Source organism: Nitrococcus mobilis Nb-231 (assembly GCF_000153205.1).
Taxonomy (GTDB): domain Bacteria; phylum Pseudomonadota; class Gammaproteobacteria; order Nitrococcales; family Nitrococcaceae; genus Nitrococcus; species Nitrococcus mobilis.
Genome location: NZ_CH672427.1, coordinates 793394 through 851064 on the forward strand (window position 1 = coordinate 793394; position 57671 = coordinate 851064).

Annotated in this window: 53 protein-coding genes, 3 tRNA genes and 1 other RNA gene (1 of these 57 cut by a window edge); 13 read left to right on the top strand and 44 right to left on the bottom strand. The window is 58.5% G+C overall.

Features of this window, described 5'->3' with window-relative positions; all coding sequences use genetic code 11:
- Window positions 1–116: 116 nt before the first annotated feature.
- Window positions 117–821, top strand: a complete 705-nt coding sequence (locus NB231_RS16640) for a 4'-phosphopantetheinyl transferase family protein (protein WP_004999819.1) — start codon at window positions 117–119, stop codon at window positions 819–821.
- A 207-nt stretch (window positions 822–1028) separates the two neighbouring features.
- On the opposite strand, the gene NB231_RS18270 is transcribed toward NB231_RS16640, so the two are convergent.
- Complete coding sequence (locus NB231_RS18270) at window positions 1029–1202, bottom strand: hypothetical protein (protein WP_004999820.1); 174 nt, start codon at window positions 1200–1202, stop codon at window positions 1029–1031.
- A gap of 77 nt (window positions 1203–1279) precedes the next feature.
- Here NB231_RS18270 and dinB point away from each other — a divergent pair, with 77 nt between their 5' ends.
- Window positions 1280–2371, top strand: a complete 1092-nt coding sequence (dinB, locus tag NB231_RS03585; RefSeq protein ID WP_004999821.1) for a DNA polymerase IV — start codon at window positions 1280–1282, stop codon at window positions 2369–2371.
- A gap of 71 nt (window positions 2372–2442) precedes the next feature.
- Here the strand turns inward: dinB and astA are convergent, their stop codons facing one another.
- Both astA and NB231_RS03595 read right to left on the bottom strand, forming a co-directional pair.
- Window positions 2443–3468 (bottom strand): arginine N-succinyltransferase, encoded by a 1026-nt coding sequence (astA, locus tag NB231_RS03590; protein ID WP_040661721.1) that lies wholly within the window; start codon window positions 3466–3468, stop codon window positions 2443–2445.
- Window positions 3465–4709 (bottom strand): hydrolase, encoded by a 1245-nt coding sequence (locus tag NB231_RS03595; protein ID WP_040661724.1) that lies wholly within the window; start codon window positions 4707–4709, stop codon window positions 3465–3467. The genes astA and NB231_RS03595 overlap by 4 nt, the downstream gene beginning before the upstream one ends.
- A gap of 266 nt (window positions 4710–4975) precedes the next feature.
- On the opposite strand from NB231_RS03595, the gene NB231_RS03600 reads away from it, so the two are divergent.
- The 3 genes from NB231_RS03600 to NB231_RS03610 all read left to right on the top strand — a co-directional run bounded on the left by NB231_RS03600 (window position 4976) and on the right by NB231_RS03610 (window position 8643).
- Window positions 4976–6412, top strand: a complete 1437-nt coding sequence (locus NB231_RS03600) for an ATPase domain-containing protein (RefSeq protein ID WP_004999826.1) — start codon at window positions 4976–4978, stop codon at window positions 6410–6412.
- Window positions 6413–6438: 26 nt separating this feature from the next.
- Complete coding sequence (locus tag NB231_RS03605) at window positions 6439–6771, top strand: response regulator (protein ID WP_232210380.1); 333 nt, start codon at window positions 6439–6441, stop codon at window positions 6769–6771.
- 126 nt (window positions 6772–6897) lie between these two features.
- Complete coding sequence (locus NB231_RS03610) at window positions 6898–8643, top strand: putative bifunctional diguanylate cyclase/phosphodiesterase (protein ID WP_004999828.1); 1746 nt, start codon at window positions 6898–6900, stop codon at window positions 8641–8643.
- Window positions 8644–8649: 6 nt separating this feature from the next.
- Here the strand turns inward: NB231_RS03610 and NB231_RS03615 are convergent, their stop codons facing one another.
- The 34 genes from NB231_RS03615 to carA all read right to left on the bottom strand — a co-directional run bounded on the left by NB231_RS03615 (window position 8650) and on the right by carA (window position 44873).
- Window positions 8650–9183, bottom strand: coding sequence for an NUDIX domain-containing protein (locus NB231_RS03615; RefSeq protein WP_050756043.1), 534 nt, complete (start codon window positions 9181–9183; stop codon window positions 8650–8652).
- A 9-nt stretch (window positions 9184–9192) separates the two neighbouring features.
- On the bottom strand, window positions 9193–11295 hold the full coding sequence (pnp, locus tag NB231_RS03620) for a polyribonucleotide nucleotidyltransferase (protein WP_004999830.1): 2103 nt from the start codon (window positions 11293–11295) through the stop codon (window positions 9193–9195).
- A gap of 34 nt (window positions 11296–11329) precedes the next feature.
- Window positions 11330–11599, bottom strand: a complete 270-nt coding sequence (gene rpsO, locus NB231_RS03625; protein WP_004999831.1) for a 30S ribosomal protein S15 — start codon at window positions 11597–11599, stop codon at window positions 11330–11332.
- Window positions 11600–11720: 121 nt separating this feature from the next.
- Window positions 11721–12632 carry a tRNA pseudouridine(55) synthase TruB gene (truB, locus tag NB231_RS03630; RefSeq protein WP_004999832.1) on the bottom strand — a complete coding sequence of 304 codons (912 nt, stop codon included), beginning with the start codon at window positions 12630–12632 and terminating at the stop codon, window positions 11721–11723.
- Window positions 12633–12766: 134 nt separating this feature from the next.
- Window positions 12767–13153, bottom strand: coding sequence for a 30S ribosome-binding factor RbfA (rbfA, locus tag NB231_RS03635; RefSeq protein ID WP_332247688.1), 387 nt, complete (start codon window positions 13151–13153; stop codon window positions 12767–12769).
- Between the two features lie 240 nt (window positions 13154–13393).
- Entirely contained in the window at window positions 13394–15973 is a 2580-nt protein-coding gene (gene infB / locus NB231_RS03640) for a translation initiation factor IF-2 (protein ID WP_004999835.1), read from the bottom strand.
- Window positions 15974–16081: 108 nt separating this feature from the next.
- Window positions 16082–17584 (bottom strand): transcription termination factor NusA, encoded by a 1503-nt coding sequence (gene nusA / locus NB231_RS03645; RefSeq protein ID WP_004999838.1) that lies wholly within the window; start codon window positions 17582–17584, stop codon window positions 16082–16084.
- Window positions 17585–17611: 27 nt separating this feature from the next.
- Window positions 17612–18064 carry a ribosome maturation factor RimP gene (rimP, locus tag NB231_RS03650; protein ID WP_004999839.1) on the bottom strand — a complete coding sequence of 151 codons (453 nt, stop codon included), beginning with the start codon at window positions 18062–18064 and terminating at the stop codon, window positions 17612–17614.
- Window positions 18065–18172: 108 nt separating this feature from the next.
- Window positions 18173–18249 (bottom strand) — tRNA-Met (locus tag NB231_RS03655).
- A 111-nt stretch (window positions 18250–18360) separates the two neighbouring features.
- Window positions 18361–19797 (bottom strand): NADH-quinone oxidoreductase subunit NuoN, encoded by a 1437-nt coding sequence (gene nuoN, locus NB231_RS03660; protein WP_004999840.1) that lies wholly within the window; start codon window positions 19795–19797, stop codon window positions 18361–18363.
- Window positions 19798–19864: 67 nt separating this feature from the next.
- Complete coding sequence (locus NB231_RS03665) at window positions 19865–21370, bottom strand: NADH-quinone oxidoreductase subunit M (RefSeq protein WP_004999841.1); 1506 nt, start codon at window positions 21368–21370, stop codon at window positions 19865–19867.
- Between the two features lie 80 nt (window positions 21371–21450).
- Window positions 21451–23433 (bottom strand): NADH-quinone oxidoreductase subunit L, encoded by a 1983-nt coding sequence (gene nuoL / locus NB231_RS03670; RefSeq protein WP_004999842.1) that lies wholly within the window; start codon window positions 23431–23433, stop codon window positions 21451–21453.
- A gap of 3 nt (window positions 23434–23436) precedes the next feature.
- Entirely contained in the window at window positions 23437–23742 is a 306-nt protein-coding gene (gene nuoK, locus NB231_RS03675) for an NADH-quinone oxidoreductase subunit NuoK (protein WP_004999843.1), read from the bottom strand.
- 47 nt (window positions 23743–23789) lie between these two features.
- Window positions 23790–24395, bottom strand: coding sequence for an NADH-quinone oxidoreductase subunit J (locus NB231_RS03680; protein WP_040663070.1), 606 nt, complete (start codon window positions 24393–24395; stop codon window positions 23790–23792).
- A 64-nt stretch (window positions 24396–24459) separates the two neighbouring features.
- Window positions 24460–24948, bottom strand: coding sequence for an NADH-quinone oxidoreductase subunit NuoI (gene nuoI / locus NB231_RS03685; RefSeq protein WP_004999845.1), 489 nt, complete (start codon window positions 24946–24948; stop codon window positions 24460–24462).
- A 13-nt stretch (window positions 24949–24961) separates the two neighbouring features.
- A complete protein-coding gene (gene nuoH, locus NB231_RS03690) occupies window positions 24962–25981 on the bottom strand; it encodes an NADH-quinone oxidoreductase subunit NuoH (RefSeq protein WP_004999846.1) in 1020 nt (339 codons plus the stop codon).
- A gap of 36 nt (window positions 25982–26017) precedes the next feature.
- Entirely contained in the window at window positions 26018–28414 is a 2397-nt protein-coding gene (gene nuoG / locus NB231_RS03695) for an NADH-quinone oxidoreductase subunit NuoG (protein WP_004999847.1), read from the bottom strand.
- Window positions 28411–29694, bottom strand: coding sequence for an NADH-quinone oxidoreductase subunit NuoF (gene nuoF, locus NB231_RS03700; RefSeq protein ID WP_004999848.1), 1284 nt, complete (start codon window positions 29692–29694; stop codon window positions 28411–28413). The genes nuoG and nuoF overlap by 4 nt, the downstream gene beginning before the upstream one ends.
- A gap of 2 nt (window positions 29695–29696) precedes the next feature.
- A complete protein-coding gene (gene nuoE, locus NB231_RS03705; protein WP_004999849.1) occupies window positions 29697–30200 on the bottom strand; it encodes an NADH-quinone oxidoreductase subunit NuoE in 504 nt (167 codons plus the stop codon).
- Window positions 30197–31450 carry an NADH-quinone oxidoreductase subunit D gene (locus NB231_RS03710; RefSeq protein ID WP_004999850.1) on the bottom strand — a complete coding sequence of 418 codons (1254 nt, stop codon included), beginning with the start codon at window positions 31448–31450 and terminating at the stop codon, window positions 30197–30199. The genes nuoE and NB231_RS03710 overlap by 4 nt, the downstream gene beginning before the upstream one ends.
- The gene (locus NB231_RS03715) at window positions 31443–32177 is read right to left on the bottom strand and encodes an NADH-quinone oxidoreductase subunit C (protein ID WP_040661730.1); all 735 of its coding nucleotides are present in this window, start codon (window positions 32175–32177) and stop codon (window positions 31443–31445) included. The genes NB231_RS03710 and NB231_RS03715 overlap by 8 nt, the downstream gene beginning before the upstream one ends.
- A gap of 12 nt (window positions 32178–32189) precedes the next feature.
- Window positions 32190–32666, bottom strand: a complete 477-nt coding sequence (locus tag NB231_RS03720; RefSeq protein ID WP_004999852.1) for a NuoB/complex I 20 kDa subunit family protein — start codon at window positions 32664–32666, stop codon at window positions 32190–32192.
- Window positions 32657–33013 carry an NADH-quinone oxidoreductase subunit A gene (locus NB231_RS03725; protein WP_004999853.1) on the bottom strand — a complete coding sequence of 119 codons (357 nt, stop codon included), beginning with the start codon at window positions 33011–33013 and terminating at the stop codon, window positions 32657–32659. The genes NB231_RS03720 and NB231_RS03725 overlap by 10 nt, the downstream gene beginning before the upstream one ends.
- Window positions 33014–33088: 75 nt before the next feature.
- Window positions 33089–33173: transfer RNA gene (locus NB231_RS03730), tRNA-Leu, on the bottom strand.
- A 161-nt stretch (window positions 33174–33334) separates the two neighbouring features.
- Complete coding sequence (gene secG / locus NB231_RS03735) at window positions 33335–33724, bottom strand: preprotein translocase subunit SecG (RefSeq protein WP_040661733.1); 390 nt, start codon at window positions 33722–33724, stop codon at window positions 33335–33337.
- Between the two features lie 39 nt (window positions 33725–33763).
- Entirely contained in the window at window positions 33764–34519 is a 756-nt protein-coding gene (gene tpiA, locus NB231_RS03740; protein ID WP_040661736.1) for a triose-phosphate isomerase, read from the bottom strand.
- Window positions 34520–34560: 41 nt separating this feature from the next.
- A complete protein-coding gene (glmM, locus tag NB231_RS03745; RefSeq protein ID WP_004999856.1) occupies window positions 34561–35943 on the bottom strand; it encodes a phosphoglucosamine mutase in 1383 nt (460 codons plus the stop codon).
- Window positions 35944–36057: 114 nt separating this feature from the next.
- Window positions 36058–36906, bottom strand: coding sequence for a dihydropteroate synthase (folP, locus tag NB231_RS03750; RefSeq protein ID WP_040663075.1), 849 nt, complete (start codon window positions 36904–36906; stop codon window positions 36058–36060).
- 11 nt (window positions 36907–36917) lie between these two features.
- Window positions 36918–38858 (bottom strand): ATP-dependent zinc metalloprotease FtsH, encoded by a 1941-nt coding sequence (ftsH, locus tag NB231_RS03755; RefSeq protein ID WP_004999858.1) that lies wholly within the window; start codon window positions 38856–38858, stop codon window positions 36918–36920.
- A gap of 72 nt (window positions 38859–38930) precedes the next feature.
- Window positions 38931–39560, bottom strand: coding sequence for a 23S rRNA (uridine(2552)-2'-O)-methyltransferase RlmE (rlmE, locus tag NB231_RS03760; RefSeq protein ID WP_198007332.1), 630 nt, complete (start codon window positions 39558–39560; stop codon window positions 38931–38933).
- Complete coding sequence (locus NB231_RS03765) at window positions 39550–39822, bottom strand: hypothetical protein (protein WP_004999861.1); 273 nt, start codon at window positions 39820–39822, stop codon at window positions 39550–39552. Before NB231_RS03765 ends, rlmE begins: the two co-directional genes overlap by 11 nt.
- 162 nt (window positions 39823–39984) lie before the next feature.
- Entirely contained in the window at window positions 39985–40461 is a 477-nt protein-coding gene (greA, locus tag NB231_RS03770) for a transcription elongation factor GreA (RefSeq protein WP_004999862.1), read from the bottom strand.
- Window positions 40458–43679, bottom strand: a complete 3222-nt coding sequence (gene carB, locus NB231_RS03775; RefSeq protein WP_004999863.1) for a carbamoyl-phosphate synthase large subunit — start codon at window positions 43677–43679, stop codon at window positions 40458–40460. Before carB ends, greA begins: the two co-directional genes overlap by 4 nt.
- Window positions 43680–43700: 21 nt before the next feature.
- Window positions 43701–44873 (bottom strand): glutamine-hydrolyzing carbamoyl-phosphate synthase small subunit, encoded by a 1173-nt coding sequence (carA, locus tag NB231_RS03780; protein ID WP_004999864.1) that lies wholly within the window; start codon window positions 44871–44873, stop codon window positions 43701–43703.
- A gap of 298 nt (window positions 44874–45171) precedes the next feature.
- Here carA and NB231_RS03785 point away from each other — a divergent pair, with 298 nt between their 5' ends.
- The 3 genes from NB231_RS03785 to NB231_RS03795 all read left to right on the top strand — a co-directional run bounded on the left by NB231_RS03785 (window position 45172) and on the right by NB231_RS03795 (window position 48365).
- On the top strand, window positions 45172–46125 hold the full coding sequence (locus NB231_RS03785) for an ABC transporter ATP-binding protein (protein WP_004999865.1): 954 nt from the start codon (window positions 45172–45174) through the stop codon (window positions 46123–46125).
- Entirely contained in the window at window positions 46122–46919 is a 798-nt protein-coding gene (locus NB231_RS03790) for an ABC transporter permease (RefSeq protein ID WP_004999866.1), read from the top strand. The genes NB231_RS03785 and NB231_RS03790 overlap by 4 nt, the downstream gene beginning before the upstream one ends.
- A gap of 96 nt (window positions 46920–47015) precedes the next feature.
- Window positions 47016–48365, top strand: coding sequence for a nicotinate phosphoribosyltransferase (locus NB231_RS03795; RefSeq protein WP_004999867.1), 1350 nt, complete (start codon window positions 47016–47018; stop codon window positions 48363–48365).
- A 225-nt stretch (window positions 48366–48590) separates the two neighbouring features.
- Here NB231_RS03795 and NB231_RS03800 read toward each other — a convergent pair whose 3' ends face one another.
- The 7 genes from NB231_RS03800 to NB231_RS03830 all read right to left on the bottom strand — a co-directional run bounded on the left by NB231_RS03800 (window position 48591) and on the right by NB231_RS03830 (window position 53569).
- Window positions 48591–48905: an H-NS histone family protein gene (locus tag NB231_RS03800; RefSeq protein WP_004999868.1), complete on the bottom strand. Its 315-nt coding sequence runs from the start codon at window positions 48903–48905 to the stop codon at window positions 48591–48593.
- A gap of 422 nt (window positions 48906–49327) precedes the next feature.
- Window positions 49328–49930: a recombination mediator RecR gene (gene recR, locus NB231_RS03805; RefSeq protein ID WP_004999869.1), complete on the bottom strand. Its 603-nt coding sequence runs from the start codon at window positions 49928–49930 to the stop codon at window positions 49328–49330.
- 4 nt (window positions 49931–49934) lie between these two features.
- Window positions 49935–50258, bottom strand: a complete 324-nt coding sequence (locus tag NB231_RS03810; protein ID WP_040663077.1) for a YbaB/EbfC family nucleoid-associated protein — start codon at window positions 50256–50258, stop codon at window positions 49935–49937.
- A 57-nt stretch (window positions 50259–50315) separates the two neighbouring features.
- Window positions 50316–51977, bottom strand: coding sequence for a DNA polymerase III subunit gamma/tau (dnaX, locus tag NB231_RS03815; RefSeq protein WP_004999880.1), 1662 nt, complete (start codon window positions 51975–51977; stop codon window positions 50316–50318).
- A 90-nt stretch (window positions 51978–52067) separates the two neighbouring features.
- Window positions 52068–52164, bottom strand: an RNA gene (gene ffs, locus NB231_RS17395) — signal recognition particle sRNA small type.
- A 327-nt stretch (window positions 52165–52491) separates the two neighbouring features.
- Window positions 52492–52944, bottom strand: coding sequence for a hypothetical protein (locus NB231_RS03820; protein WP_004999881.1), 453 nt, complete (start codon window positions 52942–52944; stop codon window positions 52492–52494).
- A 549-nt stretch (window positions 52945–53493) separates the two neighbouring features.
- Window positions 53494–53569, bottom strand: a tRNA-Thr gene (locus NB231_RS03830).
- A gap of 203 nt (window positions 53570–53772) precedes the next feature.
- On the opposite strand from NB231_RS03830, the gene NB231_RS03835 reads away from it, so the two are divergent.
- The 5 genes from NB231_RS03835 to NB231_RS03855 form a co-directional block, all read left to right on the top strand.
- Complete coding sequence (locus tag NB231_RS03835; RefSeq protein ID WP_004999883.1) at window positions 53773–54276, top strand: GspH/FimT family pseudopilin; 504 nt, start codon at window positions 53773–53775, stop codon at window positions 54274–54276.
- A gap of 9 nt (window positions 54277–54285) precedes the next feature.
- Window positions 54286–54789, top strand: coding sequence for a type IV pilus modification protein PilV (pilV, locus tag NB231_RS03840; protein WP_004999885.1), 504 nt, complete (start codon window positions 54286–54288; stop codon window positions 54787–54789).
- A 5-nt stretch (window positions 54790–54794) separates the two neighbouring features.
- A complete protein-coding gene (locus NB231_RS03845) occupies window positions 54795–55832 on the top strand; it encodes a PilW family protein (protein ID WP_004999887.1) in 1038 nt (345 codons plus the stop codon).
- Between the two features lie 55 nt (window positions 55833–55887).
- A complete protein-coding gene (locus tag NB231_RS18925; RefSeq protein ID WP_004999888.1) occupies window positions 55888–56436 on the top strand; it encodes a pilus assembly PilX family protein in 549 nt (182 codons plus the stop codon).
- A gap of 62 nt (window positions 56437–56498) precedes the next feature.
- On the top strand, window positions 56499–57671 hold the beginning of the coding sequence (locus NB231_RS03855) for a pilus assembly protein (RefSeq protein WP_084766224.1). Its footprint extends 2400 nt past the window's final position; only the first 1173 of its 3573 coding nucleotides appear in the window; its start codon is at window positions 56499–56501; the stop codon falls past the right edge of the window.

Genomic DNA, 57671 nt, shown 5'->3' on the forward strand with positions numbered 1-57671 from the left:
CCAAACAAGATGTCTCATTGTGTGATCCGAGGGAAGACCGGTTTCGCTCACGAGCAGCAAGCGGCTCAGCGGTGGCACCCCGCCGCCCACCCATATGATGTTTCAAGGAAGCCAAAATGCAACTAGGACCTGAGGAGATCCACATCTGGCAGGTGGACGCCACCCAGGACGTCGAGGCGGTGCTGCCCCTGAGCGGGGTTGAGCTGCACAAAAGTGCGCAATTTCGCCTGCCGCATGACCGTCGACGCTACCGCACGACCCGGACCGCGCTGCGACGAATTCTGGCGCATTACCTCAAGATCCCGGCGGATCGGCTAGCGATCCGCGAAAGCAGTGCAGGGAAACCTCATCTGGCGGCGCCGGCGCCGCTGGAGTTCAATGTGTCCCACAGTGGGGGGCTGGCTCTGATCGCCATCTCCCACCAACCAGTGGGCATCGACCTCGAAGTTATGGATTCGTCCTTGGACTGGGCTTTGCTCGCCGAGACCCACTGCCACCCACGCGAGCAGGCTTATATCGTCGGTGACGCATCGGCCGGCGCCCTGGATCGCTTTTATCGGATCTGGACCCGCAAGGAAGCGTATCTTAAGGGTATCGGAACCGGTCTCACGGTACCGCCGAGATCGTTCTGCACGCTACCTGAGTGGATCGACGCCTGGCACCTATACGACTGGCCCAAACCGCCCCCGGGCTACATCGCAGCGCTGGCAACCCCACTGTCACGACCAACGTGGACGATATGCGAATTCGCCGGGTACATCGACCGTCACGAGCCAATGTCAAAACCCAACCAAAGGAGAGCGCCATGGATGACTCGTTAAACCTCGAGGCCTTCACACTCCTGGCACCGCTGCGCATCTCGACCATTTTGTTTTCGATTCTACCGTGACAACTGTCCGAGTGAGCCTCAATTCTGCAGCCCTCCGGGCCAACCGCATCGAGCCGCACTGGAGCGGATGAAAACGACTAATGGCGACCGGCTCGGCCATATAATATTGACTCTTGTTGTCCAAAGAGCATCTGGTCGGCTACGACGGCACCTCGTGGCGCTGCAGATGCTTAGGCGGATACGCGGTCTGGGCTTGATGCTCGGTATGGAAATCGTCGATTCCCAATACGAGCCTGACAGGCACGGCCAGTTCCCGATCGACCTGGCGATGGTGCAACGCATTCAGCGGCACCGCTTTACGATAACTTATCATGGGTTACATCTACCGTTTTAAAAGCCTGTTGGTGCCGAGCCAAAATCGTTCTAAAGCACATAGACCCTGTCAATTGGATGTACGGACCACCACGCAAAATTGTTCACATCGACATGGATGCATACTATGCATCCGTCGAACAACGCGATGACCCGCGGCTGAATGGGAAGCCGGTTATCGTGGCTTGGGGGGGGACACGCTCGGTTGTGTGCGCGGCAAGTTATGAGGCACGCAAGTTCGGGGTACGATCCGCGATGCCGGCCGCTCAAGCCGAGCGACTGTGCCCACAGGCCATTTTCGTCCCACCGGATTTTATTCGATACAAGGCCGTATCGAGGCAGATTCGAGCGATCTTCTCGCGCCACACCGACTTGATAGAACCCCTCTCGCTTGATGAGGCCTATCTGGACGTCACCGTTAACAAGCAGGGACTTGGAAGCGCCACGGAGGTGGCCAAGGCAATTCGAGCAAGCATCCGCAACGAGCTGTCCCTGACGGCTTCCGCTGGCGTGGCCGCCAACAAATTTTTGGCCAAAATCGCCTCGGATTGGCACAAGCCCAACGGTTTACTCGTCGTTCGGCCCCACCAGGCGGCGGCGTTCCTCACTTCCCTGCCTGTTACTCGTCTTCCCGGCGTCGGCAAAGTTACGGGCAAAAGGCTGGCGCAAATTGGGATCGCCACTGTTGGTGAGTTGCGCACAGCACCGCTACCTGTCTTGGAATGTCGTTTTGGCCAATGGGGGCGCCGCCTCCATGAGTTATCTCTGGGTATCGACGAACGCCCAGTGGTCACGCAGCGTCCGGCGCTACAAGTATCGGCTGAAGATACGTTTGAGAGCGACCTCCGCCTGGATGAGCTCGAGCCGCATATTCGCCGACTCTCCGAAAAAACATGGCGTTCCTATCGGAAACAGCCCACACGGGTCGCACGCACGATTGTGCTCAAACTCAAGACGGCGCAGTTCAAAACGCTCACTCGAAGCCTTACCCTACCCACCCCGCCCGCCACGGCTACCGATGTTGCGGATATCGCCTGCGGACTGCGAGCGCGTGTCGATCTCTCTCCAGGAACACTCTACCGCCTAGTCGGTGTCGGCTTAGCCGGGCTAATCGATGCTGGGCAATTTACCGCCCAGGCCGATCTCTTCGCAGGAAATGAGTTGCTGTAGGAGAGAAAGCCCATCCTTTGTCGCAATTGAGATGGTCTCATCGACACCGTCCCCAGCGGGAACCCGGCAGACTACTTGGGAGCCATCACTCGAACCGGCGCGCCGGAATCGATGCCAAGGGCACGGCCGGTCGCCGCATCGACCACCAACTCATTGCCGATTCGCCCGGCTGGCACCAGCACGCAGCGAAACTCGCCCCAACGCGTATTGCTGATCAGCCGGCGCGGAGCGCTCTCGACAACCGGGCCGATGCGCACATGCAAACGCTCGCTCTGCCGCACGGAACGGATCTGCTCTACCCGGGCCTCCATCGTGGGCCCGGCGTCAAAGATGTCCACATAACCCTCGTAGTGAAACCCCTCCTCCTGCAGAAAAGTCAAAGCCGCCCGTGTGTGGTCATGAACGCGGCCGATCACCGCCTGTGCTTCGGGTCTGAGCAAGGGTACGTAGATGGGATTGCGTGGCATCAGCTCGGCGATGAAGGTCTTGCCTCGCGTTCCCGTAAGATAATCAGCGCGCCGAAATTCCATGGAAAAGAAATGCTGTCCCAGAGAGTCCCAAAATGGTGAACGCCCCCGCTCATCGCTGACCCCGCGCATCTCGGCCACTACCTTGGAGGGAAAGCGCGCGGCGAACTCGGCGAGAAAGAGGAACCGACACTTGGACAACAACCGGCCATTACCGCTGTGGCGGTAGTCGGAATGTAGATACAGTGAGCCGATCTCGGCACAGCCTGTGTAATCGTTAGTTAGATAGAGCGTCGGCACTACTTTGTGGACGCCGAGCTCACGCGAGGCGTGCACGACGGTGCTGAGACGATAGCTGTAGTAAGGCTCACTCAGACCGATACCGGCCTTGATCGCGGTGGTTCCCACAATCCGAGCGGTAGTGCTGTCTTCAAGAACAAAGAAAAACAACCGCTCTGCTGCACAATCGGCGCTGGCCGATGATTGTGCGAAGCTTTGCTGCGAATGCTCGATACGTTGGGCCAGGGCAGCGCGGTCGCGCGGCAACGATGTCAGCCCGACACCGGTACTCTCGACCAACGCTTCCAACGCCTGCAGATCACCCGGCTCGATGGGTCGAATACTCATCATGGTGCTTCACCCTTGAACGCCGCCCCGTCGCACCGGCCACTGGCAAGGCCAAGCAGCAGCAGCGCGCTCAGCCGGCTGCGCTCGATTAGACTCGGAAGCTCTACATACTCATCGACGCTATGGAGGCCCCCGCCGATTACCCCCATCGTATCGATATTCGGCAGACCCGCGGCACTGAGATTATTGCCATCGCAGCAGCCTCCCGTATCGCGCCAGGTGATATTGAGGCCCAGCGTCCGCCCGCAACGGCGCACCCAATCGAAAAGCCGCCGATGCGCCGCATCGAGAACCTTCGGCTTACGGCCGAAATCGCCATGCAAGGCCAGCGTGATGCCGTCGCGGGCGTTAATCACCTGATTGATCGCCGCTAGACGCTCCAACACCCACGCCTCGTCTACCGGATCGGAGAGCCGGATATTGAATCGAACGACAGCACGGTCGGGCACCACGTTGACCGGACCACCGCCGCGGATGAAGCCTGGGTTGACCGTCACCCCAGAACGGCGAGCGTTGAGCTCATCGACGGCGATCAGGAAATCAGCGGCGGCGCGCAGCGCATTGCGCCCGAGGTGATGCTCACGCCCGGCGTGCGCAGCCCGGCCACGCACGACGGCAGTGAAATTGCCGCTGCCCTTACGGGCGGCCGCAAGGGCGCCATTCGCCATAGCCGGCTCGTAGACCAGCCCCAAGTGGTTGCGTCCCGCCGCTGCGCGCAGATGAGCCGCCGAGCCCGGTGATCCCAGCTCCTCGTCCGGATTCAACACCACTTCCCAGCCGAGACGCCCCGCCCATGGGCTGCGCTCCAAGCATTCGAGCGCCTTGAGCATTACCAGCAGCCCACCCTTGAGATCGGCAACGCCCGGACCTTTGAGTTGTGTCGGACTGACGCGCTCCACCCGCTGAAACGCATGCTCGGTACCAAAGACCGTATCCATGTGGCCAACGAGCAGCACCCGCAACGGCGCACTCGGGTGTTTGTATACATTCAGCAATGGACCGAACTCGCAAACGCGTGGCTCTCCGTCGTCACCAATCCGAACGGTGGGTTCGAGCGCAACCCTGTGCACCTGACCACCTAGGCCGCCGAACAAGTGGCTTAGCTCGGCAGCGATGCGCTCCAGACCGACGATGTTATAACTGCCCGAGTTGATGTTCGCCAAATACGCCAGATTGGCTACCATCTCATCATATTGAGCCTCGAGCCAATCGAGGTGGGATGTAAGAGTCTTGAGCTCAGCCACGATAGTCCATTCCGCACCGGCCGTTCGCTTGACTGTGGTGTTCGGCAGCCTGACCGACAGTGCTCGACTTGCCTGGACCAGGCCACCCACCGAAATCAAAAAGTGTGCACAAATTCACATTTATCTTGCCTGCTGTGTCTATCATAAGCTGCGCGCCAGTTGGCATTTTTTTGCCCTCATCCTCTTTAGGATGAAGGGAATTCTTGCTATTTCGAACAGCACCTTACGCGCACGACAGCGTCTTAGGGCTCGTCAAGGAGGCTTGGATGGAGCGTCTATCTACAGGGGTCGACGGGCTGGATGAAATTCTGCACGGAGGGCTCATCCCGCAACGCTCGTACCTGATACGGGGCGGGCCCGGCCGGGGCAAAACGACGCTCGGGTTGCACTTCCTCACCGCGGTCGATGACGGCGAATCCGCTTTGTTCATCGGTTTTCAGGAACCGGAAGCGCAACTGCACAGCAACGCGGCCTCGCTGGGAATCGACGTCTCGGCGATCAATTTCCTGAGCCTCGCTCCCGATGCGCAGTTCTTCACCGAGCAGCAAAGCTACGATGTCTTTGCCGCAGCAGATGTCGAACAACAACCGCTTGTCGAAGCGATTATACAGGCGGTAGAGCACCATCGCCCAACCCGCGTATTCGTCGATTCGCTATCCCAGCTGCGCTTTCTCGCCACGGATATTTTCCAGTATCGCAAGCAGGTGCTGTCATTTCTACGCTACCTTACCCAACAAGGCACGACCGTATTGTTCTCCTCCGAGAGCAGTCACGAATTGCCCGACGACGACTTGCAATTCATCGCCGATGGCGTGATCAACCTGGAAGCGGGCGTTGCTGGACCGGTTATTCGAATATCGAAAATGCGCGGTTCGAGTTTCCGCTTCGGAATGCATCACATGCGCGTCGCCGACGGCGGCTTGAAGGTCTTTCCGCGCATGATCCCGGCAAGCAGCCGGCAGGCCGGATTCCAGTTGCAGCGTTGGGGCACAGGGGTAAAGAAAATCGATGAACTCCTACATGGCGGACTGGTGGCGAATACGGTTTCTTTGATTACCGGGCCATCCGGTACCGGCAAATCAACCTTGGCGGCTCTGTTCGTTGCCGAGGCGGCACGCCAGGGCCATCGGGCTTCGGTATTTCTGTTCGAGGAAGAAATTGCTTTCTTCCTACGCCGGGCGAAGGATCTCCACCTGCCGCTGGAGGAGCCTTTTGCCGACGGCCGGATCTTGATCGAACAAATAGAGCCCATGCGTTATCTGGTCGACGAGTTCATCATGCGGGTGCGCGAACAGATCGAGGAGGCTGGCGTCAAGATGGTGGTGCTCGACAGCGTGACCGGCTTCGAGGTCGCGCTGGGGGGAGAGTCCATTAGGGAGCGCTTGCACGCCTTCGCCAAAGGCTTGAGCCGCATGGGCATTACGATACTGTTGATCAATGAGATCGAGGCCACGACCGGAGCGTTCCGCGTCTCGGAGAAAAGCATCAGTTATCTCTCGGACAACGTAATCTTCCTACGCTACATGGAGGTCGACGGTATGCTCAAAAAAGCGATTGGCGTTCTCAAGAAGCGGCTCAGCAGTTTCGACAATCGACTGCACACATTCGAAATCGGCTCCCCTGGTGTGTTCAAAATCGGCGAGCCGATCCATGGCCTGCGTGGAGTATTAGGGGGAACCCCCATGCCGCAGGAAGAATCATAATGGCAGCGGCTATGATCCTGCTAATCATGAGAAAACCCGGCAACATACGGGTCATGCAGCATGCACTCGACCACCTCGGCCACTCGAGCAAAGGAATCTCCACTGAGGCGGAGTTGCAGGCGGCCTTGGCGGAGCCAATATCCCCGCGCCTGGGGGTGGTGGATGTGACTGATTTCAGCACCGATGTTTGGTCAATGTGTACCCGACTACAGAATCACAACATACCGTTCATCGTGCTCTCGGCACCGCAAACACTCAATCTCGACAACCACTCACTCGCTTATGGCGCCACCAGCGTTTTGCGCAAGCCGATTGCGAAGTCCGCATTGCTCCAGCTTATTCATGGCTTGGCGGCTTAGGGCCGTTGATAAAAACCCGACTGATAAGAACGCGGCCACACCACCTTGGCTAGGGGATATGCCGTAGTGACCAATACCGGCCTCTATTTCTCGAGATCTAGAGCCGGCCTGGAAAGGTGATCGACTATGATCCATCGCGATACTGCCCCCCGGGTTTGTTGGCGTGCCTCGAGCAGTAGCGTAATTTCAACCGAAGAGCTGACACCGTTGGATGAAAACGATTCCAAGCGAGTTCTGCTATTGGCGCGCTCGGGCGGCAATCGGGAGCAATTGTTGGCTCATCTGCAACGACGCTATGAGGTCATAGAGCCGGATGAGGCGGCGCTCTCCTTGGCACCGTTCGACCTCGCCGTCGTCGAGGCCACAAGTTTCTGGCAGTGGCGCCAACATCTCATGGAGGCCAAGCGGCGGGAAGAACCGGTCTTTCTGCCCGTGATGCTCGTCCTATCGCAGCGCGATGTCAGGCACAAACTCAATGCCTTTTGGGATGTGGTCGACGAGTTCGTCGTCGCTCCGATCAAGCGCCATGAATTCACGGAGCGCGCAGCCATGCTGCTGCGCACGCGCCAGCTGGCGCTGACCCAGCGGGCCCATCTGGCCTATTTGGCCAATCACGACCGCGCCACGGATCTACCCAACAAACACCTGTTCATGGACCGGCTCATCAACGCGGTGCGCGATGCCGCCGTCCTCGATACACGGCTGTATCTAACGGTGATTCATATTCCATTGACGCGGATTATGAAATCCTTGGGTCACCATGGGCTCGAGCGCGCTGCTATAGCATGCTCGGTACGCATCAAGGCGTTACTCGCAGAGGAACTCTCCCTAGCCAGGCTGACCACCGAGGAGTGGGGCCTGATCCCACGGCCGGGCACATCAATGGATGTGGTGCTCGAACTCTGCCGGCGCATTCAGGTGCTGGCCGAAGAGCCGATCACAGTGCTCGGCGAACACATCCACATCTCACCGCGAATCGGCATCGGAGTCTACCCGGACGACGCCGCCAATGCGGCAAACACGTTGGATTGCGCCATCGCCGCATTGTCTCAGGCCAAAGCCGAGCAACCGGTTTTTTATTCGCGCACCGTCCAGCACCAAGCACTTCGGCACATCCGCACTGAGGCGCGTCTGTATCAGGCGCTCGATGAAGCACAATTCGAGCTCTGGTACCAACCTCAAGTGCATCTTAGTGACCGCCGCCCGGTCGGCGTCGAAGCGCTGATACGCTGGCGACTACCTAGCGGCGTGCTGGTGCCGCCGAAGGATTTCATGGCAGTGGCCGAAACCACCGGCCTGATCCGTGATATCGACCGCTGGGTGCTCGATCGTGCTTGTGAAGCCATGCGCCGCTGGCGTAACACAGGTAATGCACCAGAGCGTATCTCGGTCAACGTCTCCGCCGAGGACATCAAGGCGGCCGACTTTACCGAGATGATCGTACGCACCCTGGATCAACATCAGCTTCCACCACCCACGCTAGAACTCGAGCTAACGGAGACCACGCTGTTTGAAATAAGCGACAAGAACTTAACCAAGCTCAATACCTTGCGAGAGTATGGAGTAAGTGTGGCGATCGACGATTTTGGAACCGGCTACTCCTCTTTGAGTTACCTGCATCGACTACCGATCACCACTTTGAAAATCGACAAGGCTTTTGTCGACGATGTGACCCACAATCTGACCAATCAAGCCATTACTCGCACAATCGTCTGGCTGGCGAAGAACTTCAATTTGGAAGTCGTCGCCGAGGGTATCGAAACTGTAGAGCAGGCTCGTTACTTAAAATCGCTGGAGGTACACACTGGACAGGGTTTTTTGTATGGCCGCCCGGCTCCCGAAACGCTATTACGCCAGCGATTCTGCGAGTAGGCGGCTTTAAGGGGGAGAATAGGACGACTCAGACAGACGATGATCTAGGTGGCCGCGCTGGGCCAACCAGTCCCGGAGCGCAACACCGGTCCCGTATGGCCACGGACGGAGTTGTCCCGGAGCCAGCCGGCGGATCTCCGCCAGTTCGGCGCTCAGCTTGGGCTCACCCTCGACACGCACATGGTAGACCAGTAGTAGCTGATTATTGCCGGGATTGGGATAGGTTCCAACGAACTCGGCGATAGTGCCTTGCAGGCCAAGCTCCTCCATCACTTCGCGCAGTATGCCCTGCTCAGCCGTCTCATCCGGCTCCAGGTAGCCGGCGAGCAAACCGAACTTGCCTTTAGGCCACCAAGCATTACGTACGAGAACTACACGCTCTGCCAACTCGACGATCGCGGCCACCACCGGCACCGGATTATCCCAGAAGACGAAACCGCATTCCGCAACCGTACAAGCTAGACGGGGACGACCGCCCAGCTCTCTACTGATAAGTTCGCGGCGGCACTGGGGGCAATACCGCCGGGAGTCGGCTGTCATCGCTCGCCCTCAAGCATTTGCTCCCTCGTTGATCGCCTTGATGCTCAGTCGGATGCGCCCCTGCCTATCCACTTCAAGAACCTTGACCCGGACCCGCTGTCCTTCGGCGAGTTCCTCGGACACACTCTCTACCCGACGATTCGAAATTTGCGAGATGTGGACCAGCCCATCCCGACCCGGCAGGATATTGACGAAAGCGCCGAAATCCATCAGTTTGGTCACACGGCCTTCATAGATACGCCCGACCTCGACATCAGCGGTCAACAGCTCGATGCGTCGTCGGGCTTCCTCGCCGGCCGCCTTGTCCACCGACGCAATGGTTACTGTTCCATCATCGACGATGTCGATCGTGGTGCCGGTCTCTTCGGTGAGCTGGCGGATCGTGGCGCCTCCCTTGCCGATCACATCGCGGATTTTTTCCGGATCGATTTTCATGGTAAGCAAGCGCGGCGCATAGGCCGACATCTCCCCGCGAGGTTTGGCAATAACCGCATTCATCTTCGACAAGATATGCAGCCTGCCCGTGCGGGCCTGCTCCAACGCCACTTCCATGATTTGACGGGTAATTCCGTTGATCTTGATGTCCATCTGCAGGGCCGTCACGCCCTCCTCGGTACCGGCCACCTTGAAATCCATATCGCCGAGATGGTCCTCGTCACCCAAGATGTCGGTCAGCACCGCGAACTCCGACTCCTCCTTGATCAAACCCATAGCAATACCGGCCACCGGCGCCTTGATTGGCACGCCGGCGTCCATAAGCGCAAGGCTCGTGCCGCAGACCGTCGCCATAGAGCTGGAGCCGTTCGACTCGGTAATCTCGGAGACCACGCGGATCACGTAAGGACACTCCTCCTGGCTCGGCATCACCGCCTGTATACCGCGCTTGGCTAAGCGCCCATGGCCAATCTCGCGCCGCTTGGGCACACCCATGAAGCCCGTCTCGCCAACGCTGTAAGGTGGAAAATTATAGTGAAGCATGAAGGGCTCTTTGCGCTCGCCCTCGATGGCGTCAATGATCTGGGCATCACGGCCGGTACCCAAAGTGGTGACCACGATCGCTTGAGTCTCCCCCCGGGTAAAAATGGCCGAACCATGAGTGCGCGGCAAGGTGGCAACCTCGATGCTGATGGGACGCACCGTTTTGTTGTCACGACCGTCGATACGCGGTTCGCCGCGCAGGATGCTCCCCCGTACGATTTTCTTCTCCAGCCCTTTGAAGGCATTGCCGATCTCGCGCTCGCTCCAGCCTTCGGTGGGTTCCTCGCCGAGCGTTAACCGGGTCATCACCTCCTCGCGTACAGCGCTCACACGATCAAGGCGTTCCTGTTTCTCGGCAACACGATAGGCTTCGCCAAGCGGGCGCTCGGCAATTTCGGTAAGCGCTTGCGCCAGGCGTTGATCCTTCTCCACCGGTGCCCAATCCCAACGCGGCTTGCCAGCCTCCTGGGCCAACTCGTTGATGGCCGCGATGACCGTTTGCATCTGCTCGTGGCCGAAGATCACCGCATCCAGCATGGTTTGCTCGGACAAGCAATTCGCCTCGGACTCGACCATCAGAACGGCGTCGGCCGTTCCTGCCACGACCAAATCGAGATCGGAGCTCTCCAGCTGGCTGAAAGTCGGATTGAGAACAAACGCGCCCTTATGGTAGCCGACACGCCCGGCCCCGAGGGGGCTATCGAAGGGGATCCCGGAGACCGCCAGCGCAGCGGACGCTCCGATCATTGCCGGTATATCGGCATCCACTTCGTTGTTCATCGAGATGACCGTGGCGACGATCTGAACTTCGTTCGTAAAGCCCGCTGGAAACAGTGGCCGAACGGGTCGGTCGATGAGTCGTGAGACGAGCGTTTCCTTCTCCGAAGGGCGTCCCTCACGTTTGAAAAAACCGCCCGGGATTTTGCCGGCGGCATAAGTGCGTTCCTGATAGTTGACGGTCAACGGCAGAAAATCACGTGGCTCGCCCTGGTCTTTTTTGCCTACCACGGTAACTAGGACAACCGTATCGGACATATTGACCATTACTGCGCCACTGGCCTGACGCGCGATCCGCCCCGTTTCGAGCGTTACCGTATGATCGCCGTACTGAAAAGCTTTCTTGACGGGAATCACAATCCTTTACACCTTCGATGTATGTATGTTTCGCCTACTTCCGCAGTCCGAGCCGCTCGATGATGCGCTGGTAGCGTTCCCGCTCCTTGCGCTTGAGGTAGTCCAACAGCTTGCGGCGATGATTGACCAACTTGAGCAACCCCCGCCTGGAATGATGATCTTGTTTATGCACGCTGAAATGCTCGGTGAGATGCTGTATCCGCGCCGTGAGCAGCGCGATCTGCACCTCCGGGGAACCCGTATCGCCCTGCGTGCGTTGGAAACCCTCGACGATTTCCTGCTTCTGCTCGGCACTAAGAGACATCGATCGCTCCTCGCATAGTTCCATTTCTTAAAATAAATGATGCATTGTAGCCATGCCCCCATGGCCTCACAAGCTAACTTGCCTTTCGAAAAGGAATTTTCCCGCCTGTCACGCGCCGCTCTCAGGTCTCGCTCACCAACCGCTTGGGGGCGACTCGGCCGTCCTGAAGAATAGCCCCCATTCCCAAAAAGCGATCCTTGCTCGAATAGAGCCGAACCCAGCCCTCAGCGGGTGCCTTGGGGATCCATACCGGCTGACCCTGCCGGATATAAAATGCGACCTCGTTCGATAGATGCAAAGCCGGCCAATGCACCAAGGCCGACTCCATAGGCAATAGTAAGGTATCCAACGCCTCATAGCCTTGTGCCGCAACGGTCTCGATGTCCTCCCAAGTGTGCATCCGCGGTGCTTCGTCATATGGCCCCAACCCAACACGCCGGAGCGCGGATACATGCGCGCCTGGTCCGAGGGCTTCGCCGATATCCGCCACCAGCGTGCGCACATAGGTTCCTTTCGAGCACAAAACCTCGAGATCGGCCTCGACACCCCGCACAGCGAGCAAGCGCAGTCGGTCAATCCGGATCGTACGTGGCTTGCGCTCTACCTCGAGGCCTTGTCGGGCCAACTCGTACAAACGTTGCCCACGGTGTTTGAGTGCCGAAAACATTGGCGGAATTTGCTCAAGCACACCGGTATAGCGCGCGAGTACGGACTGCAAAGCCGCACCATCGAGGGTGTCAACCGCTCGTTCGGCCAGCCGAGTGCCGTCGGCATCGCCTGTATCCGTCACGACGCCGAAACAGGCGGTAATGATATAATGCTTGTTGGCACCGAGTAGAAAATCGCAGACTTTGGTCGCCTCACCGAAGCAAATGGGTAACAGGCCGGTCGCCAAGGGATCCAGACTGCCGGTATGGCCGGCCTTGCGTGCGCCATAAATGCGCTTGACCCGTTGCAGGGCGGCATTGGAGGTCATCCCCTGCGGTTTGTCAAACAGCAGGATACCATTTAGGCGGCGTCCCTTACGGGTCATAATTCCTCACATCGCTTAACTGCGCGGTATACGAGATCATCCCAGTTCCGCGCCCGCCGACAGGGACAACGACGCCGACACATAACACCATTACAAAGGGATGCGCTGTTCGCCGCCAATGGACAGATAGGCACTCAATCTCGGTGGCGCGCCTTATCCTCGGCAACAGCCGCGTCGATCAAATGCGAAACTCGAGCGCTGCGCTCGAAACTATCGTCATAATGAAACCGTAGGGCCGGTACTGCGCGCAGTCGCAAACTCTGCCCCAGTAGACCGCGCAGATGGCGTGCTGCGTGATTGAGCGCTGCCACCGCTTGTTGCGACTCCTCGCGTTGGGCCCCGAGACGGGTCACCAATACATCAGCATAGGCCATGTCGCGGCTAAGCCGCACTTCGCTAACAGTTGCCAGCGCGACCCGAGGGTCGCTGAGCTCTCTGCGTATGAGTTGAGCAAGCTCACGCTGGATTTGCTCGCTCACCCGCCGTCTTCTGGAAAATTCCCGCGGCATGGCGCACCTCATTGCTTTTCGCCCGTTTGCGGACCCTTCCCACCAATGTGTCAGAGCGCTACCCAGCTGCCGGCGCGTGAGCAGCAAGCTCATCGGTGGTAGCCGTACTCCGCATTCCGGCGCGGGCTGCGCCAAAAAAGCTTGAGTTCGCCGCGCGCATCTCAACATGTCGTCTTCCCGAACCGCACAGCCAATACTCATCACCTGGATCGACCCGCTAGTGTGGCAATCCCTCGCCACAGAGCCTGCGGACTAAAGCTCACGCTTGACTTCGATGCGTTGATAGCACTCGATGTGATCACCGACCCTGACGTCATTGTAGTTCTTTACACCAATACCGCATTCCGTGCCGGCGCGGACCTCGTTGACGTCATCCTTAAACCGGCGCAGTGACTCCAGCTCGCCCTCGTAGATCACCACATTGTTGCGCAGCACACGGATCGGATTATGCCGCCGTACCACCCCATCGACAACCAGACAACCGGCCACCGCTCCGAGTTTGGAGGAACGGAACACATCCTTCACTTCTGCCAGACCGATGATCTCTTCGCGTGTCTCCGGCTCCAGCATGCCACTGATCGCGTTGCGGAGCTGTTCTATGGCATCGTAGATGACACTGTAGTAGTGCAGCTCGACCTCGTTCTCCTGCGCCAGCTTGCGCGCCTGGGCATCCGCACGCACATTGAAACCGATCAATAGCGCCTCCGAGGCGAGCGTCAGATTGACATCGGATTCGTTAATCGCACCGACTCCGCTGGCAATCAATTTGATCCGAACATCCTCCGTAGAGAGGTTCAGCAGCGATTGTTGAAGCGCCTCCACGCTACCCTGAACATCGCCCTTAACGACCAGATTAACGCTCTTGGCCTCCTCTTTGCCCATCTGAGCGAAGAGTTCATCCATCTTGGCAGCTTTCTGCTGGAGCCGTTTATCGCGCGATTTCGTCTTGCGGTATTCGGCTACCTCGCGGGCTTTTTTCTCGTCACTGAGAACGACCATCTCGTCGCCGGCTTCCGGCAGTCCCGACAACCCGAGAACCACTACCGGTATTGATGCACCGGCCTCCTTCACACGGTTTCCCGCTTCGTCAAGCAACGCGCGAACGCGTCCGAACTCGGTGCCGGAGAGAACGATATCGCCGCGACGCAACACCCCGTGACGCACCAGCACAGTGGCCACCGGTCCGCGTCCTTTGTCTAGACTGGACTCGATCACCACGCCGGTAGCTGGGCACCCCCCAACTGCCGTCAGCTCAAGGAGCTCGGCTTGCAGCAAAATCGCCTCCAGCAACTCATCAACGGCTTGCCCGGTCTTGGCCGAGACATTGATGAACTGTGTATCGCCGCCCCATTCTTCGGGGATTACCCCATGTTGGGTGAGTTCCTGCTTCACACGGTCCGGATCGGCATCCGGCTTGTCTATTTTGTTGACGGCGACGACGATCGGCACACCGGCGGCGCGGGCATGTTTGATCGCCTCTTCGGTCTGCGGCATAACGCCATCATCGGCGGCGACCACCAATATGACCACATCGGTGATCTGCGCACCGCGTGCCCGCATAGCAGTAAAGGCCTCATGGCCGGGCGTATCCAAAAAGGTGATCATTCCCTGACCGGTCTGGACATGGTAGGCACCGATGTGCTGGGTAATACCGCCGGCCTCACCTGTGGCTACTTTGGTCCTGCGGATATAGTCCAGCAAGGACGTCTTACCATGATCCACATGCCCCATGATGGTTACCACCGGCGCCCGGGCAACCCGCTCTCCTTCCGGCTCTGCCGTGCCGGCTAAGGCTTCGTCTTCAACGGCACTTTCCTTGACGATTTTGGGCCGGTGCCCCATTTCTTCCACCAGCAACACCGCCATACCCTGGTCGATGGTTTGGTTGATGGTGGCCATAATGCCCTGTTTCATCATCTCCTTAATGAGATCGGCGGCCTTGACGCTCATGCGCTGCGCCAGCTCGCCTACGGTGATCATTTCAGGAACGGCAACCTCCCGCACAACGGGTGCCGTCGGCTTCTCAAAGACCTGCTGAAGCTGCTCGCTGGCCGAACCTTTACGCACCCGCCTGATGCCGCGCAATACAGTGGGTTTGACTTCCTCGCGTGAACGCTTTTTACCCTTGCCTTTGCCACGTTCGGCCTTGCGTGCGGCGCGCTCCTCCGCTTCGCGCTCGCGGCGTGCCTCAGCCTCCAAGCGCTTGCGCTCGCGCTCCTCCTCTTTATCTTTCTTAACCCGGGCGGCCTCGGCTTCCGCTGCTTCTTCGGGCGTCAACGGCTGGGCGGTCGGCTCGAGCACCGCCTCGTCTTGCCCCACCACAGTTTCCTCGGCGACCGCTTCCTGCTCGGCTTGTTCGGCTTGTTCGGCTTGTTGCCGAGCTTCCTCCTCCGCGCGCCGATGGCGCTCCTCGACCACGCGGGCCTCCGCCTCCCGCAACTCATCCTGGAGGGCCTCCTCGAGCACTCGCGTCTCGCGCTCGTGCTGCTCGGCCTGGACTACGCTGCGCTTGACATAGGTCCGGCGCTTGCGCACTTCCACGTTGACCGTCCGGGAATGGCGCACGCCACGGCCGCGGTCGCCGGAGGAAGGCAGCGTAATCTGACTATGACTCTTGCGTTTGAGCGTGATCTGACGGGGTCCGGGACCGTCGTCCGCTTCCTTTTGACCATGGGCTTCGCGCAAATGACCCAGCAAAGCCGATTTATCCGCGTCCGACATAGGCGAATCGGGCTCCCTATCCGGCAGACCAGCATCACTGAGCTGGCTCAGGAGGCGATCGACCGGGATACCGATCACCTCCGCAAATTCTCTTACCGTCGTATCCGCCATAGATTCCTAACCTCCGGTCCCCGATTGGTCACGCTTCTCGCGCTGAGTCGGGACACTGTCTGCGCCGTCAGACGAGGACTACGCACCATATTTTCGCCCACGGCGACTTCAGATCGGATCGCCCAAATCGGCAAACCACGGTTCGCGCGCCTTCATGATCAGCGCTGCGGCGCGTTGCTCGTCCATGCCCTCGATCTCCATAAGCTCATCCACGGACTGATCGGCGAGGTCCTCTACTGTGACCACCCCGCGAGCGGCGAACTGCCAGGCAAGCGCCTCGTCCATCCCTTCCAACGCCAGCAACTCTGGAGTGGGCTTTGCGGGCGAGTCTTGTTCGACTTCGGCAAGTTCGCGAGTGAGTAGCGCATCGCGGGCGCGGTTGCGCAGCAATTCCACGATGTCTTCATCGAATTCCTCGATCTCGAGAAACTCGGCGACCGGCACATAGGCGATCTCCTCCACACTGGAGAAGCCCTCCCGCGCGAGTATCTCGGCAACCTCTTCATCCACATCCAGGCTGCTAACAAACAGTTCGATCAGCTCGTCGGCTTCAGCCTCGCTTTTGGCTTGCGCCTCCTCGGAGGTCATCACATTGAGCTCCCAGCCGGTCAACTCGCCGGCTAGCCGTACATTTTGCCCGCCACGGCCGATCGCCTGCGAGAGCTGCTCCTGCGAGACCGCGATGTCCATGCTGTGACGGTCTTCATCGACGATAATCGATTCCACCTCCGCCGGAGCCATAGCGTTGATTACATACTGCGCGGGATTTTCGTCCCAGAGAATGATATCGATGCGCTCTCCGGCCAATTCATTGGATACGGCCTGCACCCGCGAGCCGCGCATTCCCACGCAAGCTCCGACCGGATCGATCCGAGCGTCCAGAGCACGCACGGCAATTTTCGCCCGCTGACCCGCATCTCGAGCCGCCCCCATGAGCTGCAGTAAGTCCTGCCCGACCTCCGGCACTTCCAGCTTGAACAGCTCTATCAGGAATTCCGGTGCCGTGCGGCTAACCACCAACTGCGGGCCGCGGGCTTCGGTGCATATCTCCCGTAACCAGCCGCGCAGCCGATCACCCGGGCGCACCGCCTCTCGGGGAATCATTTCTTCGCGCGCGATGAATGCCTCGGCGTTCCCCCCCAGATCCAGATACACATGGCCGCGCTCGACCCGCTTGACGATGCCCGTCATGAGTTCCCCCTGACGGTCCTTGTAAGCCGTGATCACCTTCGCTCGCTCGGCTTCGCGCACCTTCTGCACGATGACTTGTTTTGCCGTCTGAGCGGCAATCCGACCGAACTCGACGGACTCCATGGGTTGCTCGATATATTGGCCTGCCTCGATGGTCGGCTCTTGCGCGCGAGCCTCGGCGAGCGCTATTTCCCGCTGCGGCACTTGCACCGATTCTGCGTCATCCACCACTAACCAACGCCGAAAGGTTTCATACTCACCCGTGGTCCGGTTCACCGCCACGCGCGCGTCGATATCCTCCGGATGGCGTTTGCGTGTCGCCGAGGCGAGCGCCGCCTCGACAGCCTCGAAGATGACTTCTTTACTGACGCCTTTCTCGTTGGAGATGGCGTCAACAACCAACAGAACCTCTTTGCTCATGTTCGCCTCTCCAGCCTCGCAGGCGTATCACGCTTCCAGCTCCAGATTGGCCTTGTCCACCCGGTTTAGCGGCACGCTAATTTCGATCCCGTTTTCAACGACGATGACACAATCCGCACGTAGGCCGCGCAAAAGCCCATGGATTCTACGCCGCCCATCCAAGGTACCCCGAATACGTATATGGACCAGCTCTCCGGCAAAACGCTCGTAATCCGAAGCCTTGAAAATGGGACGCCTCAGTCCCGGCGAAGACACCTCGAGGGTATAGCGTCCGCTGAGCGGATCCTCCACGTCGAGGACCCCACTGATCTGATTACTGACCAATGCGCAATCCTCGACACTGATACCGTCTGCCTTGTCGATGTAAATCCGCAACAATGCCTGGCTTTTACTGGGGCGGTATTCGATGCCAACGAGTTCATAGCCCATGGCCGCGACCACCGGCTCCACCACCTTCGTCAATGTGTCGAGCGCCGTCATCGGTTCCAAAAACAAAAAATGGGCCTATGGCCCACACACCGTAATCTACGACTCCCCCGGGAGGGAGCCAACTACAAAAAAAGGCCGCAAGCGGCCTTTTAAAATGCCTGGTAGCGGGGGCAGGATTTGAACCTGCGACCTTCGGGTTATGAGCCCGACGAGCTGCCAGACTGCTCCACCCCGCAACAATTCGAACAACATACTATTGCTGCCGCGCCGGTTACGCAAGAGGTATCGGCAAATAATTACGCAATTACCACATGCGCAGGCACGGAATGTATGTGCCTTATCGATAATCAACCGGCCAGCGCTACCTTACAGGCCATAATGAGAGAGTCTGGAAAAATCCCCAGTACCAACACCGCCAAACCGTTACCAGCCAATACGATACGTAGCCCGGTCGACGCTTCCAGCGGCTCGCCATCGCTACGCCGATCGAAATAAACCATACGAACCACCCGCAGGTAGTAGAATGCGCCGATCACCGCAAATATCACGGCAACAACCGCTAACCACACCATATTGACGTCGATAACCGCCTTAAGGACCAACCACTTCGCATAAAAACCCACTGTGCCCGGCACTCCGGTCAAAGAGAACATCAGAATCAACATCACTACAGCAAAGCCACTATGCCGATCGTTCAACCCCTTCATGTCCTCGATGAGGTCGGCTTCGAAGCCGCGGCGCGACAGTAAGATTACAACGCCAAAAGCGCCGGCGGCCATCAAACCGTAGGTGATGGCATAGAATAATGCGGCCGAGTAGCCCTCCTCGGTTCCAGCAATGAAACCAAGAAAGAGGAAGCCGACATGGGCGATGGTCGAATAGCCCAACATGCGCTTGATGTTGGTCTGCACCAAAGCGAATAAATTCCCTACGGCAAGCGAACCCACGGCGATGATGGTTGCCATGACCTGCCACTGATCGTGCAGTGCTCCAAGACCGTCGACCAGTAGGCGGACGAACAGCGCCACCGCCGCAATCTTGGGTGCCGTACCGACATAGACAGTGACCGGCGTCAGGGCTCCTTGGTAGACGTCCGGGATCCACATATGGAATGGAACAGCACCGAATTTAAAGGCGACACCCACGAGGATGAAAGTGAGCCCGAAGGCGAGCAACAGCCCGCTCTCTCCGTTGGCCGCAATCGCGGCGATCTGCGCCAGATCCAGGCTTTGCGCCGCGCCGTACACCATGGACATACCGTAGAGCAGCATGCCGGAGGACAGCGCGGCGAGCACGAAGTACTTCATTGCCGCCTCGGAGCCCACGCGATTCTCACGATCGTAGGCCACCATAGCGAACAGGCACAGCTCGACCAGCTCCAAGCCCAGATAGACGGTGAGCAAGCTGTGGGCGGACGCCATAATCATCATTCCGAGCACGCCCAACAGGCCCAGCAGAAAGAAATCGCCGCTCAGCAGGTCGCGCTTGCGCAGATAATCCCGGCTGTAAGCGAAGACCAAAAAGGTCAGCAGGCAGATAGCGACCTTAAGCAGACAAGCAAACTTATCGGCGACGTAAGTGCCGCTAAAAGTGGTGGCCGTCACGCCCCATTGGGTCTCGATACTGAGCCAGGCCGCAGCCAGCAGCGTGAACTGTACAAGATGGAAGGCGAGCGCACTCTCGCGGCCCCTCGCGAATAGATCCACCACCAACACCAAGCACGCCATCGAGAGCACCCAGATCTCGGGCAGCGCAAGCAAGAAATCGGGCATCTCGAACGTCATAGCTCTCCTCGGGTTCCATGAGTCGCTAATAAAGTGGGCAAGGCCTGGCTGATCTGCCGATAGGCCCTCATGGTGTTGCGGTCACTTGCTGCAGAAGATGTTGCAGCGAAGGCTCCATCACCTCGATCAATGGCGCCGGCCAGATCCCCAATAACAACACGGCGCCCGCGAGTACCCCGAGCACGATGAACTCGCGGGCATTGAGATCAGTGAGCGCCGCCACTTGAGCATTGGCCACTTCGCCATAAACGACCCGCTTGATCAGCCAAAGAGTATAAGCCGCTCCCAAAATCAAGGTGAGTGCGGCGAGTGCGGCATACCAGAAATTGGCCTGGAAGCTGGCGAGGATCACCATGAACTCGCCGACGAAACCAGACGTTCCCGGAAGGCCGACGTTGGCCATGGCGAACAACACGAAAAAAGCCGCAAATATCGGCATCCGGTTGGCCACGCCCCCATAATCCTTGATCAATCGGGAATGAACCCGATCATAGAGAACGCCGACACAGAGAAACAGGGCGCCCGAGACGAACCCATGGGAGATCATCTGTACCACGCCCCCTTCAAGCGCCATCACGGCACCACCGCTACCCTCGACTCCACCCGTGTGCGCGAAAATATCGAAAATCGCGAAAAAGCCCAAAGTCACGAAACCCATATGGGCGACCGAAGAATAAGCGATCAGCTTTTTCATGTCCTCTTGCACGATCGCAACCAGCCCGATATAGACCACGGCTATCAGCGAAAGCGCGATGAGCAGCCACGCCAGCTCCATACTGGCCGCGGGTGTGATCGGCAAGCTGAATCGCAGAAAGCCGTACGCGCCGATCTTCAACATAATCGCCGCCAGTATTACCGAACCGCCGGTTGGTGCCTCCACGTGGGCATCCGGAAGCCAGGTATGCACGGGCCACATGGGCACCTTCACGGCAAAGGCCACCAGGAAGGCCAGGAAGATCAGCACCTGCTGGCTCAGCGCCAATGCCGTGCCGTGAAAATCGAGGATGCCGAAGCTGTCGGTTTGATAACGTAAGTAGATGAGCGCAACCAGCATGAGCACCGAGCCCATGAAGGTGTAAAGGAAAAACTTTATGGTAGCGTAAATTCGGTTCGGACCGCCCCAAATGCCGATGATCAGGAACATCGGCACCAACATCGCCTCCCAGAATACGTAAAATAGGATCGCATCCAAGGCGCTGAATACGCCCACCATCAAGCCTTCCATGATCAGGAAAGCGGCCAAGTACTGAGTCTGTTTGTATTGAATAACCTCCCAGCCGGCGATGATGACCAAGACGGTTGCGAAGGTGGTGAGCAGAATCAACGGCATGGAGATCCCATCCACACCGAGGTGATAGTAGACCTCGAAGGCCGGAATCCAGGCCAGGCGCTCCACGAATTGCATGGCCGGCGTGCCGATTTCGAACCCGAAATACAGCGCGGAACTCAGCAGAAAAACGACACCACCGGTGCCCAGCGCCAGCCAACGCGCCGTTGTGCCTTGGGAACGCTCACCGGCGGCTAACACCAGTATTCCACCGAGTATCGGTAGCCAAATCAGCAAGCTCAGCAAGGGTCAACCTCCAGATATCCATCGCAGTGCCACCGCTGCCGGGTTATATAAAGCCCCACGTCAGCCCAGCGCGGTCGTGCTCAAACAAACCACCCGCGCCAATCGCCGATAAACCAGGTAAGCAGAACCAACAGGCCGAGGATCATAACGAAGGCATAATGATATAAATACCCGGTCTGCAATCCTCGGATCATAGCGGCAAAGCGACCGATGGTCCTCGCTGTACCGTTGACCATCATTCCGTCGATGAGCCGAGCGTCTCCCACTTGCCATAGCAGCCGCGCAACCGACCTGGAGGAAGCGGCGATACCGTCGATATAAAGTTCGTCAAAGCCGTATTTACGGGCCAAAATGGTATAGAGCGTCGCGAAGCGATCGCGAATCGACGGCAACAGCCCAGGACGGACCATATAGAAAAACCAGGCGCTCAGAAACCCCGCGAGCGCAAGGTACAGCGCCGGGCCCGCGACTGCGTGCAGCGCGAAACTCCATGATCCATGGAAGCTCCGACCCATTTCATGGAGTACGTCGTGCGGCTCCGCTACGAACAGCGCTTGGCCGAAGAAGTCTCCGAACACGAGGGGTTCGACCGTGAGATAACCGATCACGACCGAAGGAATGGCCAGCAGGATCAGCGGCCATTCCATGGCTCTGAGCACATAACGCGGCAGATGGGCCATATGCTCCTTGGCATGGGGATCGATACGCTCCTTGCCCCAGAAGACCAAGAAATAGAGTCGGAAGCTGTACAACGCCGTCACGTACACGCTCAGCAAAACGAGCCAATAGGCGAGTGTGGCACCACCACGGTGCGCCTCGTGCACCGCCTCGATAATGAGATCCTTCGAGTAGTAGCCGGAGAACAGCGGTGCGGCGACCAAAGCCAGCGTGCCCATCAGCATCGTGAGATGCGTAATCGGCAGGTAGCGCCGCAGATTGCCCATCTTGCGCATGTCCTGCTCATGGTGCAGCGCCACGATGACGGCCCCGGCGGCCAGAAACAACAGCGCCTTGAAAAAGGCGTGGGTCATGAGGTGGAAGATGCCCACCGCATAGGCTGAAGCCCCCAGCGCGACGAACATGTAACCAAGCTGCGAGAGCGTCGAATAGGCGATGACACGTTTGATGTCGTTTTGCACGAGGCCCACCAAACCCATCAAGAACGCCGTCAGGGCGCCGAATATCAGCACCACCGACAGCGCCGTATCGGAGAGCTCGAACAGGGGCGACATGCGCGCCACCATGAAGATGCCAGCCGTCACCATCGTAGCGGCGTGAATCAGGGCGGATATAGGCGTGGGGCCTTCCATCGAGTCCGGCAACCAGACATGCAACGGGATTTGCGCCGATTTACCCATCGCGCCGACGAAGAGCAAGATGCAGGCGAAGGTGATCACAGACCAGTTTAGTCCAGGCAGGACGGTAATCATCTGAGCCGGCTGCGCCTGCGCGGCCGCGAAGACCTGCTGATAATCCAGGCTGCCGAAATAGGCCAGCAGCAGTGCGATCCCCAGCAAGAAGCCTATATCGCCGATTCGGTTGACTAAAAAAGCCTTCAGGCTGGCGAAAACGGCGCTCTCCCGCGTGAACCAAAACCCGATCAGCAGATACGAGACCAAGCCCACGGCTTCCCAACCGAAAAACAACTGCAAAAAGTTGTTCGCCATAACCAACATAAGCATGGCGAAGGTAAATAGATTAATGTAACTAAAGAAACGCTGATAACCGGCATCGTCGTGCATGTAACCGATGGTATAAATGTGCACCATCAATGAGACGAAGGTGACGACCGCCATCATCAATGCGCTGAGCGGATCGATCAGGAAACCGATCTCCATATGCAACCCGCCGGCAACCGCCCATGTATAGACAGTCTCGTTGTAGGGCTCAAGCTCTCCCCAGGCGAAGCGGCTTAGAACGAACAGGGACAGCAGGCAGGAGAGACTCACCGCGGCGATGGTCACCCGATGCGAGCGCTGCCGCCCGAGCCTGCGCCCGAACAGACCAACGGTGGCTGCACCGATCAACGGCGCCAGCGTTATGGCGAGGTATACGATTTCCATGCATCAACCCTTCATGCTGTCCAGATCGCCCACGTTGATGGTATTGGTGTTACGGAACAAGACGACCAAGATAGCCAGGCCAATGGCCGATTCGGCGGCTGCGACTGTCAGAATGAAAAACACGAATACTTGACCCTGGATATCCGCCAAATAGTGCGAGAAGGCGATGAAGTTGAAATTCACTGCCAGCAACATAAGCTCGATAGACATCAGCAGGATGATGACGTTTTTCCGATTTAGAAAAATGCCGGCCATCCCGAGGCTGAACAGAATCGCCCCGAGCACGAGATAATTGGATAGCTCCACCATAGTGTGATCCTAACTGTCCGAGTCGGCTGCTGATGCGCTGGGGTTGGTTACTTGCGCTTCTCCGGCGCCATCGTGACAATCCGCAATCGCTGTTCTTTGCGTACCCGAACCTGGCGATCGATATTCTGCTGCTTGGTCCCCGGCCGCCGGCGATGCGTCAGCATGATGGCGGCGACGATGGCCACCAGAAGCACGACTGAGGCGATTTCGAAAGGATAGGCATAGACTGTGTACAGCACACTACCGAGCGCCTTGGTATTACTCATACCCACACCCTCGGCCGCGCTCGTAACGGGCCCACCGTGGATCAGGTTCACGTCTTTCGAACCCACCACCAGCGCCATCTCCACGACCATTACGCATCCCACCAAAGCACCGATGGGAAGGTAACGCGCAAAGCCCTCGCGCATCGGGGCGAGATTGATATCGAGCATCATTACCACGAACAAGAACAGCACCATGACGGCGCCGACATAAACCAACACGAGCGCAATCCCCAAGAATTCGGCTTCCGCCATCAGCCACAAAGCAGCGCTGTTGAAAAAAGCCAACACCAAGAACAAGGCGGAGTGCACTGGGTTCTTGGCCGTGATGACCATGGTTGCAGCGAATAACAGAACCGCTGCGAATACGTAGAAAAGCAAAAGCTCGATCACCTGCCTAACGCTCCCAGTCGTTTGTCCGTATTCATGCCGTGGGCCTTTTGGGTCCGATTTCTCAACGATAGGGTGCGTCCGCCGCGCGGTCCTTGGCGAGTTGCTGTTCGTACTGATCGCCGAGTGCGAGCAACTCCTGTTTATGGATGATGTTCTCGCCGCGACGCTCGAAGTGGTACTCGTAGATTCGGGTCTCTACGATCGAGTCCACGGGGCAGGACTCTTCACAGAAACCGCAGTAGATGCATTTGAACAGATCGATATCATAGCGGGTCGTACGGCGCGTGCCATCGGCGCGGGGTTCGGCCTCGATGGTGATTGCCAGCGCCGGGCAAACTGCTTCACAGAGCTTGCAGGCAATGCAGCGCTCCTCACCATTGGGATAGCGGCGCAGCGCGTGCAAGCCACGAAAACGCGGCGACTGCGGCGCCCGCTCCTCCGGATATTCGACCGTGTACTTGCGGGTAAAAAGATGCCGGCCAGTAAGGCGCAACCCCTGGAGCAACTCGATCAGCAAGAAGCTATTGAATAAATCCCGAATTGCCTGCATACCGCACCTCCGATCAGAACCAGGGCCCGAAGCCGGTCAAGATAAACACCGATTCCACTACCAGCCAGACTACCGTCACCGGAATCAGCACTTTCCATCCCAGGCGCATGATCTGATCGTAGCGATAGCGCGGGAATGTGCCGCGAAACCAAAAATAGCCGAACAGAAAGAAGCCCGCCTTGAGGCAAAACCATAGCGTCCCGGGAACGAGATCGAATATCGGCCCGAGGTAGCCAATCCCATGGAATGGGGAATACCAGCCACCAAGGAATAGAATGGTCGCCAAGCCCGCAATCAAGATCATGTTGGCGTATTCGGCGAGAAAGAAGATGGCGAAGGCCATCCCCGAGTACTCCACATGGAAGCCGGCAACGATCTCGGATTCTCCTTCGGCCACGTCAAAAGGCAGCCGGTTGGTCTCTGCCACGCCCGAGACCCAATAGACGATGAACAACGGCAGCAACGGCAGCCAGAACCAGTTCCAAAACGGACCTTGCTGAGCGTGCACGATCTCGCTCATATTGAGGCTGCCCGCCGCCATGAGAACCCCCACGAGCGCAAAGCCCATGGCAATCTCATAGGAGACCACTTGGGCGCCGGCGCGCATTGCCCCAATCAGCGCGTACTTGGAGTTCGATGCCCAACCGGCCACTATGACCCCGTAGACGCCCATGGAGGTCATAGCCAATACATACAGCAACCCCGCATCTATATCGGCCACCACCAAACCATCACCCAGCGGCAGCACAGCCCAGGCCGCCAGCGCCGGAATGATAGAGAATAACGGCGCCAAAAGGAACAGGAAGCGATTGGCGTTCTGTGGAATCACCACTTCCTTCATCAGCAGCTTGCAAGCATCGGCAATGGGTTGTAGTAACCCATAGATGCCTACCCGGTTAGGTCCCTTGCGCCATTGGATCCAGCCGATCACTCTGCGCTCGGCATAGGTCATATAGGCCACCGCTATGAACAGCGGCACCACCAGCGCAACGATCTTCGCTACGATCCAGACGAGGTTTGCAAATTCCGCCATAATTATTCTCGTCGCTTTATCCGTGCTGCGATCGCCTTAGAGGCACTCTACAGTCAACTGACCGATCATCGGCCCCAGCGCCGCAGTGGCGGATAGCCCAGCCGAAATCCAGACTGTGTCCGCTGGCAAATCCGGGTCTAAGTGGGCCCTTAGCTGTACGGCTTGACTGCGCTGGCAAACGCGTACCTGGGCGCCCCCCTCAATCCCTAGCCGTGCCGCCGTCTGCGGAGCCAGATAGGCCAGGGCATCATCGGCCTGTACCGTGCGCTGCAGCGCAGCGGCTCGGCGTACCAGCGGGTCAAGTGCATAGATCCCAGTCGTACCCACACGCAGCAATCCATCCAACTTCACCGGCTCCAGTCCCGCGGGCTGCCACTTCGGCAGCGCCGGTGGCGTGCCATGATCGATGAGCTCGCGAATCTCGCTATAAATCTCGTTGGGGGCGTTATATTCAAACCCTTCGAGTCCGAGCTGATTGCCCAGTACACGCAAGATGCGCCAAGCCGGTCGTGCCTCGCCAGGCGGCTTGGTCAGACCGGAGAAGCTCTGCCAGAGGCCCTCTGCGTTGACGAACGTACCCGCCGTTTCAGTAAACGTCGCCATCGGCAGAATCACATCGGCATAGGCACGCATGGCTTCGGTCACATAAGGCGAAAACACCAGCACAAACTCGGCCGCCGCCACCGCTTGCTGGGCCGCAGCACTGTCCCAGCAATCAAACTCCGGCTCGACATTGAACAGGATCAAGCCGCGGCGCGGCTCCTCGATCATCTGGCGCAGATTCAGGCCCGACTTGCCCGCGTGCCCCGGCTGGCGCTGCGGAATGGCGCCCACCTGCCAAGCCCCAGCACTGTTAGCGCCCTGAGAGAGCACGCCGTAGCCGCTGCCAGAGAGCTCGGCCAACAACGCCGCCAAAGCCCGAAGTTCGGCGCCCGCCGGGTGCGCTTCAACAAGCGCGCCTACGAACACGCCACTGCGCTCGCCCTGCGCTAAGCGCTCGGCAATACGCCGGTGCACGGCAGTTGGCGCACGTCGCGCCAGCCAGGTATCCAGCCGTTCGGGACGCGCAACAGCCTTGTACTCGGCCAATGCCGCCACAATCAACGCAAGCTCCACGGCGAAGTCTCGGACCGACACGACGTATTCATCGGCAAGCGGAAAGTTCCAGTCGAACGCCCGCGGGTTCAAAAACATCACCTTACCGCCCGCGAGCGCGGCCTTGCGTAAGCGATGATTGAAAAGCGGCAAATCCCACCGTGTATAAGAACCGATCACCAGAGCAGCATCGAGCCGTTCAACATCCACGAGCGGCAAGCCCAAATAAGGGAAGGCGGGCGCAACCGTATCATCGCGGAAATCGGCTTGACGCAGCCGATGGTCGATGTTGTGGCAGCCAAGCCCGCGCAACAGCCGCCCGAGCAGATACATCTCCTCGAGCGTAGCGCTCGGTGATACCCAAGCGCCAAGTTGCTCGGTCCCATACTCCCCGACCGTCCGCTGCAGCCCCATTACCGTAGCTTGCAAGGCATCTTGCCACTTGACCTCCTCCCATGTATCGCCTCGTCGCAGTAACGGACGCTGCAGACGATCCGGGCTGTAAACCCCCTCGTAGCTGAAACGGTCGCGATCGGCGATCCAACTCTCATTGATCTTCTCATTATCCCGCGGCACCACGCGTTTGACCGTCCCTTGCACCTGGTGGATATAGAGATTCGAGCCGATGGCATCGTGCGGTGCGATACCCGGATGACTCAGCATCTCCCAAGCCCGCGCCCGGAACCGGAAAGGCTTGGAGGTGAGTGCTCCGACGGGACAAAGATCGATGATGTTGCCCGAGAGCTCCGAGCGCACGCCCCGTCCGGAAAAGGTACTAATCTCCATATGCTCTCCGCGGTACATGCCACCGAGCTCATATTGACCGGCAATCTCGTCCAAGAAACGGACACAGCGCGTGCAGTGGATACAGCGGGTCATCTCCGTGGCGACCAGCGGGCCGAGATCCTCGTCCTTGACCACTCGCTTGCGCTCGCTAAACCGGGACAGGCTGCGCCCAAAACCCATAGAGAGGTCTTGCAGCTCGCACTCGCCGCCTTGGTCGCAGATGGGGCAGTCCAACGGGTGATTGATCAGCAGGAACTCCATGACGCCGCGTTGCGCGGCCACCGCGCCCTTGGACCGGGTCCATACTTTCATGCCCTCGGCCACGGGCGTCGCGCAGGCTGGCAACGGTTTGGGTGCGCGCTCCACTTCTACCAGGCACATACGGCAGTTGGCGGCGATGGAGAGCTTGCGATGGTAGCAAAAACGCGGGATATCGATGCCGGCCGGGTCGGTGGCCTGGATCAGCATCGAACCCTTCGGAGCCTGCAACTCCACGCCGTCGACCTCGAGGGTCACCATCTCCGGCTCGCTCCGATCGACTCGCGCATTCATGCGGCACGCTCCTCGACGACCGAGCGCTTATGCTCGATGTAGTGCACGAACTCGTTACGCCAGTGCTTGAGCACGCTTTGCACCGGCCAGGCCGCCGCCTCGCCGAAGGCGCAAATCGTATGCCCGGCAATCTGCCCCGCCGCCGATTCAAGCAGCTCCAGATCCGCCATGCGCCCTTTGCCTTCGTAGATTCGCTTGATCACTCGATACATCCAACCACAGCCTTCGCGACAAGGGGTGCATTGGCCGCAGGACTCAGCATAATAAAAACGGGATATCCGCAAGATAACTTTGATCATATCGGTGGTCTCGTCCATGACCACCACCCCGCCGGAACCTAGGCCGGAGCCGGCCTTCACAAGGCTGTCGTAATCCATGTCGAGTTCGAGCATCTGATCTCCCGGCACCATCGGCATCGACGAACCACCGGGGATCACGGCTTTGAGCTTGTGTTCATCACGAACCCCGCCCGCCATCTTCAGCAGCTCACGGAATGGGGTTCCTAGAGGAACCTCGTAATTACCCGGCTTGACCACGTGGCCCGAGACGGAGAAGCACTTGACACCGCCGTTGTTCGGCCTGCCGAGCTCGAGAAACCACTCGGCGCCGTTGCGGATGATCGAGGGCACCGAGGCGAAAGTCTCCGTGTTGTTCACTGTCGTCGGCCGCCCGTAGAGACCGAACTGCGCCGGAAACGGTGGTTTGTAGCGCGGCATGCCCTTTTTGCCTTCCAAAGACTCGAGCAACCCGCTCTCCTCGCCGCAAATATAGGCGCCGGCTCCATAGACATTGTGCAATTGGAAGCCGAAACCACGACCCTGGATGTTCTCACCGATATAGCCGGCCGCCCGTGCCTCGTCCAACGCCTGCTCCATCCGTTGAAAAGGCTCACGCATGAACTCTCCACGCAGGTAGTTGTACCCGACGCTAACACCCATGGCGTAACCGGCGATGACCATGCCCTCGATGAGGGCATGCGGGTTATAGCGCAGGATGTCGCGATCTTTACAGGTTCCCGGTTCCGACTCATCGGAGTTGCAAACGATGTATTTTTGCCCCGGCGCGTTGCGGGGCATGAAACTCCACTTGATGCCGGTCGGAAAGCCAGCCCCCCCCCGTCCCCGCAGGGCGGAGCGCTTGATTTCCTCAATCACCTCCTCCGGCTTGACCTTTTGCTCGAAGAGCTTCTGTAGCGCTTGATAGCCGCCTACTTTACGGTAGTTATCGAGCGTCCAAGGCCGGTCGAATCGGAGTGTCGCGAAGCAGACCTCGTTTGTCATGGCTACTCCAACTTGTCCAGAATCTCGTCCACTTTCTCCGGGGTAAGATCAACGTGATACTCCTCATCCACCAACATCATCGGTGCGGCGGCGCAGGCGGCCAGACACTCCTCTTCCCCTTTGAGAGTTATGCGGCCGTCGGCGGTCGTCTCCCCCACCGAAATACCAAGCTTATTCTCAACGTGCTCGACAATGCGCTCGGCACCACGTAACAGACAGGAGATGTTGGTGCAAATATTGACCTTGTGGCGCCCGGTGGGCTTGAGATCGAACATCGAGTAGAAAGTTCCCACTTCATAGACGGCTACCGGAGGCAGCTCGAGATACTCGGCAACGGCCTCCATCAGCTCTCGGCTGAGCCAACCGCCATTACCTTCCTGGGCAATGTGCAAGGCGGGAATCACGGCCGAACGCTTACCTTCGCCGGGAAACTTAGCAAGCCAATGATCGATTTCGCTGCGCTGTTCGGCGCTGAGGTGTTTCTCTGACAAAGACTCGCGCTTCACCGATCGATCTCCCCGAAAACGACATCCAGCGTGCCGATGATGGTGACCACATCAGCCAGCATATGACCACGACTCATCTCGTCCATGGCCGCCAGATGCGCGAAACCCGGAGCACGCAATTTGAGTCGATAGGGCTTGTTGGCGCCATCGGAAACGATATAAGCGCCAAACTCGCCCTTAGGTGCTTCCACGGCTGCATAGGCTTCGCCTTCCGGCACGCAATAGCCCTCTGTGAAAAGCTTGAAGTGATGAATGAGCGATTCCATATCGTCCTTCATCTCCTCGCGGGAAGGCGGTGCAACCTTGTGGTCGGCAACCATTACGGGGCCGGGGTTGGCGCGTAACCAATCGACGCACTGCGTGATAAGGCGCACGCTCTGGCGCATTTCCTCGACTCGGACCAAGTAGCGATCATAGCAATCACCGTTGGTTCCCACGGGGATATCGAAGGCCAGTTGATCATAAACCGCGTAGGGCTGTTTCTTGCGCAGGTCCCATTCAACGCCGGAGCCGCGCAGCATGGGGCCGGTGAAGCCAAGCTGTAGGGCTCGCTCCGGGTCTACCACGGCCACGTCCACCAAGCGCTGCTTCCAGATGCGATTGTCGGTCAGCAGGGTCTCGTACTCATCGATGCAGTGCGGGAACTCCGCCGCGAAGTGCTCGATATAGTCCAGCATCGAACCTTGGCGGGCGCGATTGAGACGCTCCAAATCCTTCTGCGAGCGCTTCGGCGAGGGCTGGTAATGCGGCATCCGCATTGGCAAATCCCGGTATACTCCACCCGGGCGATAATAGGTCGCGTGCATTCGGGTGCCAGAAACGGCCTCATAGCAGTCCATGAGGTCCTCACGTTTAGCGAAACAATACAGAAACACCGTCATGGCACCCACATCGAGCGCGTGCGCTCCCAGCCAGAGCAGGTGGTTCAGGATTCGCGTGAGCTCGTCGAAGAGCACCCGAATGTACTGCGCTCGCAGCGGCGGTTCGAGGCCCAGCAGCTTTTCGATGGCGAGCACATAGGCGTGCTCGTTGCACATCATGGATACGTAGTCCAGTCGATCCATGTAGCCGATGCTCTGATTGAACGGCTTGGTCTCAGCGAGCTTTTCCGTTGCGCGATGCAACAGACCGATGTGCGGATCGACCCGCCGAACCACCTCCCCATCCATCTCCAGAACCAACCGCAGCACGCCATGCGCCGCAGGATGCTGAGGCCCAAAATTGACGGTGTAACTGCTGATCTCAGGCATCGTCGCGGTTTTCCTCCGATACCCAATCGGCATAGCGGTTATCTTTACGAATGACCCGCGGCACAAGCACGCGCGGGGCAATGCTCACCGGCTCGTAGACCACACGCTGACGATCCTCGTCATAGCGGACCTCCACATTGCCGATCAACGGAAAATCTTTACGGAAGGGGTGGCCAACAAAGCCGTAGTCGGTGAGAATTCGCCGCAAATCCGGATGACCATCAAAAATAATGCCAAACAAATCGAATGCCTCGCGCTCGAACCAGTCGGCACAACTCCAGATCGAGGTAATGGAGTCAAGCATGGGGAAATTATCATCCTCACAAAAAGCACGTACGCGCACTCGCTGATTCAAAGCAACCGAGAGCAAATGGTAAACGGCCGCGAAACGGCGGCCCGTATTAGACTTGATCTCGTGCACGCCATAGATCCCGGTGAGCCCCAAGCGTCCGGTCGTAAAACCATCGACGCCTCGGCTAAACCCGGTCGCACTGGCTTGCTCGGTAATCCATTCATCCTGGCCATAGGCCGCATAATCCACGCCGGTGATATCAATGAGCTGATCGAAGCGGAAGGCTTCGTTATCACGCAACACCCGCATCACCGGCATCAGCTCGGCTGGCTTGACCACGAGCGTGAGCTCGCCGCAATGAATTTGCGATTCGCTGACCCGGCCGTCTAATGCCTGCTCGATGTGGCCGGCTAATTGTTCCACTGCAACAGCCATGAGGTATCCCTCTCAGCGGGCGATCGTATTGGTACGGCGGATCTTTTTCTGCAATTGAATGATGCCGAACAGGAGCGCCTCGGCCGTCGGCGGGCAGCCGGGTACGTACACATCCACTGGCACGATTCGATCACACCCGCGCACCACCGCATAAGAGTAGTGATAGTAGCCACCACCATTGGCACAAGAACCCATGGAGATTACCCATTTCGGATCGGCCATCTGGTCGTAGACCCGACGCAAAGCCGGCGCCATTTTATTCACTAGCGTGCCGGCCACGATCATCACGTCCGACTGCCGCGGCGACGGTCGGAACACGATACCGAACCGATCCAAGTCGTAGCGCGAGGCGCCGGCATGCATCATCTCCACGGCACAGCAGGCCAGGCCAAAAGTCATCGGCCACAACGACCCCGTCCGCGCCCAATTGATCAGCTTGTCCGCCGAGGTTGTGACAACGCCTCGCTCGAGAACGCCTTCTATTCCCATTCCAGCGCCCCTTTTTTCCACTCGTAGAGAAACCCGATTAAAAGGATGCCCACGAAAATCGCCATGGCCACGAAACCGAACAGACCCACCTGGTCCAGTACGACAGCCCACGGGAAAAGAAAAGCGATTTCCAGGTCAAAAATGATGAACAGGATAGCGACGAGGTAATAGCGCACATCAAATTTCATTCGAGAGTCTTCAAACGCCTCGAATCCGCATTCGTAAGGCGAGAGCTTGTTCTCGTCCGGACGCCGTGGTGCAAGGACTAGCCCGGCCACAAGCGGTGCCAAGCCGGCAAAGCCGGCAATCACGAGAAAGACGAGAATTGGCAAATAACTCTCAAGCATGAAGAACTATTCCTCGTAACCGAGCGCAACAGGCCCAGTGATTCGGGTTACATGCCGGTAAAACGGATTGATGTATGGTGCGGATGGCCGGACTCGAACCGGCACGGCTTGCGCCACTGCCCCCTCAAGACAGCGTGTCTACCAGTTCCACCACATCCGCGTGATCGTCAACAAGCTATTTTGCCAGACCTTTTCAATCAAAATATGCCACCGGAACAAGGCCTTGCTCACCAAATATCGACGGCCAAAGTCTAGGCGCAAACTGTAGCCAAAGCGCATCATTTTATCAGCCGAGTCCGCACTCGGCAATTGTCGAGACCACTACGGGCTGTTCGGGGGAGGCGGCGGCGCGGGCGTCGTATCAGGCGCAGGCCCGGGCAACGCTTCAGATGTGGTCTGAGCTGGAGATGGCCGCTCTTGCTGCGGCGCTGGCGGCTCGCTTTGCTCCGCACCGCGATCGACAACACTGTGCGGCTGGCGATAGCTACCCGCGAGCATGGCTAGCACTAGGCTGGTGCAAAAAAAACCAGCCGCAAAGAGCGCCGTTATTTTACTTAGGAAAGAAGTAGAACCGCGGGCTCCGAACACGGTAGCCGATGCGCCGCTACCGAAAGCGGCACCAGCATCTGCTCCTTTCCCGTGCTGAAGCAGCACGAGGCCGATAAGCGTAACGGCAATGACAAGATGGGCGATTAAAATAGCGGTGTACATAAATCCCGCGTTCCTAACATTGGATGAGGCGTGCCCTCGTTAACAATTGCCGGCTTGGCAGATAGCCAGAAAATCTTCCGCCTGGAGCGAGGCCCCGCCAATAAGCCCACCGTCGACATCCGGCTGTTCAAATAGAGTCTGGGCATTCTCCGGCTTTACACTGCCACCGTAGAGAATTCGCAGCTCGGCCGCTGTGCCGGCATCATGCTCCGCTACTCGACTACGAATATAGGCGTGGACTCCTTGCGCCTGTTCCGGGGTGGCGGTACGCCCCGTTCCAATAGCCCAAACCGGTTCGTAGGCAATAATTGCGGAGCGAAACGCCTGGGCGCCCTGATGGTCGAACACGGCACGCAGCTGCTCGTCGAGGACCGCCTCCGTTGCCCCCGCTTCGCGCTCCTCAAGCGTTTCGCCGACACAGAAAATCGGCGTCAAACGGTGGCGCTGCGCGGCAGCAAAGCGGCTGGCCACCAACGCATTAGTCTCGCCATAGAGTTGCCGTCGCTCGGAGTGCCCCACGATGGCCCAACGACAGCCGAGCTCAGCCAGCATATCTCCAGCCACCTCTCCAGTGTAGGCCCCCTGGTCCTGGTCACAGACGTTTTGAGCGCCCAAGCCGACACAGCTGGCCGCCAGCGTTTCTGCTGCATCAGGGAGAAAAACGAAGCTTGGACAGATGACGATCTCGTAATTCGGATTTGGCTGGAGCCCCGCAACGATGGCTCGTATCAACTCTCGGGTACGCTCGCGCGACCCGTTCATCTTCCAATTCCCGGCAATTAACGTTGTACGCATCAGACTCGGCGGACCCCGTTCCTGTGAAAGTGGCGGCAAGGTTACCCTTCGCTTAGCTCGAAATCAATCGGCGGTGGCCGGTAGGCAGGCAAGGCTTCGGCTACCCGGGCCGCCAACTGCTCCGTCAGTCGCTGCACGCGCTGGCGATCCTGGCCTTCGATCATTACCCGAACAACCGGCTCAGTGCCCGAAGAGCGCAACAATACTCGGCCATGCTTGCCGAGCTCGGTCTCGATCTCCCGCACCGCAGTAACAATAGCGGGCACTTCGAACGGATCCAAGCGCCGCGCCACAGGAACACTCACCATGTGCTGCGGTAGTTTGGTCATTCCTTCACGCAATCGACTGAGCGGCTGTCTCGATGCACTCATGCAGTGAAGCACCTGCAGGGCGGAAACGATGCCATCGCCAGTGCTCGTGCGATCCAGACAGATAATATGGCCGGATGACTCACCCCCCACAGCGCCGTGGTGCTCAAGCAACATTTCCAATACATAACGATCACCGACCTTGGCGCGGAGCAACGCTACGCCTAACGCGCCGAGCGCCTGCTCCAGACCCAGATTGGTCATGACAGTGCCAACCACCGGTCCACGCAGCGTTCCCTGTCGCTGTCGATCGCGCGCGATAACCCAAAGCAATTCGTCACCGTCGAGCACGGCTCCGGACTCGTCCACCATAATGACCCGATCGCCGTCACCGTCCAAGGCGATTCCCGCATCCGCACCGCTGTTCACAACCGCCTGCTGCAAGCGGCCGAGGTGCAACGAGCCACAATCAACATTGATATTGAGCCCATCCGGCGCCACTCCGAGGCAATCCACTTTCGCTCCGAGTTCGCGAAACACGGCCGGGGCCACTTGATAACCGGCACCGTTTGCACAATCGACGACCAGCTTAAAGTCATCCAGGCGGGTGCCGAAAGGCACGGAATGCTTGCAAAACTCAATATAGCGGCCCGGAGCGTCCACCATCCGATAGGCCTTTCCGAGTCGCCTCGAGGCGACGGTAGTAAGCGGCTCCTCGATAGCCGCCTCGATGGCCAACTCTGTCTCATCGTCGAGCTTGCGTCCCGCGGTGGAGAAGAATTTGATACCGTTGTCGTAGTGGGGATTATGAGAAGCGCTGATTACAATGCCTGCATTGGCCTGCAACGCCCGAGTAAGGTAAGCGATGGCTGGGGTCGGCATGGGACCCAGCAGTTGTATGTTTATTCCCGCCGCAGATAAACCGGCCTGAAGTGCCGACTCGAACATATAGTTCGAGATCCGCGTATCTTTGCCGATGAGCACTTGCTTACTGGCGCTACAATCGGAGAGAACGCGGCCGGCGGACCACCCCAGCCTGAGCATGAAATCCGGCGTTATCGGGAATTCACCGACTCGCCCCCTGATACCGTCCGTTCCAAAATAGCGCTTGTCCATGGAAGAATCCCTAATTTCCGCGCGATTGTTTAAAAGGTTGGTGCTTTCAACTCATCATGGCTCGTAACTCATCCGCAGATCGCGAACCGAACCCTCAATAGCACCTACCCGTTCTCAGCTTTGGTAGTATACCTGCTCGACGATTTGCAACGCCTCGACCGTCGCTGCAACGTCGTGGGTACGGATAATCCGCGCGCCTTTGAGCACGGCGAGCACACCCGCTACCAAACCGCTTGCCAACCGCTCGGAAACCGGTCGCTTGGTAAGATCGCCCAGAAAAGATTTACGGGAAAATCCCACCAGCACTGGCAATCCCAGATCACAAAAACGATTGAGCGCTCTCAGCAAGTGCAGGTTATCCAGCATCCTTTTGCCAAAACCAAAGCCCGGATCAATGAGCAGCCGTCCAGCGGGTATCCCAGCCACTTCACAGGCCAGGATTCGCGTCACGAAAAAACGGTGAATGTCCTCTACTGCGTCATCGTAATGCGGATTCACCTGCATGGTTCGGGGAGTGCCTTGCATGTGAACCAGGCAAATCGGCAAACCCGTTTCCACAGCGGCAGCCAGCGCCCCCGGACGCTGCAGCGCCATGATATCGTTAATTAGCCCGGCACCGGCACAGGCAGCCGCACGCATCACTTCCGGCTTGGTGGAATCCAACGAAACAGGCACCGGCAGTTCTCGTGCCAATGCCTCGATCACCGGTAGTACGCGTCGCAGTTCCTCGGCGACCGTTATCTCTGCGGCACCTGGACGGCTGGATTCGCCACCCACATCGATAATTGCCGCGCCTTCCTCCACCATGCTCCACGCCCGAGCGATAGCGGTTTTCTGGGAAAAAAAATCACCCCCGTCCGAGAAGGAATCGGGGGTGACATTCAATACACCCATCACGCGAGGCGATGATAGATCAAGCAGTTTGCCGGCACAATCGAGCACCATCGTTGTGGCCGCCCGCATGAGCTCCTCGGTCAATGCTCACTGGCTGGCCTGCCGCCGATCTTGCCTCCGGGCTTGTCATCCGGTGCCTTCTCGCCAGGCCGCTTATCGATGTCAACACCACCGGCGCCCGATGGTGAGGTCGGACCACCTTCCCAGTCCTTAGGCGGCCGCGGCGGACGCCCATTCATGATGTCATCGATCTGCTCACGATCCAGCGTTTCGTATTTAATTAGTCCGTCCGCCATGTTCGTCAGCTTGTCGATATTCTCCTCGAGAATCTGCTTGGCTCGACGGTAGTTCTCGTCAATGATGCGCCTGACCTCCTCATCGATAGCATGGGCAGTCTCATCGGAGATCTGCTTGTGCTGGGTCACGGTGTGGCCCAAGAACACCTCGCCTTCATCCTCGCCATAGGCAAGCGGACCCATACGATCGGACAGCCCCCATTTCGTAACCATGTTGCGGGCTATCTCGGTGGCATTCTGAATATCGTTCTGAGCTCCCGTAGTGACGCGATCCCGGCCAAAGATCATCTCCTCGGCGAGGCGTCCGCCAAAAAGACTGGCCAATCGGCTGTTGAGCCGCTGCTTAGTGTAGCTATACCGGTCCTCTTCGGGCAGGAACATGGTCACGCCCAGTGCTCGGCCGCGCGGTATGATGGTCACCTTATGGACCGGGTCATGCTCGGGCGATAGCAACCCGACCACGGTATGGCCCGCCTCATGATAAGCCGTCAAGCGTTTCTCGTCTTCGCTCATGACCATGGACTTGCGCTCGGCGCCCATCATGATCTTGTCCTTGGCATCCTCGAAATCATGCTGGTCGACCAGACGCTTATTCCGGCGGGCAGCAAACAAAGCAGCCTCGTTCACGAGATTCGCTAGATCCGCGCCCGAGAACCCCGGTGTGCCGCGGGCAATGGTCCGGATATCAACATCCTCCAAGAAGGGCACCTTGGCCATATGCACTTTGAGGATCTGTTCACGGCCCCGAACGTCGGGCAACGGCACCACTACCTGTCGGTCTAAACGGCCCGGGCGAAGCAACGCCGGGTCCAGCACATCCGGGCGGTTGGTCGCCGCGATGACGATGATTCCCTCGCTGCCCTCGAAGCCGTCCATCTCCACCAGCATCTGGTTCAGCGTCTGCTCGCGCTCATCATGACCACCGCCCAGCCCGGCACCGCGCTGGCGGCCTACCGCATCGAGCTCATCGATAAAGATGATGCACGGCGCATGCTTTTTGGCTTGCGCGAACATGTCACGCACACGGGCGGCACCAACGCCGACGAACATCTCTACGAAATCCGATCCGGAAATCGTGAAAAAGGGCACCCTTGCCTCGCCTGCAATCGCCTTGGCGAGCAGCGTCTTACCGGTCCCTGGGGGACCCACCAGCAATACACCCTTGGGAATGCGCCCGCCCAAACGCTGGAACTTGGCTGGGTCGCGGAGGAATTCAACCAGCTCGACAACATCCTGCTTTGCTTCCTCGACCCCAGCCACATCGGCGAATGTGACCTTGATCTGCTCCTCGGACATCATTCGGGCACGGCTTTTACCGAAGGACATAGCCCCGCGGCCACCACCACCCCCTTGCATTTGCCGCATGAAGTAGATCCAGACGCCGATCAGCAGCAGAAACGGAAACCACGAGATCAGAATCTGCAGGAGCATGCTCCGACCTTCCGGCTGCTCCGCTCGAATCTGCACCCCGTGGTCCAGGAGCGTGCCGATCATCGCCTCGTTGTCCGTCTCCGGACTGTATGTACTAAACGTTTCCCCGGTCGCGGTCCGACCCCGGATGGTTTGCCCCTTGATGGTGACCTGCTCTACTTTGCCCTGCTTCACCTCGTCGAGAAACTGGGAATAGGCGAGCTCGGGGGATGTCATCGTCTGATCCTGAAAGTTACTGAAAACGGACATCAGCACGATGGCGATGACCACCCAGAGGATCAGATTCTTCGCCATATCATTCAAGGCTAAGCACCTCGATCGATTAGTCGCCGGCTGCACCACCGGCCGTGTGGGTGGAACCCTAAATCAGACCTTACTACAGACGGCATGGCGGGCCAACAAATAGACTTCCCGCGAACGCTCGCGCGAAGCCTTGGGCTTACGGATGACAACCTTACGGAAGCACTCGCGCAGCCTTTGTAGATAATCATCGAAGCCCTCACCTTGAAACCCCTTGATCAGGAAGCTGCCATTGCCAACGAGCACTTGGCATGCCAATTCCAACGCCTCCTCGGCGAGCCGCATAGCGCGGGGCTGATCAATAGCCGTCACGCCTGAAATATTGGGCGCCATATCCGACAAAACAAGGTGCACTGGCCGCCCTTCCACGCGATTTATCAGTTCAGTCAACGTCTTGGCGTCGCGAAAATCAGCCTGAAGCACCTCCACACCAGGCAACGGCTGCATGGGCAAGATATCCAGCGCAATCACCCGACCCGTCGCCCCGAGGCGCTCAACGCAGTACTGACTCCAGCTTCCGGGCGCGGCGCCCAGGTCGATCACCGTCATACCCCGGTGCAATAGCCGATCCCGTTGATCGATTTCAAGGAGCTTATACACGGCTCGCGAACGATAGCCCTGCTTATGCGCCGCCCGCACACATGCGTCGTTAAAATGCGCCTTCAACCATCGGCTGCTGGTTCGGCTACGGGTCATCATCCCGCCCCGGTCTCTCATGCATGGGTTCTAGCGCTTGGGCCTCGGCGGCGCGCACGACTCGGCGTGTGTGCAGCGCAAGCCACCCGCCGCTACCCAGCCCAACCGCCGCCACAATCAGGAATTCAAGCCAATGCGGAGCATCGAGCCGAACAATCACGAACGTTGTGCCCAAGGCAACCAAAAGCACTACCGCCAGATCGAGCTTAACCGGATCGAAATGCGCCATCCAACTGTTGTTATCGGCTGCAATGGGCCTCATACGCGACCTCTCCATGCGTTTGTGGCCCCTTCTGTTGCTGTTGCAAAGGCTCGCCAACGCAGCCCTGCGAGATGGTGTTACGAGCCCGCCCGAGCCCTGCATGTGCTGCGCAAGCACGCGCACGGATATTATCTCAATACCTTATATTATCGGCTTGGCTTCTTACTCGTAGCGAACCTCGACGATTTCATAGCTGCGATTCCCTGCCGGTGCTCGCACTTCTACGATCTCGCCTTCCTCCTTGCCGATCAGAGCACGCGCGATGGGCGAGTGGATCGAGACCTTACCGTGCTTGATATCCGCCTCGTCCTCGCCGACGATCTGGTAAGTCATTTCATCACCGCTGCTCTCCTCAGCCAACACGACCGTCACACCGAAGACCACCTTACCATCGGCCGAAAGGCTGCGCACATCGATAATCTGAGCATTAGCGAGTTTCTCTTCAAGCTCGGCAATACGTCCCTCGAGCAAACTCTGCTGTTCGCGGGCCGCATGGTATTCCGCGTTCTCTTTGAGGTCACCGTGGGCCCGCGCCTCGGCAATCGCCCGGACAATTTTAGGTCTCTCCCGGGTTTTGAGCCGCGCCAACTCCTCTTTGAGCATCTGCGCACCCCGCACGGTCAGTGGCCTCCTGCTCATGCCGTCGCCTCCCGATAAAGCTCCTGGAGCGAGATCACGGCACCCGAATCCAAGTAATCCAACGCTAGTACGGTTGCCCGTGCGCCGGCGATGGTCGTCGTGTAACACACCTTGCCTTGCAGCGCCTCGCGCCGGATAGAGAAGGAATCGGCAATAGCCTGCCTGCCCTCGGTTGTATTGATTATCAAATCGACGCTATCGTTCTTTATAGCATCCACTATATGCGGACGCCCTTCGGCAACCTTATTGATCAGCTCGCAGTCAATCCCTGCCGCATGCAGTGCCCGTCCCGTCCCACCGGTGGCAAGCAAGCTAAATCCGCGCTGAACGAGCTCGCGTGCCACCGCAATGATGGACGGTTTGTCGGTATCGCGCACGCTCACAAAGGCGCGGCCTCGGCGCGGCAATTCCACGCCGGCGGCGGACTGCGATTTGGCGTACGCTTCACCGAACGAACGGCCGATACCCATCACTTCGCCGGTGGACTTCATCTCCGGGCCCAAAATCGGATCCACCCCCGGAAACTTGACAAACGGGAATACAGCTTCTTTGACCGAATAGTAGGCCGGGATCACTTCTTGGGTACAGCCCTGCTCTGCAAGGCTGCGGCCTGCCATACAGCGGGCGGCGATCTTCGCCAAGGCGAGCCCGGTGGCCTTGGCAACGAAGGGCACGGTACGGGATGCCCTAGGGTTGACTTCGAGAAGGTAGATTTCATCGTCCTTGATGGCAAACTGAGTGTTCATCAGGCCGATTACGCCCAACTTGATCGCAAGCAGCCGCACCTGCTCGCGCAGCCGTTCACCGATTGTCGCTGAGAGCGTGTAAGCCGGTAGGGAGCAGGCTGAATCGCCCGAGTGCACGCCCGCCTGCTCGATGTGTTCCATTATGCCGCCAATGAGGACATCGTGCCCGTCGCAGACGGCATCCACGTCCACTTCGACGGCATCGTCGAGAAATCGATCCAGCAGCACAGGCGCCTCCGGAGAGACCTTCACCGCTTCCCGCATGTATTGCAGCAAGTCCGCATCCTCGTAGACGATCTCCATGGCCCGACCACCGAGCACATAGGACGGACGCACCACCAGTGGATAACCGATCTGGCGCGCCAGATCCAGCGCTTGCTCGACCGCAACAGCCGAGCGATTCGGCGGCTGTTGCAAGCCAAGTTGGCTGATCAAATGCTGGAAACGCTCCCGATCCTCCGCCAGATCGATGGATTCGGGCGATGTACCGATGATGGGTGCGCCGTAGGCTTCCAGAGCGCGGGCCAGTTTCAACGGGGTCTGACCACCGTATTGGACGATCACTCCGCTGGGTTGCTCTTTCTCCACGATCTCGAGCACATCTTCCAAGGTCAACGGCTCGAAGTAGAGCCGGTCCGATGTGTCATAGTCGGTGGAGACCGTCTCCGGATTGCAGTTGACGATAATACTCTCATAACCATCCTCGCGCATGGCAAGGGCAGCATGCACACAGCAGTAATCGAACTCGATCCCCTGACCGATCCGATTGGGGCCCCCGCCTAACACGATGATCTTCTTGCGTTGGGTGGGCTTGGCCTCGCACTCCTCCTCATAGGTGGAATACAAATAAGCGGTGCTGCTCGCGAACTCCGCGGCGCAGGAATCCACCCGTTTGTAGACCGGGCGAATGGCGAGCGCATGGCGGCGACGACGCACCTCGGCCTCGGTGAGACCAAGCAGCTTTGCGAGCCGACCATCAGAGAAGCCGCGCTGCTTGAGCGCGAACAGACTCGTCCGCTCCAGGGCCTGCTCGCCCAGCTGCCGCACGGTATTCTCCACCTCGATCAGTTCTTGAATCTGCGCCAAAAACCAAGGATCGATGGCGGTGAGCTCATAAACGCGTTCCACCGAATAACCGGCCCGCAGGGCATCACCGATCCAAAGAATGCGCTCCGGCCCGGGAACCCGCAGCTCGTGGATGATTCGAGCATGAGCCTCCTCGGACTCGAAATCCGTCCGCTCATCCAGACCGTCCAGGTCATTCTCCAACCCTCGCAGCGCCTTCTGGAAGGATTCCTGGAAGGTGCGCCCGATGGCCATGATCTCCCCCACCGACTTCATTTGGGTGGTGAGCACGGGTTGCGCATTCTGGAACTTCTCGAAGGTGAAGCGGGGAATCTTGGTCACAACATAGTCGATGGTGGGTTCGAAGGAAGTCGGCGTGGCACCACCGGTGATTTCATTGCGCAATTCATCGAGCGTGTACCCAACCGCGAGCTTGGCCGCCACTCTAGCGATCGGAAAACCGGTCGCTTTGGATGCCAAGGCCGAGGAGCGGGAGACCCGTGGATTCATCTCGATGACGACCATCTGACCGTTAGCCGGGTTGACCGCGAACTGCACGTTGGAGCCCCCGGTTTCGACCCCGATCTCGCGCAACACCGCGATGGCGGCATCGCGCATGAGCTGGTATTCCTTGTCGGTCAAGGTCTGCGCCGGCGCCACGGTAATGGAATCACCCGTGTGGATACCCATCGAATCCACGTTCTCGATCGAACAGATGATGATGCAGTTATCACTATGATCCCGCACCACCTCCAGCTCGTATTCTTTCCAGCCGAGCACCGACTCCTCCAACAGCACCTCGTTGGTGGGCGAGAGGTCCAGGCCACACTCGACGATCTCGACAAATTCCTCGCGATTGTAGGCAATGCCGCCGCCGCTGCCGCCAAGAGTAAACGACGGCCGGATGATGGTCGGGAAGCCGATCTGGGCCTGGACCTGCAGCGCCTCCTCCCGACTATGCGCAATACGGGCCCGCGGGGTGAGCAGCCCGATGTCGGCCATTGCGGTGCGAAACGCTTCACGGTCTTCGGCCTTATCGATAGCCGCTTGCCGCGCGCCGATCATCTCCACGCGGTACTCATCCAGAACACCGTGCTTAGCGAGATCCAAAGCACAGTTCAGAGCCGTCTGTCCGCCCATCGTAGGCAACAAGGCGTCGGGTCGCTCCCGGGCGATCACACTGGCAACGGTCCGCCAGTTAATCGGCTCGATATAGACCCGATCGGCGGTCTGCGGATCGGTCATGATCGTTGCCGGATTCGAATTAACCAGCACGACCCGATAGCCTTCCTCCCGCAAGGCTTTACAAGCTTGGGCACCCGAATAGTCGAACTCGCAGGCCTGACCAATCACGATCGGGCCCGCACCGATGATGAGAATACTGCTTATATCGGTCCGTTTTGGCATCGTCTTGCTCGTGTCGGCGGTTCAGCGGCGTTCGATCCGCCGTGTGGCTAGCCCGTGTGACCCTGACGCCATCAAATCCACGAAGTTCTGGAACAGCGGTACGAGGTCATGCGGCCCTGGGCTGGCCTCGGGGTGCCCCTGAAACCCGAACGCCGGATGATCGCGCAGATGGATGCCCTGCAATGAGCCGTCGAAAAGCGAGCGATAGCTGGCCTGCACGTTTGCCGGCAATGTCTGCTCATCCACGGCAAAGCCATGGTTCTGTGTGGAAATCATGACTCGCCCCGTGGCTACTTCCATAACGGGGTGGTTGGCTCCGTGATGCCCAAATTTCATCTTTACCGTTCGGGCCCCGCATGCGAGCCCGAGCAACTGATGGCCAAGGCATATGCCAAAGAGCGGGAGCCTGGCCGCCAGCAACTCGCGAATGGCCTCAAGAGCGTAACCGCAAGGTTGCGGATCCCCGGGTCCGTTGGAGAGAACGACCCCATGGGGACGTAGCGAGAGCACTTCAGCCACAGGCGTTTGGGCTGGTACCACAGTGACCCGGCAGCCATGATCGACCAGCCTGCGAAGTATATTGCGCTTAATGCCATAATCGTAGGCCACCACGTGCCAGGGCAAATCCTCGTCGGCACACGCCGGAGGCTCGCTGTCGGCGCACGCCAGCGACCAACTGCCAAGGCGCCATTCATAAGGCTTCCGGGTCGTAACCACGGCAGCGAGATCCATACCCTGCAGCCCAGGAAAGGAGCGCGCTGCCTCAACCGCGCTCCGCGCATCACTTGTACCGGTCATGATGCAGCCGTTGCGAGCGCCCTGCTCACGAAGATGGCGTGTGAGCCGCCGTGTATCGATGCCGGCAATAGCTACTACGTTGTTTCGCTCGAGATAAGCCTGCAGAGGTTCTCGAGCGCGCCAATTGCTCATCCGTGGTGGCACGTCCCGAACCACGAGACCGGCGAGTTTTACGCTATCCGACTCATCATCGAGTGGGTTGGCACCGACATTGCCAATGTGCGGGTAGGTAAGCGTCACAAGTTGGCGGGCGTAGGAAGGATCTGTGCAGATTTCCTGGTAACCGCTCATCGCCGTGTTGAAGCAGACCTCTCCGACGACCTGCCCGTCAATGCCGACGGCTCGACCCTGGAACACGGTACCGTCATCGAGCGCGAGAACTGCGGGCCTGTCCAATACTCCTCCGACTGCTCACAAAAACGGGAGGGATCGATTAGATACCCTCCCGTTGCATTTGATTCCAGGAATTCGAACACCCAGTGTTTTTTCGAACACCCAATTTGGAAAACAATTTAGCGATTGTACGTCGGCACTGGTGTGAGTGTCTATCCTCTTCCCAAGTGCCGAACCTCGCAGCACTCCGCAGCTGCGGGGGCGGCAGCTTGTCGCAGGTAAACCCTATCGCTAGTATTAGCGGCTCTTGCAGCAACTAACCGCCAACCCCCTACCCACCCATGATGAATGTTTAAGCCCCATGGAAGCCCTTTCCCTTAGCAAACTGAACAAGATTTATGCGGGCGGTGTCCAGGCATTGCGCGATGTGGATCTGGTGGTCGACGAGGGGGAGTTCTTCGGCCTACTTGGGCCCAACGGCGCCGGCAAATCCACGATCATCGGCATCATCAGCTCGTTGGTACGCAAAACCTGCGGCCGCGTGGAGGTTTTCGGCCACCCCATCGACCGTGAACCGTGGCAAGCCAAATCATTGCTGGGGCTCGTGCCACAGGAGTTTAATTTTAATACCTTCGAGACGGTCAGCCAGATCATTCTGAACCAGGCGGGGTTCTATGGCATCAACCGGCGCACCGCGCACCAGCGCGCCGAGCGGTATCTCACCGAGCTCGGTTTGTGGAGCCGGCGCAATAGTGTATCGCGCACGCTCTCCGGCGGAATGAAACGTCGCTTGATGATTGCCCGGGCACTGATCCATCACCCGCGCTTGCTCATTTTGGACGAACCCACGGCTGGGGTCGATATCGAGGTACGCCGCTCGATGTGGGATTTTTTGCGCCGGATCAATGCAGAGGGCACTACCATTATCTTTAGTACGCACTACCTAGAGGAAGCCGAATCGCTTTGCCGCAATATCGCTATCATCGACCAAGGACAAATCATTGAAAATACCGATGTGCGCTCTCTACTGCGTAAACTCACCGCGCAAAGCTTTCTCCTCGACATCGACGGATGTCTCGCCGACGTACCGAAGCTCGAGGATTTTCACGTCGTTCCGGTGGATGAATCCTGCCTGGAAGTCGAAGTCCGCTCGGATCAAAGCTTGAACGAGCTGTTCGCTCGGCTAGCCGAGCGAAACGTACAGGTCGTAAGCATGAAGAATAAATCCAACCGGCTGGAGGAACTGTTCGTCCGCATGCTCGAACGCCCCCCCGAGGCGCATCGAGAATCCGCCCAGGTCGAGAAAACCGTATGAGGAACTCCGCCGTACACCCCAAGTACGCGCGCCAAACTCTGATCGCCCTGCGCACGATCGCCTGGAAGGAAACTCACCGTTATCTGCGCATCTGGCTCCAGACACTGCTGCCGCCGGCGATTACCATGACCCTGTATTTCGTAATTTTCGGCAACCTCATAGGGCCGCGCATCGGCCCCATGTCCGGCCACACGTATATAGAGTTCATCGTTCCGGGCGTCATTATGATGTCCGTCATCACCAACGCCTACATGAATGTCGTCTCTTCGTTTTTCGGGGCAAAGTTTCAGCGCCACATCGAGGAGATTCTGGTCTCGCCCACTCCCAATTACACGATCCTCGTCGGATATCTCGCCGGCGGTGTAGGCCGGGGGCTGCTTACCGGGCTAATCGTTACCTTGATTTCCATGGCCTTTACCCAAGTCCCGATCCAGCACCCGGCCATCACGATCAGTGTCGCATTCCTAACCGCATTACTATTTTCCCTTGGCGGATTCATTAACGGCATTTTCGCTCGCAAGTTCGACGACATCGCCATCGTGCCGACGTTCATATTGACGCCCCTGACCTACCTCGGAGGGGTGTTCTACTCAATTGAGTTGCTTCCTGGTGTCTGGCGCGAACTCTCTCTAGCAAACCCGATTCTCTACATGGTAAACGCCTTCCGCTATGGCTTTCTCGGTGAATCCGATATTCCGATTCAAACCGCTTATTCGATCATCATCGTGTTTATCATCATTTCGGTGTGTTTCAGCTTGTATCTGCTACGCCGCGGGGTGGGCTTGCGGACCTGAGGGTGAGTTGGGCTTGCCAACGCGATGATGGCCCCCGAGTTCTGGGTTTATGATAGAGAATCGCCCCGTATAAATCGATGGGAGAGCCCTGTGGCGATGTTAGAGCTGAGCCGAACGCCCTTGCTGACCGATCTCTACGAACTCACCATGCTGCAAACCTACTATGAGCACGGAATGACAGGAAATGCCGTGTTCGAATTCTTCGTCCGCTCGGGTAAGAATCCCGGCCGCCGGGGATTCTATGTCAGCGCGGGTCTGGAGCAGGCTCTCGAGTGGCTGGAGAGGCTACGCTTTCAGCCGGCGGAGCTGGACTGGGTGGCCAACTGCGGGGTTTTCCGCCCCGAGTTCGTCGATCGCCTCGCCGCCTTGCGTTTTACCGGGGACGTCTACGCGATGGCGGAAGGCAGTGTATTCTTCCCTGAGGAGCCGAGCCTGCGGGTCAGCGCGCCGTTGCCCGAGGCCCAACTGATCGAGAGCCGGTTGATGAATATCCTTCATTACCAAACTCTGATCGCAACCAAAGCCGCACGCTGTCGACTCGCGGCCCAGCAGCGTAACCTGGTGGACTTCGGCTTGCGCCGCGCGCACGGCGGTGAAGCCGGCCTGTGGGCGGCGCGGGCCACCTACATTGGCGGCTTTAGTGGCTCGGCTACCTGTTTGGCCAATGCCTATTACGGTGTCCCCGTAGCGGGCACGATGGCCCACTCCTTCATCCTTGCACACCCGAGTGAAACGGAAGCCTTTTTGCGCTTTGCCCGATCGCACCCCACCAACGTCATCCTGCTCATCGATACCTACGACACCGAGGCCGCAGCTCGTAAAGTGGTGGAATTAGCACCCGGACTCAGCCGGCAGGGTATTCAAATCCAAGGCGTGCGCATCGACAGCGGTAATCTTGCCGAGCACGCGCGGCGGGTGCGCGCGATTCTCGATGAGGGCAACCTGCGTGAGACCGCAATATTGGTCAGCGGTGGCCTGGATGAGCACCAAATTCACGACCTGGTGGCAAGCGGCGCACCCATCGACGGCTTCGGGGTCGGCTCCAAGGTAAATTCATCGGCCGATTTACCCTTCCTCGATTCCGCCTACAAACTCCACCAATTTGATGGCAAGGCTTGCGGCAAGCTCTCCGAGGGTAAGTCCGATCTGCCGGGAACCAAACAAATTTACCGCCAGCTCGATACAAATCATATGATGATGGGCGATGTCATCGGCCTGGAGGGCGAGCTCATCGAGGGCCAACCACTCCTGCAGCCCGTAATGCAAGAGGGCCAGCGCACTAGCGCACCCGAGACTTTACAGATACTCCGCGATCGTCTCGCTGCGAATGTGGCGGCTCTACCCGAGCCTTATCTCCGGCTGCAGGATGCCCCGCCCTTCCCGGTCGTTTTATCCGAAAAGCTGCGCACTCTTAACCGAAAGTTACAGACGCACACAGGGCGATGAGTGCAAACGCGAAGCTCAAAACCGCCAGCAATTCCCGGTCAACGCTTAACAAGCTGATTTAGAAATATATTTTCCTGGTGCTTTTTGCAAACCTGTCAACATTAAATACATATATTTCAATTAGTTAGCGAAATATTGGCCAGGGTCGCTGCAAAACCGCCTTGGCTAGGCCGCCTCGAAATCGCGGCGATCGGCAACCGGTTATCCACGCCCACAGGAGTCATTTTATTCGACTCGCAGCTCATTCAAAGAGTGACCACTGGCTTCCCATTCCTTGATCCAAACGGGCTTGCGGCCTCGGCCAGACCAGATTTTATTCATATCTTCGGGATGACGAAAGCGCACATCCGTCTTGGCTACCGCCAGCTTCTCCGCCTGACCGGAAATCAGCTCATTCAAGGTAAAGCCATAACGCTCCGCCACTGATTTCAGCTCCTGCTGTGCCTTTTTAGCATCCAGCTTGCGGCGGGATGCGAGCTCCTTGCCGATATCTTTTTTAAGCCACTCAAGCTCATCGGAGGTATACTTAGAAAGGTCCATGTTCTCTCCTGCACTTATTCTCGTTCAACCCAGCCAGTAAACGACGTGTCCAATAAATTTTTCGCCGTTCACGTTACCTCAACGCGGTTCACTCGATCGAACAAGATGTAGGGTTATTTTGAATTCTCACGGGAGACGCAACAAAGGCACTGCATTTACTATGCAGAAGATCAATGTAACCGCTTTACCGAATGATTTCCATATGCGGCGGCGCACCTAGAAAATTATTATAATGGTCGTTGTGCCAACCTTTACACTAGAGTAACAAAACACTTTTTTCGAAATCCCCATCCGAGCAGGTAATTATTTCTTTACCAGCCCTTGCCCAATGACAAGGAATAACCGCGGACATCGCTCATGAATTACGGCACAACATCGGCTTGCTAGCGCAACTGATAGATGCCGCCTATCGGCAACCTCGCCTAGCGATACTCCCGGCGGCCTGCAAACGCATGGGACAGCGTCCCACTGTCCACATATTCCAGCTCGCCGCCCACAGGAACACCGTAAGCGATTCGGCTGACGTGAATCGCGTTGTTATAGGCCATCTCGGCTATGAACTGAGCGGTCGCTTCGCCTTCTACGGTCGAGTTGGTGGCAAGGACAATTTCACGAATTTCGCCCTCGCAAAACCGTTTCTCCAAGCAGTCCAGTCCGAGCTCAGCCGGCCCGATACCGTCCAACGGCGACAGCCGACCTTTGAGCACGAAATAAAGTCCGCTGTAGTCGGTGGCCTGATCCAACGCATAGACATCGGCCGGGTTCTCTACGATGCACAAGGTGCTGCGGTCGCGCTTACCGCTGCTGCAGATCGTGCACAGCGCCTGCTCGGTCAGGATCCGACAATACCGGCATTCACCAACCTTCGCTACGGCCTCTGCAAGAACGCGAGCGAGCCGCATCCCGCCCTCACGGTCCCGCTGCAAGATATGGAAAGCCATGCGCTGGGCCGATTTCGGACCGACTCCAGGCAAACAACGCAGCGCCTCGATCAGTTCGCTGACCAGTGGCGAGAATTCCGCCATCGGCTTAAAACGGCAGCTTCATACCGGGCGGCAATCCCATGCCCTGAGCCAGCCCGGACATCCTCTCCTGGGTGACCTTCTCCAGCTTTTGAACCGCATCGTTAAAGGCCGCGGCCACGAGATCCTCGACCATCTCTCGATCGTCATAAACGCTCTCATCGATGTTTATGCGCCGGACTTCATGGCGCCCCGTCATTACCACATTCACCAGCCCGCCCCCGGCCTGCCCGCTCACCTCCAGGTTGGCGATCTCCTCCTGCGCTCGCTGCAGATTCTCCTGCATCTTTTGCGCCTGCTTCATCAGATTTCCAATACCGCCGCCCTTCATGCTCATGCCATTTTCTCCCGTCTATGCAGCCTTTTGAATAACCGTCTCCAGCCTACTTCAATCCTCGCTAGGCTGAATTGAATCAGGGACAACCCGAGCATCGAAAGCCTCCCGGAAGGCTGCGATGTTGGGATCATTTTCGATGGCGAGTTCAGCCGCCTTCTGGCGTCGCCGGAGCTCGCCAAGCTCCCGCTCAGTAACCGTTTCACCCTCAACCCGACCTACCTCGATGTGCAACCGTAGCTGCTCCCCCGCCCGATCCGACAATAGCTTGCACAATCGCTTCTCTATATTGGAATTGAGCAGATGCGCATGGCTCGAATCGATGCGCAAGCGCACCAAATCACCCTCCCGGCCAAGCCACAGGCAATGGCCGGCCAGTGCTCGCACCATCCCAGCGCGCGCGAGCGATCCGACTACCGCATGCCACTCATCGAGCGATCGAGGTGATTGGCTCGGCCCGATAGATAATTCCTCGTTACGCTCATTCGGCGCACGCGCGGTATTTCGAGGCCCGCCCTCATCCCCTTGCCCAGGGCTCGAACCACTCGACGCCTCAGTCCAAGGCTTTTCCCGCACCGAGGATGATTGCGGCTGCGGTATTTGCGCTGCAGGCGGACTTGGCGCCATAGTCGCAGGGCGAAACGCGAGCATGCGCAACAGCAACATCTCAAATCCCGTCCGTGGATCCGGCGCCAGCGGCAAGTCCCTACGTCCCGTAAGCCCGATCTGGTAGAACAGCTGCACCTCCTCCGGAGTCAATCTTTGCCCTAGATCGAGTAATCGGTCACGCTCGGGCAGATCCTCTGGTAATGCATCGGCAACGCTCTGAACCAGAGCCAGTCGATGCAGGATAAGCAGCAGTTCGGCGATGGCGGCGCTGAAATCCGGCGTGCGCTCGGCCATTCGAGCCGCTACTTCCAGCAGTGCCCTGCCATCCTGAGTCGCCAGCGCTTCCAAAAGCTCGAACAAGAAATCACTCTCGATACCGCCGAGCATCTCGCGGACATCCTCGTCGCGCACGGCGCCGGCCCCATAAGCAATGGCTTGGTCCAGCAGACTGAGCGCATCCCGCATACTGCCATCTGCCGCATGACCCAGGCGACGCAGGGCCGCGGGCTCGGCCCCGACACCCTCCCGGGCCAAGATTTCGGTCAGGTAGTCGGCGATTCGACCGGCCGGCAACCGCTTGAGATTGAACTGCAGGCATCTGGATAAAACAGTGGCTGGCAGCTTCTGCGGATCCGTGGTGGCGAGCAGGAATTTCACGTGAGGCGGCGGCTCTTCCAACGTCTTCAACAAAGCATTGAAGCTATGCTGGGAGAGCATATGGACCTCATCGACAAGATAGATTTTGAAACGGCCTCGCGCGGGCGCATATTGGACATTGTCCAGCAACTCGCGCGTATCCTCCACCCGTGTACGCGAAGCTGCATCCACCTCGATCAAATCGACGAAGCGTCCCTGATCGATCTCCCGGCAGGCTGTGCACTCGCCGCATGGCTCTGCCGTAATACCCGACCGCTCGCAATTGAGGCATTTGGCCAATACGCGAGCGATCGTTGTTTTTCCGACGCCCCGCGTACCTGCAAAAAGGTAGGCATGATGACAACGACCGTTCGCAAGCCCGTTGCATAGCGCTCGAAGCACGTGCTCCTGGCCCGCCATCTCGGAGAAGGTTCGGGGCCGCCATTTGCGGGCGAGAACCTGGTAGTTCATCAAAGGTCCATGACCCATCACGTGCGCGGTATTTGAACCATTACCGCTATTGAGCAGCGCTGCCTAGGCCGCAGCAAGGATTGGAGGCAGCGGCGCCAACCACATCCCGGCACCCGAATCCGCTGCTACCGCTGCTCCCTTCCGGGCCTGACGGGGTTTACAACGTATCGTCGCGGGAGGACCGACGCCACCACCACTGTATACAAACCACTCGACAAAGCGAGATGCAATGTAACAGGAACCCTAAGGCCTGACAAACCGCAGCCAGCGGCGATACCGGATAATCGGCACCCCACATTACACGGCGCTGAACGACTAATTATATCGGGGACTAAAAAGCATTCACCCCTGCAAAACAGGCACGGTAGCAATAATATTTACTATGATGTCGCTTACCCCTTTATCAAAGAGGACCCGCACTCATCCCCAGTCACTCAGAACAGTTAGCTACAACCGTACCGCCACGGCATGCGATTGCATCGCTGTACAGTAAAAACCCAGGGCACGAGAAGGTCTATTGTTTAGCGTCGTCGACTTGCTGCTCCAGGTAGCTGCGGTAGTCCTCCCAAAGCTGTCCCGGTTTGTGCTGGCGCAGGAAGCCTCGCAGCCAGGAAACGAACCCACTCACCTCCTCTCCCTCTTGTCCCCATTCACGCCACGCCTGTAGCACCATGGGTCCGTAAGGGTTGCTCTCCAACCACGTATCGTCTTCATCCGCGGCCGGATCGGAATCGAGATCCCAACCTTGCCACGTCCTGGTAAGCAGGTCGAACAACGAATCATGCGCCGGCAATGCTCGGATAGCCTCGATTACCTCTTGTAGCTCCTGGGCGAGCTTGTCAACATTCGTTGCCTCTAGCTCCGGATCTCCAGTGGCATCGACACTGTTGAGTTCGGCATGCTCGGCCTCTAGAGTGAAAAGCACGGCATCCTTTACTGTCTTATCTTCTGCTGGCGTCTCGGCCATATCAAATCCTCATTTGCTAGTGCAGGCGGCTGTATATCAGGAAGGCTCGGCGGCGTTCGTCACCCGGACGAAATCGATCCGGCCACCGTCCACAACCCAGCATTCAGCTTCCTTATGTCTGAGATTTACGGGCACCATTCTCGGTGGGTGGCCTCCGGGACTGTTTTCGCCCGCTCACAAAGCTACCGGGACACGTTTTGAGCGTCCTTGCGAAGATCACACGTCTGCGCAATAGCCTGCATAACGGCAGCAACAAGGCGGCCACATATAAACCCCGTTTCTACGGATTTGCGCGGCTTCCCCCGAAATGCCAAAAAATGATTAATTCGGATGTTCCCTGGGGACCTTTCGCTAATTGCCTTTCTATCATCCCGACATCCCGAAGAAAACCAGAAGTCATAAAAATCAAAAACATGAACATCGATCTTCACCGATATGACGAATAAATTAGAGCTTGCCTAACTGTATCGCCAGATGGGAATTCTCACGCAATTGCTCCGACCATGGATCGGATCGAGCGGCCGCCTAGGCACCCGAACGGTGCGTAAATGGTGCCGGGACTCGGACTCGAACCGAGGACCTATCGCTTACGAGGCGATTGCTCTACCGACTGAGCTATCCCGGCCTATGCGCAGACGAGGCAGTATATAAAACAAGCAACTTACGCACAATCCATAGCCTTTTCCATCGACCGAGCCGCCGGCCGCGCGGCCGATTTATCTGAATGACGGAACCGACCGCCCGGTTATTTTACCGTTTATCGGGCTGATTGTGCAGCTCATCACATAGCACGTGCTTGACGGATTTACAGCCTTTATAAGAAGGCTCATGAAAGATTCAAAAGGATTTACGCTCATCGAGCTCATGCTCACCTTGGCGATAGTGGCCATGCTGCTCGCCGTGGCTGTGCCGTCCTATCGCAGCTTTGTGCAGGGCAATCGCGCGGCCGCTCAGGCCAATACCCTGCTGCGGGCCTTGGCGTATACCCGCAGTGAAGCGGTCAAGCGCGCAACGGTAATCACGATCTGCCGGAGCAGCAATCAAAGCAGCTGCGGCAGCGCCTGGGCGGACGGCTGGATCGTTTTCAACGATGTCGATCAAGACGGCGTCCTGGATGCGGGCACGGATACCCTGCTGCAGGCCGGCGACGGACTCTCCGGGGGCTCGACCCTGACGGCCGGAGCGGGATTTGTCCGCTACACCGCCTCGGGCGCCGCGCTGGATACCACTCAGTTCACGCTTACCCCGGCCGACTGCCAAGGGGATATGCGCCGTCTCATCCAAGTAACCGGCAGTGGCCAGGCCACCGTTCAGAAAGCAACCTGTCCCTGAGGAGCGCCGATGAAAACGACTCCGACCCAAATCGCTCGATCCTTGGGCGCTTGCCGCCCCAGCGGCGGTTTCACGCTGCTCGAGGTGCTGATCGCCCTGCTCATTCTCTCGGTCGGCTTGCTCGGCGTCGCCGGCCTACAGCTCACGGGCCTGCGCAGCAACCACAGCGCCTATCTGCGCTCGCAGGCCACGATCCTGGCTTACGATCTTCTGGATCGCCTGCGCGCCAACCGCGCACAAGCGCAAGCAGGCGGCTACAACATCACGATCACAGGGGCCAGCGATTTACCGTCGATCAGCGGCAGCCCCACCCAGGCGGCAACGGATCTCAACGCGTGGGGCTCCGATTTGTTGGCACGGCTGCCCGCGGCGCAGGCGAGCGTGGCCGTGGCGGCCGACAATACGGTAAACGTCAGCGTCAGCTGGGACGACTCCCGCGCCGATCGGGCATCCGATCGCAGCGGCACCCCGGTCACCGACCCAACCCAGTTTCAGTTCCAAACGGAGCTCTGAGCATCATGGCGCACGTGCGGCGATCTTTTCCCAGCTACGCAGCCGGCTTCTCGTTGGTCGAGATCATGGTGGCGCTCACTCTGAGCCTGCTGCTGTTGGGCGCGGTATTCCAGATCTTCATCAGCGCCAAGACATCCTACCGCATGAACGAGGGGCTGGCGCGGCTGCAGGAAACGGGGCGCTTTGCCGCCGACATCCTCGCCGGCGATATCCGGATGGCGGGCTATCAAGGCTGTATGACGCTCGATCAGCTCACACCGAATGTGATCGTCAAAAATCCACCGAGCGAACTGCTGCTCTACGATCCCGCCAATCTCCTGCGGGGCCAGAACAATCTGGCCTCCGGCAACGCCCTGGGAGCCGTCGTCGGCAGCGACAGCCTGAGCATCCGCAAAGCGTCTACCACCGCCGCGCATCTAACCGGCAACATGACGGCTGTCAACGCTAACATCCAGATCGACGGCAATCCGTCCGGCTTCAAAAAAAACGATATCCTTATGATCACCGACTGCGCCAACGCGGATATCTTCCAGGCAAGCAGCGTCTCCAACGGTAGCGGCACCGTCACCATCGCTCACGCCAGCAACGTCAACACGACCAACAATCTATCGAAAGCCTACCAAAGCGACGCACGGCTGATGGCGTTCGAGTCCAGCACCTATTATGTCGCCGACACCACGCGTACCAACGAGGCCGGCGAACCCATCTACGCCCTCTACGTGCGACGCCTCGGCGGCACGCCGGTGGAGTTGGTCGCAGGCGTCGAGGACATGCAGGTACTCTACGGCGAAGACGGCAACGCCGACGGCTCGGTCGACAGCTACGCCAACGCCGGCGCAGTCGCCGACTTCGCCAACGTGCTCAGCGTCCGGGTCGCCTTGCTGGTCGACTCGGTGTCGCCGGCCAGCACGCAGCCGGACAGCGCAACCTACACGCTGTTGGACGAGACCGTGAACCCGCCGAACGGGCGCTATCTACGCAAGGTGTTCACCTTGACGGCCACAACACGCAGCCGCGAGCTGCGCAGCACGACGTTTAACTGATCGATGGATGCAACCGGTACGCTCAATGCCTGGGCCTATAGGAGGGAACCGCGCGATGCACCAGCGACAACCGCAAAGCGGCTCGGTGCTGATCGTCAGCCTGCTCTTTCTGCTCGTGCTGACCTTGATCGGCATCACTTCGATGCAGGGTGTCTCGCTCGAGGAGAAGATGGCCGGTAATGCGCGCGGCGGTACGCTCGCCTTTCAGGCGGCGGAAGCCGCCCTGCGCGATGGCGAGACCTGGGTCATGGGCATCGATCTGTACGATCCACCCACACCGGTAGACACCTGCTCCACCGCCCCTTGCGCGCTGTGGGAGACCGGTAAGCCCGAAAGCTACCCGGAGACGAAAACCATGGCCTGGTGGCAGAGCAATGGGCGGGAATACGGTGTTGCGGGCACCCAAGAGCTCACGACCTCGGCGGGCGATCCGCGCTTCCTGGTCGAGTATCTGGGCTATGACCCGGCCAACAGTGTCCTGAACAGCAACGAGCGGGCGCGGCGCATCGGACCGCACTTCTACCGGGCGACGGCGGCGGGTTTTGGTCCCCAAGCCAGCGCGCAACGGGTGCTCCAGTCCACGGTGCGGACCTGGAAGAACTGAGTGAACCGGCGCAGTGATGAGCCTGAGTCCGGCGCAATCCAAGCAGATCGAGGGAACGACTCATGAGACGCTTACAGGGTGTAAAGCGACTGGGGATGACGGGACTCACCGCCGTAGCGCTGCTGCTAGGAGCCCAGGGCGCACTACACGCCGCGCCACTGGCGCTGAGCACCAAGCCCCTGTTCCTGAAAACCGGCGTCGCACCCAACCTCATCATCACCCTGGATGACTCCGGCAGTATGAGGCGAGACTATATGCCGGATAATCGAAGCGGGAATCGCAACGAACGTTTCTATTCGTCGGACTACAACGGGGTGGCCTACAACCCGGAGGTCGCCTATGACCCGCCGCTGCATGCCGACGGCACGCCGTTTAGCACCACATTCCATAATGCCTACACAAGCCCGTTCACCAATACCTGCAGCGACGGCCGCCGCGGCTGCGGCCCCGCCAAGGATCTGAGCGTTGACTATATAACCAGGGATCTTTGGGGAAGTAATCAAACCTGGCCGGCATTCTATGCGAAATTCACTTCGAGCAATCTACTCTCTCTTGTTCCGCTCACCGTGCTGTGTGACATCCTCACCGACCTAGATCAAAATGTCTGCTACAACCGTGTGACCGTCTCAGCCACTTCCGGTCCGAGCGGCAGCGACGAGCGGCAAAACTTCGCCAACTGGTACAGTTTCTATCGCGATCGCAACCTCACCACCATCACCGGCGCCTCACGCGCTTTCTACCCGCTCGGCAACGACATTCGGGTGGGCTGGCAGCGGCTGAACACCAGCACCACCATCAAACCGGTACGCTTTTTCACCAGCACCCACCGCACGGCTTTCTATAATTGGCTGTTTGACCTACCCCATAGCGGCGGCACCCCGCTGCGCCGGGCGCTACAGCGCGCCGGGGTGTACTTCAAAACGAATCAGCCTTACTACAATAACGCCGTGGATAGCGGCGATGGCTCCGCCAGCTGCCGCCAGAACTACCAGGTGCTGATGACCGACGGCCTATGGAACGGCGGCCTATCAAATGGACCCGGCAACTACGATAATTCGGAGCAAACGCTACCGGATGGCACCAGCTACAACCCTCAGGCACCGTTCCAAGACGACAACAGCAATGTGCTGGCTGATCTGGCCTTCAAGTACTGGGCGGAAGACCTCAGCACACTGGCCAACGACGTGCCACCCTACATGCTGCAGCAAGGGGCGTCGGCCAGTGCGAATTACTGG

Excerpts from the sequence above, each read along its gene's own strand:
- NB231_RS03835 (WP_004999883.1), top strand. The coding sequence starts at position 53,773 with ATGAAAGATTCAAAAGGATTTACGCTCATCGAGCTCATGCTCACCTTG.
- NB231_RS03710 (WP_004999850.1), bottom strand. The coding sequence starts at position 31,450 with ATGCCTGAGATCAGCAGTTACACCGTCAATTTTGGGCCTCAGCATCCT.
- nusA (WP_004999838.1), bottom strand. The coding sequence starts at position 17,584 with ATGAGCAAAGAGGTTCTGTTGGTTGTTGACGCCATCTCCAACGAGAAA.
- infB (WP_004999835.1), bottom strand. The coding sequence starts at position 15,973 with ATGGCGGATACGACGGTAAGAGAATTTGCGGAGGTGATCGGTATCCCG.
- pilV (WP_004999885.1), top strand. The coding sequence starts at position 54,286 with ATGAAAACGACTCCGACCCAAATCGCTCGATCCTTGGGCGCTTGCCGC.
- NB231_RS16640 (WP_004999819.1), top strand. The coding sequence starts at position 117 with ATGCAACTAGGACCTGAGGAGATCCACATCTGGCAGGTGGACGCCACC.
- astA (WP_040661721.1), bottom strand. The coding sequence starts at position 3,468 with ATGATGAGTATTCGACCCATCGAGCCGGGTGATCTGCAGGCGTTGGAA.
- NB231_RS03785 (WP_004999865.1), top strand. The coding sequence starts at position 45,172 with ATGGAAGCCCTTTCCCTTAGCAAACTGAACAAGATTTATGCGGGCGGT.
- nuoN (WP_004999840.1), bottom strand. The coding sequence starts at position 19,797 with ATGACGTTCGAGATGCCCGATTTCTTGCTTGCGCTGCCCGAGATCTGG.
- NB231_RS18925 (WP_004999888.1), top strand. The coding sequence starts at position 55,888 with ATGCACCAGCGACAACCGCAAAGCGGCTCGGTGCTGATCGTCAGCCTG.
- NB231_RS03615 (WP_050756043.1), bottom strand. The coding sequence starts at position 9,183 with ATGACAGCCGACTCCCGGCGGTATTGCCCCCAGTGCCGCCGCGAACTT.
- glmM (WP_004999856.1), bottom strand. The coding sequence starts at position 35,943 with ATGGACAAGCGCTATTTTGGAACGGACGGTATCAGGGGGCGAGTCGGT.
- secG (WP_040661733.1), bottom strand. The coding sequence starts at position 33,724 with ATGTACACCGCTATTTTAATCGCCCATCTTGTCATTGCCGTTACGCTT.
- nuoI (WP_004999845.1), bottom strand. The coding sequence starts at position 24,948 with ATGCAGGCAATTCGGGATTTATTCAATAGCTTCTTGCTGATCGAGTTG.
- NB231_RS03600 (WP_004999826.1), top strand. The coding sequence starts at position 4,976 with ATGGAGCGTCTATCTACAGGGGTCGACGGGCTGGATGAAATTCTGCAC.
- NB231_RS03720 (WP_004999852.1), bottom strand. The coding sequence starts at position 32,666 with ATGGGAATAGAAGGCGTTCTCGAGCGAGGCGTTGTCACAACCTCGGCG.
- rlmE (WP_198007332.1), bottom strand. The coding sequence starts at position 39,560 with ATGACCCGTAGCCGAACCAGCAGCCGATGGTTGAAGGCGCATTTTAAC.
- NB231_RS03715 (WP_040661730.1), bottom strand. The coding sequence starts at position 32,177 with ATGGCTGTTGCAGTGGAACAATTAGCCGGCCACATCGAGCAGGCATTA.
- tpiA (WP_040661736.1), bottom strand. The coding sequence starts at position 34,519 with ATGCGTACAACGTTAATTGCCGGGAATTGGAAGATGAACGGGTCGCGC.
- NB231_RS03790 (WP_004999866.1), top strand. The coding sequence starts at position 46,122 with ATGAGGAACTCCGCCGTACACCCCAAGTACGCGCGCCAAACTCTGATC.
- nuoH (WP_004999846.1), bottom strand. The coding sequence starts at position 25,981 with ATGGCGGAATTTGCAAACCTCGTCTGGATCGTAGCGAAGATCGTTGCG.
- NB231_RS03800 (WP_004999868.1), bottom strand. The coding sequence starts at position 48,905 with ATGGACCTTTCTAAGTATACCTCCGATGAGCTTGAGTGGCTTAAAAAA.
- truB (WP_004999832.1), bottom strand. The coding sequence starts at position 12,632 with ATGACCCGTAAGGGACGCCGCCTAAATGGTATCCTGCTGTTTGACAAA.
- NB231_RS03845 (WP_004999887.1), top strand. The coding sequence starts at position 54,795 with ATGGCGCACGTGCGGCGATCTTTTCCCAGCTACGCAGCCGGCTTCTCG.
- NB231_RS03605 (WP_232210380.1), top strand. The coding sequence starts at position 6,439 with ATGAGAAAACCCGGCAACATACGGGTCATGCAGCATGCACTCGACCAC.
- nuoL (WP_004999842.1), bottom strand. The coding sequence starts at position 23,433 with ATGGAAATCGTATACCTCGCCATAACGCTGGCGCCGTTGATCGGTGCA.
- recR (WP_004999869.1), bottom strand. The coding sequence starts at position 49,930 with ATGGCGGAATTCTCGCCACTGGTCAGCGAACTGATCGAGGCGCTGCGT.
- NB231_RS03610 (WP_004999828.1), top strand. The coding sequence starts at position 6,898 with ATGATCCATCGCGATACTGCCCCCCGGGTTTGTTGGCGTGCCTCGAGC.
- NB231_RS03820 (WP_004999881.1), bottom strand. The coding sequence starts at position 52,944 with ATGGCCGAGACGCCAGCAGAAGATAAGACAGTAAAGGATGCCGTGCTT.
- greA (WP_004999862.1), bottom strand. The coding sequence starts at position 40,461 with ATGAGCAGGAGGCCACTGACCGTGCGGGGTGCGCAGATGCTCAAAGAG.
- nuoG (WP_004999847.1), bottom strand. The coding sequence starts at position 28,414 with ATGAATGCGCGAGTCGATCGGAGCGAGCCGGAGATGGTGACCCTCGAG.
- NB231_RS03810 (WP_040663077.1), bottom strand. The coding sequence starts at position 50,258 with ATGAAGGGCGGCGGTATTGGAAATCTGATGAAGCAGGCGCAAAAGATG.
- rimP (WP_004999839.1), bottom strand. The coding sequence starts at position 18,064 with ATGACGGCGCTCGACACATTGACGAAGGTGGTGGAGCCGGTGGTCGCG.
- carB (WP_004999863.1), bottom strand. The coding sequence starts at position 43,679 with ATGCCAAAACGGACCGATATAAGCAGTATTCTCATCATCGGTGCGGGC.
- ftsH (WP_004999858.1), bottom strand. The coding sequence starts at position 38,858 with ATGGCGAAGAATCTGATCCTCTGGGTGGTCATCGCCATCGTGCTGATG.
- nuoK (WP_004999843.1), bottom strand. The coding sequence starts at position 23,742 with ATGGTGGAGCTATCCAATTATCTCGTGCTCGGGGCGATTCTGTTCAGC.
- dnaX (WP_004999880.1), bottom strand. The coding sequence starts at position 51,977 with ATGAACTACCAGGTTCTCGCCCGCAAATGGCGGCCCCGAACCTTCTCC.
- rpsO (WP_004999831.1), bottom strand. The coding sequence starts at position 11,599 with ATGTCTCTTAGTGCCGAGCAGAAGCAGGAAATCGTCGAGGGTTTCCAA.
- NB231_RS03795 (WP_004999867.1), top strand. The coding sequence starts at position 47,016 with ATGTTAGAGCTGAGCCGAACGCCCTTGCTGACCGATCTCTACGAACTC.
- dinB (WP_004999821.1), top strand. The coding sequence starts at position 1,280 with ATGTACGGACCACCACGCAAAATTGTTCACATCGACATGGATGCATAC.
- NB231_RS03725 (WP_004999853.1), bottom strand. The coding sequence starts at position 33,013 with ATGCTTGAGAGTTATTTGCCAATTCTCGTCTTTCTCGTGATTGCCGGC.
- folP (WP_040663075.1), bottom strand. The coding sequence starts at position 36,906 with ATGCGGGCGGCCACAACGATGGTGCTCGATTGTGCCGGCAAACTGCTT.
- nuoF (WP_004999848.1), bottom strand. The coding sequence starts at position 29,694 with ATGACAAACGAGGTCTGCTTCGCGACACTCCGATTCGACCGGCCTTGG.
- rbfA (WP_332247688.1), bottom strand. The coding sequence starts at position 13,153 with ATGAGGTGCGCCATGCCGCGGGAATTTTCCAGAAGACGGCGGGTGAGC.
- NB231_RS18270 (WP_004999820.1), bottom strand. The coding sequence starts at position 1,202 with ATGATAAGTTATCGTAAAGCGGTGCCGCTGAATGCGTTGCACCATCGC.
- NB231_RS03765 (WP_004999861.1), bottom strand. The coding sequence starts at position 39,822 with ATGAGGCCCATTGCAGCCGATAACAACAGTTGGATGGCGCATTTCGAT.